This window comes from Bartonella sp. HY761 (assembly GCF_026743145.1).
In the GTDB taxonomy this organism is placed as follows: domain Bacteria; phylum Pseudomonadota; class Alphaproteobacteria; order Rhizobiales; family Rhizobiaceae; genus HY038.
The window spans coordinates 1-57,671 of sequence record NZ_CP104887.1 but is presented as its reverse complement, the minus strand read 5'-3'; the positions used below and the strand labels follow the sequence as shown (position 1 = coordinate 57,671).

At 41.4% G+C, this 57,671-nt stretch carries 41 protein-coding genes and 1 tRNA gene (1 of these 42 running past the window's edge); 18 read left to right on the top strand and 24 right to left on the bottom strand.

Features of this window, described 5'->3' with window-relative positions; all coding sequences use genetic code 11:
- From N6A79_RS00210 to N6A79_RS00180, 7 genes are all read left to right on the top strand, one after another.
- Positions 1 to 2,003: the 3' portion of an error-prone DNA polymerase gene (locus N6A79_RS00210; RefSeq protein WP_268546512.1), read on the top strand. It extends 1,258 nt beyond the left edge of the window; the window shows 2,003 of its 3,261 coding nt (coding positions 1,259–3,261); its start codon lies beyond the left edge, outside the window; the stop codon is at positions 2,001 to 2,003.
- Positions 2,004 to 2,305: 302 nt separating this feature from the next.
- Positions 2,306 to 3,697 carry a histidine-type phosphatase gene (locus N6A79_RS00205; protein ID WP_268546511.1) on the top strand — a complete coding sequence of 464 codons (1,392 nt, stop codon included), beginning with the start codon at positions 2,306 to 2,308 and terminating at the stop codon, positions 3,695 to 3,697.
- A 397-nt stretch (positions 3,698 to 4,094) separates the two neighbouring features.
- A complete protein-coding gene (locus N6A79_RS00200; protein WP_268546510.1) occupies positions 4,095 to 5,330 on the top strand; it encodes a porin in 1,236 nt (411 codons plus the stop codon).
- Positions 5,331 to 5,535: 205 nt separating this feature from the next.
- A complete protein-coding gene (locus N6A79_RS00195; protein ID WP_268547603.1) occupies positions 5,536 to 7,371 on the top strand; it encodes an ABC transporter permease in 1,836 nt (611 codons plus the stop codon).
- On the top strand, positions 7,371 to 8,477 hold the full coding sequence (locus N6A79_RS00190) for an ABC transporter ATP-binding protein (RefSeq protein ID WP_268546509.1): 1,107 nt from the start codon (positions 7,371 to 7,373) through the stop codon (positions 8,475 to 8,477). The genes N6A79_RS00195 and N6A79_RS00190 overlap by 1 nt, the downstream gene beginning before the upstream one ends.
- A gap of 81 nt (positions 8,478 to 8,558) precedes the next feature.
- Positions 8,559 to 9,725: an ABC transporter substrate-binding protein gene (locus tag N6A79_RS00185; protein WP_442784288.1), complete on the top strand. Its 1,167-nt coding sequence runs from the start codon at positions 8,559 to 8,561 to the stop codon at positions 9,723 to 9,725.
- A 225-nt stretch (positions 9,726 to 9,950) separates the two neighbouring features.
- A complete protein-coding gene (locus tag N6A79_RS00180; RefSeq protein ID WP_268546507.1) occupies positions 9,951 to 10,589 on the top strand; it encodes a dual specificity protein phosphatase family protein in 639 nt (212 codons plus the stop codon).
- A 90-nt stretch (positions 10,590 to 10,679) separates the two neighbouring features.
- Here the strand turns inward: N6A79_RS00180 and N6A79_RS00175 are convergent, their stop codons facing one another.
- The 4 genes from N6A79_RS00175 to N6A79_RS00160 all read right to left on the bottom strand — a co-directional run bounded on the left by N6A79_RS00175 (position 10,680) and on the right by N6A79_RS00160 (position 14,268).
- Positions 10,680 to 11,096, bottom strand: coding sequence for a hypothetical protein (locus N6A79_RS00175; protein WP_268546506.1), 417 nt, complete (start codon positions 11,094 to 11,096; stop codon positions 10,680 to 10,682).
- A 48-nt stretch (positions 11,097 to 11,144) separates the two neighbouring features.
- The gene (locus tag N6A79_RS00170) at positions 11,145 to 12,161 is read right to left on the bottom strand and encodes a zinc-binding alcohol dehydrogenase family protein (RefSeq protein WP_262079330.1); all 1,017 of its coding nucleotides are present in this window, start codon (positions 12,159 to 12,161) and stop codon (positions 11,145 to 11,147) included.
- A 316-nt stretch (positions 12,162 to 12,477) separates the two neighbouring features.
- Positions 12,478 to 12,554 (bottom strand) — tRNA-Arg (locus N6A79_RS00165).
- Between the two features lie 163 nt (positions 12,555 to 12,717).
- Positions 12,718 to 14,268, bottom strand: coding sequence for a sensor histidine kinase (locus N6A79_RS00160; protein WP_268546505.1), 1,551 nt, complete (start codon positions 14,266 to 14,268; stop codon positions 12,718 to 12,720).
- An 832-nt stretch (positions 14,269 to 15,100) separates the two neighbouring features.
- Here N6A79_RS00160 and N6A79_RS00155 point away from each other — a divergent pair.
- The gene (locus N6A79_RS00155; RefSeq protein ID WP_268546504.1) at positions 15,101 to 16,270 is read left to right on the top strand and encodes an efflux RND transporter periplasmic adaptor subunit; all 1,170 of its coding nucleotides are present in this window, start codon (positions 15,101 to 15,103) and stop codon (positions 16,268 to 16,270) included.
- A complete protein-coding gene (locus N6A79_RS00150; RefSeq protein WP_268546503.1) occupies positions 16,260 to 19,430 on the top strand; it encodes an efflux RND transporter permease subunit in 3,171 nt (1,056 codons plus the stop codon). The genes N6A79_RS00155 and N6A79_RS00150 overlap by 11 nt, the downstream gene beginning before the upstream one ends.
- Positions 19,431 to 19,598: 168 nt before the next feature.
- On the opposite strand, the gene N6A79_RS00145 is transcribed toward N6A79_RS00150, so the two are convergent.
- Positions 19,599 to 20,648 (bottom strand): histone deacetylase family protein, encoded by a 1,050-nt coding sequence (locus N6A79_RS00145; RefSeq protein ID WP_268546502.1) that lies wholly within the window; start codon positions 20,646 to 20,648, stop codon positions 19,599 to 19,601.
- A 272-nt stretch (positions 20,649 to 20,920) separates the two neighbouring features.
- On the opposite strand from N6A79_RS00145, the gene N6A79_RS00140 reads away from it, so the two are divergent.
- From N6A79_RS00140 to N6A79_RS00120, 5 genes are all read left to right on the top strand, one after another.
- Complete coding sequence (locus N6A79_RS00140) at positions 20,921 to 21,961, top strand: class 1 fructose-bisphosphatase (RefSeq protein ID WP_326848742.1); 1,041 nt, start codon at positions 20,921 to 20,923, stop codon at positions 21,959 to 21,961.
- Positions 21,962 to 21,973: 12 nt separating this feature from the next.
- Positions 21,974 to 23,038 (top strand): class II fructose-bisphosphate aldolase, encoded by a 1,065-nt coding sequence (gene fba / locus N6A79_RS00135; protein WP_182418342.1) that lies wholly within the window; start codon positions 21,974 to 21,976, stop codon positions 23,036 to 23,038.
- A 324-nt stretch (positions 23,039 to 23,362) separates the two neighbouring features.
- Positions 23,363 to 25,114 carry a thiamine pyrophosphate-binding protein gene (locus N6A79_RS00130; RefSeq protein ID WP_268546501.1) on the top strand — a complete coding sequence of 584 codons (1,752 nt, stop codon included), beginning with the start codon at positions 23,363 to 23,365 and terminating at the stop codon, positions 25,112 to 25,114.
- Positions 25,115 to 25,200: 86 nt separating this feature from the next.
- Entirely contained in the window at positions 25,201 to 26,493 is a 1,293-nt protein-coding gene (locus N6A79_RS00125; protein ID WP_246708095.1) for an MFS family transporter, read from the top strand.
- Between the two features lie 105 nt (positions 26,494 to 26,598).
- On the top strand, positions 26,599 to 27,378 hold the full coding sequence (locus N6A79_RS00120; protein WP_262079318.1) for an IclR family transcriptional regulator: 780 nt from the start codon (positions 26,599 to 26,601) through the stop codon (positions 27,376 to 27,378).
- A 74-nt stretch (positions 27,379 to 27,452) separates the two neighbouring features.
- Here N6A79_RS00120 and N6A79_RS00115 read toward each other — a convergent pair whose 3' ends face one another.
- From N6A79_RS00115 to N6A79_RS00065, 11 genes are all read right to left on the bottom strand, one after another.
- Positions 27,453 to 28,217 (bottom strand): ABC transporter ATP-binding protein, encoded by a 765-nt coding sequence (locus tag N6A79_RS00115; RefSeq protein WP_262079317.1) that lies wholly within the window; start codon positions 28,215 to 28,217, stop codon positions 27,453 to 27,455.
- Between the two features lie 54 nt (positions 28,218 to 28,271).
- Positions 28,272 to 29,009: an ABC transporter permease gene (locus N6A79_RS00110; RefSeq protein WP_246708094.1), complete on the bottom strand. Its 738-nt coding sequence runs from the start codon at positions 29,007 to 29,009 to the stop codon at positions 28,272 to 28,274.
- Position 29,010: 1 nt separating this feature from the next.
- Positions 29,011 to 29,724, bottom strand: a complete 714-nt coding sequence (locus N6A79_RS00105) for an ABC transporter permease (protein ID WP_246708093.1) — start codon at positions 29,722 to 29,724, stop codon at positions 29,011 to 29,013.
- A 164-nt stretch (positions 29,725 to 29,888) separates the two neighbouring features.
- On the bottom strand, positions 29,889 to 30,686 hold the full coding sequence (locus N6A79_RS00100) for a substrate-binding periplasmic protein (RefSeq protein ID WP_268546500.1): 798 nt from the start codon (positions 30,684 to 30,686) through the stop codon (positions 29,889 to 29,891).
- A gap of 197 nt (positions 30,687 to 30,883) precedes the next feature.
- A complete protein-coding gene (locus tag N6A79_RS00095) occupies positions 30,884 to 31,681 on the bottom strand; it encodes a dimethylarginine dimethylaminohydrolase family protein (protein WP_182418336.1) in 798 nt (265 codons plus the stop codon).
- A 545-nt stretch (positions 31,682 to 32,226) separates the two neighbouring features.
- Complete coding sequence (locus tag N6A79_RS00090) at positions 32,227 to 32,688, bottom strand: Lrp/AsnC family transcriptional regulator (RefSeq protein ID WP_182418335.1); 462 nt, start codon at positions 32,686 to 32,688, stop codon at positions 32,227 to 32,229.
- Between the two features lie 256 nt (positions 32,689 to 32,944).
- Complete coding sequence (locus N6A79_RS00085) at positions 32,945 to 33,658, bottom strand: GntR family transcriptional regulator (protein ID WP_262079313.1); 714 nt, start codon at positions 33,656 to 33,658, stop codon at positions 32,945 to 32,947.
- Positions 33,659 to 33,819: 161 nt separating this feature from the next.
- The gene (locus N6A79_RS00080; RefSeq protein ID WP_268546499.1) at positions 33,820 to 34,503 is read right to left on the bottom strand and encodes a type 1 glutamine amidotransferase; all 684 of its coding nucleotides are present in this window, start codon (positions 34,501 to 34,503) and stop codon (positions 33,820 to 33,822) included.
- A gap of 88 nt (positions 34,504 to 34,591) precedes the next feature.
- Positions 34,592 to 35,902, bottom strand: a complete 1,311-nt coding sequence (locus N6A79_RS00075; protein WP_268546498.1) for an NAD(P)/FAD-dependent oxidoreductase — start codon at positions 35,900 to 35,902, stop codon at positions 34,592 to 34,594.
- Position 35,903: 1 nt separating this feature from the next.
- Positions 35,904 to 37,262: a glutamine synthetase family protein gene (locus tag N6A79_RS00070; protein WP_262079310.1), complete on the bottom strand. Its 1,359-nt coding sequence runs from the start codon at positions 37,260 to 37,262 to the stop codon at positions 35,904 to 35,906.
- A gap of 860 nt (positions 37,263 to 38,122) precedes the next feature.
- Positions 38,123 to 38,575: a tetratricopeptide repeat protein gene (locus tag N6A79_RS00065; protein WP_182418330.1), complete on the bottom strand. Its 453-nt coding sequence runs from the start codon at positions 38,573 to 38,575 to the stop codon at positions 38,123 to 38,125.
- A gap of 459 nt (positions 38,576 to 39,034) precedes the next feature.
- Between N6A79_RS00065 and N6A79_RS00060 the strand changes: the two genes are divergently transcribed.
- Positions 39,035 to 41,389, top strand: coding sequence for a membrane-bound PQQ-dependent dehydrogenase, glucose/quinate/shikimate family (locus N6A79_RS00060; RefSeq protein WP_262079308.1), 2,355 nt, complete (start codon positions 39,035 to 39,037; stop codon positions 41,387 to 41,389).
- Positions 41,390 to 41,479: 90 nt separating this feature from the next.
- On the opposite strand, the gene N6A79_RS00055 is transcribed toward N6A79_RS00060, so the two are convergent.
- The 5 genes from N6A79_RS00055 to N6A79_RS00035 all read right to left on the bottom strand — a co-directional run bounded on the left by N6A79_RS00055 (position 41,480) and on the right by N6A79_RS00035 (position 49,015).
- Entirely contained in the window at positions 41,480 to 42,097 is a 618-nt protein-coding gene (locus N6A79_RS00055) for a carboxymuconolactone decarboxylase family protein (protein ID WP_268546497.1), read from the bottom strand.
- A gap of 244 nt (positions 42,098 to 42,341) precedes the next feature.
- Positions 42,342 to 45,590 carry a bpX6 domain-containing protein gene (locus N6A79_RS00050; protein WP_268546496.1) on the bottom strand — a complete coding sequence of 1,083 codons (3,249 nt, stop codon included), beginning with the start codon at positions 45,588 to 45,590 and terminating at the stop codon, positions 42,342 to 42,344.
- Positions 45,591 to 45,592: 2 nt separating this feature from the next.
- Positions 45,593 to 47,467, bottom strand: a complete 1,875-nt coding sequence (locus tag N6A79_RS00045; RefSeq protein ID WP_268546495.1) for a hypothetical protein — start codon at positions 47,465 to 47,467, stop codon at positions 45,593 to 45,595.
- Positions 47,464 to 47,898: a bpX5 domain-containing protein gene (locus N6A79_RS00040; RefSeq protein WP_268546494.1), complete on the bottom strand. Its 435-nt coding sequence runs from the start codon at positions 47,896 to 47,898 to the stop codon at positions 47,464 to 47,466. Before N6A79_RS00040 ends, N6A79_RS00045 begins: the two co-directional genes overlap by 4 nt.
- A complete protein-coding gene (locus N6A79_RS00035; RefSeq protein ID WP_268546493.1) occupies positions 47,885 to 49,015 on the bottom strand; it encodes an AAA family ATPase in 1,131 nt (376 codons plus the stop codon). Before N6A79_RS00035 ends, N6A79_RS00040 begins: the two co-directional genes overlap by 14 nt.
- A gap of 306 nt (positions 49,016 to 49,321) precedes the next feature.
- On the opposite strand from N6A79_RS00035, the gene N6A79_RS00030 reads away from it, so the two are divergent.
- Positions 49,322 to 50,914, top strand: coding sequence for an ATP-binding cassette domain-containing protein (locus N6A79_RS00030; protein WP_268546492.1), 1,593 nt, complete (start codon positions 49,322 to 49,324; stop codon positions 50,912 to 50,914).
- A 58-nt stretch (positions 50,915 to 50,972) separates the two neighbouring features.
- On the opposite strand, the gene N6A79_RS00025 is transcribed toward N6A79_RS00030, so the two are convergent.
- Together N6A79_RS00025 and N6A79_RS00020 are read right to left on the bottom strand one after the other, a co-directional pair.
- Complete coding sequence (locus N6A79_RS00025) at positions 50,973 to 52,544, bottom strand: multicopper oxidase family protein (RefSeq protein ID WP_268546491.1); 1,572 nt, start codon at positions 52,542 to 52,544, stop codon at positions 50,973 to 50,975.
- 82 nt (positions 52,545 to 52,626) lie between these two features.
- Complete coding sequence (locus N6A79_RS00020; RefSeq protein WP_268546490.1) at positions 52,627 to 52,914, bottom strand: hypothetical protein; 288 nt, start codon at positions 52,912 to 52,914, stop codon at positions 52,627 to 52,629.
- 535 nt (positions 52,915 to 53,449) lie between these two features.
- On the opposite strand from N6A79_RS00020, the gene prfA reads away from it, so the two are divergent.
- Both prfA and prmC read left to right on the top strand, forming a co-directional pair.
- Positions 53,450 to 54,526, top strand: a complete 1,077-nt coding sequence (prfA, locus tag N6A79_RS00015; RefSeq protein WP_182418322.1) for a peptide chain release factor 1 — start codon at positions 53,450 to 53,452, stop codon at positions 54,524 to 54,526.
- Positions 54,523 to 55,395, top strand: coding sequence for a peptide chain release factor N(5)-glutamine methyltransferase (gene prmC, locus N6A79_RS00010; protein WP_268546489.1), 873 nt, complete (start codon positions 54,523 to 54,525; stop codon positions 55,393 to 55,395). The genes prfA and prmC overlap by 4 nt, the downstream gene beginning before the upstream one ends.
- A 135-nt stretch (positions 55,396 to 55,530) precedes the next feature.
- Here prmC and dnaA read toward each other — a convergent pair whose 3' ends face one another.
- Positions 55,531 to 56,994, bottom strand: a complete 1,464-nt coding sequence (gene dnaA, locus N6A79_RS00005; RefSeq protein WP_268546488.1) for a chromosomal replication initiator protein DnaA — start codon at positions 56,992 to 56,994, stop codon at positions 55,531 to 55,533.
- Positions 56,995 to 57,671 lie beyond the last annotated feature (677 nt).

The following is a 57,671-nucleotide window of genomic DNA, read 5'->3' as shown; positions in this document are numbered from 1 at the left end:
GCTATCGCGCACGAAGTGCAATTCGAGACGTGTGTAAAGTTTTAAGCCTTGGCGAAGATATATCCAATGCTATTGCCGGTACGATATGGGGATCTCACGGCGGAGAGGCCAAAGGCGAGCATATACAAAAAGCTGGTCTTGATCCTGATAATCCGCGTATTTACCTTGCCTTGCAACTTGTTGGTGAGTTGATTGGATTTCCGCGCCATTTATCGCAGCATGTTGGTGGCTTTGTTTTATCTCGTGAGCGCCTTGATGAAATTGTACCCATTGGCCCTGCCGCTATGGAAAATCGCACTTTTATTGAATGGGATAAGGATGATATTGACGAAATCAAGCTGATGAAAGTAGATGTTTTGTCGCTTGGTATGCTAACTATGATCCGTAAGGCTTTTTTATCGTTAAAGCAATTTTATCACATCAATCATGGTCTTTACACTTTACCAGCAAATGATGAACAAACATATGCCATGCTCCAAAAAGGCGACTCTATCGGCGTCTTTCAGGTAGAAAGCCGCGCGCAAATAAATATGCTGCCGCGTCTTAGACCACAAAATTTTTATGATTTGGTTATTCAAGTAGCCATTGTCCGCCCCGGCCCCATTCAGGGTGACATGGTGCATCCTTATTTACGCCGCCGCAATGGGCAAGAGCAAGTTTCCTTCCCCTCCCCCGATCCAGCTTTTGGCCCAAAGGACGAGCTGAAACAAGTATTAAATAAAACTCTTGGGGTTCCGCTTTTTCAAGAGCAGGCGATGCGTATTGCTATTGATGCGGCAGGATTTTCCCCTGATGAAGCCAATGATTTACGCCGCGCCATGGCAACCTTTCGCCGCACGGGTAAATTAAGCAGTCTTGGCGGCAAGATGATTGGCGGCATGGTAAAGCGTGGCTATGATATTGGTTTTGCACAAAACTGCTTTAAACAAATTGAAGGCTTTGGCGAATATGGCTTTCCCGAAAGTCATGCAGCAAGCTTTGCCCATCTTGTTTACGTTTCGGCATTTTTAAAATGCCATTATCCTGATGTCTTTGCCTGCGCTTTATTAAATTCGCAGCCGATGGGATTTTATGCACCAGCGCAAATTATCCGCGATGCAAGAGAGCATGGTGTGATGATTAAGCCGATTGATATCAATCTTTCCTTTTGGGATAATCATTTGGAAAAAAAGGACATAAAACAATCCCAGCAATGTTTTTTTCCCGTGCGTTTAGGCTTTCGGCAAATTAACGGATTTTCACGACAATGGGCAGAGATCATTGCAAAAAACCGGCAAGAAAACGGTGACTTTCATTCCATTGAAGAAATACATCACCGTCTTGCTCTGCCACGGCGCGCCTATAATCTTTTAGCCGATGCCGATTGTTTCCGCTCGCTCAATCTTGATCGGCGTGAAAGCCTATGGGCAACGCGGCGCTTACCCGATGATGAAACCTTGCCGCTGTTTAAACAAGTAAATGCTCAAGATATTGGCATGGAAGAAAAAACAATATTGCCAGTGATGGAACTAAGTGAACAAGTGATTGCGGATTATGAAACCACACGCCTATCGCTAAAAGCCCATCCGGTTAGTTTTTTGCGAGCCAATTTGGCAAAAAGGCAAGTTATTGATTGTGTAAGCGCTACACAAAATTGCAACCATGGTACAAGAGTTAAAATTTGCGGCATTGTAACCGTGCGGCAAAGACCTGGCAGCGCAAAAGGCGTGGTATTTTTAACCATTGAGGACGAAAGCGGCATTGCCAATATCGTGGTGTGGACAAAAGTTTTGGCGCAATTTCGCCGTGAGGTGATGAGTGCAAAATTAATCGAGGTGCATGGTCATGTTGAGCGTGATGCGTCATCAGGCGTGGTGCATGTGGTGGCGAAGAAAATTATTGACCAAACAAGCGAGCTGTTAAATCTTGCCCAAATGCCCGAGCGCTTCACTGATAATGATAATAATAGCGCACGCCATCCACGACAGGTGCGCATTTTACCGAAATCTCGTGATTTTCATTAAAAAATGAAGCGAATTATACCATTAAACTTAAGACAATTATCAATTGAACTTAGTTCAATTAAATTTTGGGAAAGAAAAATAATACTGTCACTTAACTGTAATCTTGATAGATTATTCAACACGCTGAGCTTTTATTGAAAATAGTTATTTTTAAAAAATAATGCCAATAGCAGCGTATAGTTTGAATGATGCACCTAAATTTTTTCATAAGTAAAAGCAAAGAGTATAAGCAGATCTAAAATATTATTTCTTTCATAACCATTTTAAATTCGCCACTAACTTAAAATTCCTTTGGGGGCATCATGTCATCTGATATTTCAAAACCTGTTATTGAGATAAAATCATCCTTTGGTTTATCTAAGCTGATGGTAAAAACACTAGCAAGCGCAGCTATTATTGGTAGTGTCCTTGTATTATCAGCAGTCAGCAACCAAGCTCATGCGCAATATTTTGGTGATGATATGCGCACTAAACTTGCGCACAATTTTAAATTAGATAAGGTGGTGGTTTTAATGCGCCATGGCGTTAGGCCGCAAACCAACACCAAAAAGCTTGAAGAAAATACTGGCCGCCAATGGCCAAAATGGATTGTACCCGATGGCTTTTTAACTGGCCATGGCTATGCTGGCATTGTTCAGCAATCACATTATATGCTTGATACATGGCGAGCTGAAGGCTTGCCTATTGCCAATACTTGCCCAACTTCTAAAGACTATTTTTTATGGGCAAGCCCAGTGCAAAGAACCGTTGCCACAGCGCAAGCGGTTGGGGATGGCATGTTTCCAGGTTGTGGTATTGCCCCGCAACATTTAGAGCTTGAAACAGATGATCCGCTATTCCAAGCTGTTGATTTAGAGCTTGCCCAGCCTGATCCTAAAATCGTTGAACAACAAGTCCTTGCGGCGATGGGTGGCTCACCAGAAGCGGCAGAAAAGAAATATGCTGATGATGTTGCCCGTTTAAGAGCTGCGGTATGCGGCAATAAAAGCGATGATTGTAAATTTCTTGATGAAAAATGGGGCTTTAAAAGTGAAAAGCCGGGCAAGTATAAATTAACTGGCCCGGTATCAGCCGGGAGCACTATTGCCGAGACGATCCGCCTACAATATAGCGAAGGCTTACCCTTGGAAAATGTTGCCTTTGGCAATGTTAAAAATTCTGACGATGTTGCCAAATTAATGGTTTTGCATGCCGCAAAATATGATCTTGTTAGCAATACAAAAGAAATTGCAACCCATGGTGGCCATGTTTTGATGGGGCAAATCTTAAATGCATTAGCAGCAGGGACTGCGGATCAAAAGGCAAACACCTATGATCGCCTTAATGCACCTTTGGTGGTCTTTGTAGGCCATGATACCAATATATCACAAATCCAAACGATTGTGGATGCCAATTGGCATCTTGGTAATTATCCAGCCAACGACATTCCACCCGGCGGCATGCTTATTTTTAAGCGCTATTATGATGACGTCAATAAGGTCTATGCCATCAATGTTTCCTTCACCGCACGCTCGCTTGATCAATGGCGCAACTTGACTGAGCTTAATGGCAATAATGCTCCATTATCACAAGATTTTGGTGATGCAGATTGTCTTAAAGTTAAAGAACAACAACTTTGCCGTCTTGATCAATTTATTGAGCGTAACAATGCCCAAATCCAACAATTTGAACATAAAATTGATCTTTATAAGTAATAGTTAAATTTCAGCGAACCATAATCATAAAAATAAATTCGGATATTTTAAAGTATTTTCAAAATGTCCGAACAGCCCAAAAATATTTAATATTTATAATATTAAAAAACCTATTTTTATTCATAACTGTAAAAAAAATGTAATAATTTTGATCTATAGAGCAACTATGAGTATTTTTACCAATTAAAATAAACTTTTTAATTATTACTAAAGATTTAATATAATTTCAAAAAATACATACCGTAGAAAATATTACAACTTAATCATTATAAAATTTGCTAAAACAAAATCGGCAATGTTGTTATCCTCTAGCAAGGTTAACAAAGGATATTTATTGCTTATTTACAAATTGCAATTTTGTGATGCACCATGAACGCTGTTTGTCAGGACTCAAAAAATGAAGCCCTTAAAGGCAATTTTGCCAGCCACTTTATTATCAATAGCTTTGCTCCACAATGCAGAAGCTCAAGATGCCCCAACGGCTGAGCCGATTGATTATGTTCGTGTTTGCGATGCTTATGGAAAAGGCTATTATTATATTCCTGGCACTGAAACCTGTATGAAAATTTCTGGCTATGTCCGCCATGAAATTGCAGTTGGTGACGATGTTGGTGGCGAAACGGTCAGCAAAGCTTTTGGTGACCAGAATGACACATATCGCTCAAAAACCCGTGCTGAATTAAAATTAGAAACAAAATCCGATACCGAACTTGGTATTATGACCACCTTAATCAGCCTGCGCTCGGAATGGAAAGATGGTAAGGATGGTTCTGCTGGCCAATTACGGCGCGGTTATATTGATCTTGCGGGCGTGCGCATTGGCCTTACTGAAACCGCTTTTTATGAATGGACCGACGGTTATGGCGATGTTTTGACAGACGATGTCATCGGGCCTGCAAGCCATCGCACCAATGCGATTAGCTATACCTATGAGAATAAAAACGGCATTTCTGCGATTATTGCGCTTGAACAAGGCTATGGTAGTGAAAGCACTGGCTATCAATACAGTATGGATAATACTGGCAAACCATTTGTAAGCCATGCCTATGCGTTACGCCAACAAATTGACGACTATACCCCCCATATTGTGACGGGTTTAAAATATAGCCAAAAATGGGGTTCTATCGCTGGTGTTGCCGCCTATGATTCCTATTATCAAGAATGGGCAATGCGCGTGCGACTAAATCTACAACTCACAGATAAAGCTTTTTTCTGGGCAATGGCGGCCTATAAAACTGCTGATGACTATTACAATGTTGATAAATCATTTGGTAGCAATGGCATAAAAACCTTTGCTGATGGTAGCCGTCGATTAGGCGTTTATCGCCAGATTAATAGCGCCTATGGCGATTGGGGCGGCGATTGGGCTGCTTGGATTGGCGGCACTTATGATATTTCCAAAAAGCTGTCATTTAATTATCAAGCAGCTTACGAAGATGCTGGTACCTTTGTCACATCTGCCAATGTTAAAATTAAAATTACGTCTGGCCTCGTATTAACACCTGAAATTGCCTATGCAAATTTCAATGATGATTATGGTTATAAAACCAATGATGGTCTTTATCGCGTCCAACAATCGCAAAAAGGACGCCATGCTGTTGCGGGTATCATCCGTCTCCAGCGCTCATTTTAATTCTTAAAATATAGGTTGTGAAAATCCTGCACAATGGCGCAATCCTCATTGCAATTTTTTCACGGCCTATGCCGATTCATTCAATAACTTCGCAGCAATTGTACAAAATCAACTCGTAAAATTTGTGTCTCATTTGTGTTTTAGAGCAACCATTACTGGATAGGTTATGACAATCAAGCCCTTGGCATCCCCCATTGATAAGGATATGACAGGTTCCATAACGCCATCCCCTTCACCTTGCTCATCTACACATTTTTGGCAACGCTTACGCTATCGCATCAAAATTGCTTTTCATGAACCAACAACGATCATCGGTATAATCTTAGCAATTATTTTTACCTATCTTATTGTATTGCCGATTATTTCTATTTTAATCGATGCAGTCACGGTTCAATTTGGTCATGAACGCCGCCTTGGCCAAGATGCTGGCACACTTACCGATTATTATATATTGCGGGTGCTTTTTTCACCAATATCAATTGATCTTTTCTGGCGGCCATTACTCAATACTTTAATGATTGCGGCTGTTGTTATTTTTTGGAGTGGACTTTTAGGTGGTATTTTGGGTTGGCTCGTCAGCCGCACCGATATGTTTGGCCGTAAATGGTTTGCAACCGCGCTTATTGTCCCCTATATGCTGCCCGAATGGACATTTGCATTGGCATGGACAACAGTGTTTAAAAACCGCACGGTTGGAGGCCAACCCGGCTGGCTTGAAACCATTGGTCTTAGCCCACCCGATTGGATTGCCTATGGTTTTGTACCGATTACCATCATCATGGTTTTGCATTATGTGCCATTTGTCATCCTGCTTTTTGGCTCCGCCTTGCAACGCTTTGACTCGCAATTGGAAGATTCTGCCCGCATTTTAGGGGCAAATCGTTTGCAAATAAGCTGGAAAATTATCATTCCATTAATGCGTCCAGCTTTACTCTCCTCCCTTGTTTTAATCTTTGCCAAATGCCTTGGCGAATTTGGTGTACCTTATGTTTTAGGCCTACCAGTTAATTACCAAGTCCTATCCACCTCGCTGTTTCGCTCACTGGAATCTCGACAAACTGGCGTTGCCGGTGTTTTAGCTGCAGCCATTATGATACTTGGCATCATAACCTTGCTCATTGATGCGCGTTTGGTGCGTGAAGCCCGCCGCTTTGTGACAATTGGCAGCAAGGGTTCAATGAATAGGCCCAATCATCTTGGCCGTTGGCGTATGACTGCGACGCTTTTTGCTAGCTTCATTTTTGCCATTAGCGTTGCCTTGCCATTACTCGCGCTGATCCTGTCAACGGTGATGAAAATTCCGGGTAAATTTACTCTTGATAATTTCACGCTTGATTTTTGGATTGGCCAAAATCTTGGTACGGTTGCCATGCAATCAGGTATTTTGTTAACTCATGAATTATGGGCAGCTTTTTATAATACCTTAAAAATTGTTGGCATCGCTTCAATTGTTTCAGGTCTATTAGGTTTAATTGTTGGCTATGTGGTTATTCGCACACCGTTACGAAGTTTGAGCTTTTATTTGCGGCAAGTTACCTTTCTACCCTATCTTGTACCCGGCGTTGCTTTTGCTGCGGCTTATCTTTCTCTCTTTGCCATTGCACGCGGTCCCATTCCTGCGCTTTACGGAACGCTTACCATTTTGCTTTTGGCACTCATTGCCGATCAAATGCCCTATGCATCACGGGCTGGAATTGCTGCGATGAGCCAACTTGGCAAAGACCCCGAGGAAGCTGCCCAAATATCAGGCGCGGGTTGGTTGCGCCGTATGATAACAGTGATTATCCCCATACAAAAAAGCTCGCTTGTCACTGGTATCCTCTTGCCATTTATTTCTGGCATTAAAAGCCTTAGCCTTTTTGTCATTTTGGCTGTGCCAAGTACCGATGTGCTAACCACGTTTTCACTGCGCCTTGTTGATTATAATTATACACAAGCCGCCAATGCCGTAGTGCTTATCATTGCTGCCATTGCCTATTTTTCAACCCTTGCCGCCCAAAAACTTACCAAAACCAATCTTGCAGAAGGATTAGGAAGCTAATGCCAACAATTAAACTTCAAAATGCGCAAAAATCCTATGCGAAAAATGGGCAAAAAGCCGTTTCAAATCTTGATCTTGAAATTGCCAATGGTGATTTCATGTGTCTGCTTGGGCCATCAGGTTGCGGTAAAACCACAACGCTACGCATGATTGCTGGCCTTGAAAATCTATCTGATGGTGAATTACTGATTGATGACCGTGTCGTGGACAGCGTTCAAAAAGGTATTTTTATACCGCCGGAAAAGCGTGAAATGGGTTTGGTTTTTCAAAGCTATGCGCTTTGGCCGCATCTTACCATTGAACGCAACACCGATTTTGGTTTACGCTTACGCAAGGTGCCAAAGCTTGAACGCGAAGCGCAAGTTGAGCGTGTCATGAAAGCCTTGGATATTGAACAATATCGTGACCGTTATCCATCTCAATTATCTGGCGGCCAACAACAGCGTGTTGCCCTTGCCCGCATGTTGGCGATAAATCCAGGCATATTGCTGCTTGATGAGCCACTTTCCAATCTTGATGCGCGTTTGCGTCTTGAAATGCGTGCAGAACTAAAACGCATTCATAATGCATTTAAAACAACAATTGTTTTTGTAACCCACGATCAATGGGAGGCAATGACTTTGGCAACCACCATTGCGGTTATGGATAAGGGAACATTGCAACAAATTGGCACGCCCGATGATATTTATAACCGTCCCGCCAACCGCTTTGTTGCGGAATTTGTTGGCAACCCACCAATTAATATTATTAATTTAAGTGACGCCAATGATAAGCCTATCGCCCAAGATATTGGTCGCTATTTAGCGCAATATAGCCAAAACTCAAATAATATCGCAGCGCTTGGCTTTAGGCCGGAAGCAATAGAAATAGCCCAAAAGGACATAACGCATAACGAAAATGTTTTTAAGGCTGATATGATGGTAACCGGCATTTTGCCAACCGGCGGCAATTGGATTATTGAGTTAAACAAGGATGGTCACACGGTTTTTGCCTCCACCCATCAGCCACCCAATTATGAAACAGGCAGCAAGGTTGCCATTGCTATTCAAGCCAAAAACCAGCATGGCTTTGATCAAACTGGCTCAAGAGTCGCGCAATTGCAATAGTTGGATGATATAAATTCAATTAAATCTTAAAAATCAACGCTTGCTCAATAAGGTGAGATGACCGTGGTAAACAAACAAACTATGTTAAAAATTTCGGGCACTAAAATATCAACCAAACGCCAATCACCTTTAAAGATTTTGGCTGTTGGTTTTTTGAGCCTTATTGCGACCTCGGCTCTTGCGCAAAGCAACGGTAATCTTGCACAAAGCAATGACACACTTCTATCGTTGCAAGAAGCTGCCAAGAGTGAAGCGCCAATTGTCATTTATGACAGTACCGGCAAAATCATTGAAATGGCAAAAGGCTTTAGTCAAAAATACGGACTTAAAGCGGAAGGTCGCAAAGTCAAAGCCACCGCACAGCTTGAAATGCTCATCCGCGAAGCGCGCGCCAATAATATTCAAGGTGATGTGTCAATCATTAGTGATGCTCCTGCTGCCATGGCGCAGCTTATCCCACAAAAATTTGCAATGAGCTGGTTTCCGCAAGATCTTGCCAATGATGTGCCAGAAAAATATCGCGATCCACTCACCATTGTAAATAGCCCCAATGTTTGGGTTTATAATACCGCCCTTTATGATAAATGCCCGATTGATAATGTCTGGCAGCTGACTGAAAGTGAGTGGCGCGGCCGTGTTGCCATGCAAGATCCTTTGGGTAAAAGCGCTTATGTTGATTGGTTTAACCAATTAGAGAGCCATGGCGATGAAGCGATGCGTAAAGCCTATGAAGCACAATTTGGCAAGAAAATTCAAACCGATGAAAAAAGTGCAACAGCTGCATGGATCAAAGCTTTAGCACAAAATGGCCCTTTGCTCACAGATTCAGACTCTGCGGCGGCCGATGCGGTTGCAGCTTCAGGCCAAAAAGAGCCTTTTTTAGCACTGGTCAGTACCGCTAAATTTCGCGACAATAAAGAAAAAGGCATGACCCTTGGTCTTTGCACTGGCCTTAAGCCGCATATGGGTTGGCTTTACCCAAGCATTGGTCTTATAGCCACCGGCACAAAAAGCCCCAATAGTGCAAAACTCTTCCTTCATTACGCGCTAACAGCTGAGGGCATTGAGCCACAGGCTGTTGATGGAAAAATTTCCACCAATCAATCAGTTGCTTTACCAAAAAATGAACCATCGGGCATTGGTGCCTATCGCAACCAGCTTTTTGATTATGATATGGCAACCAGTCTTGATGATTGGGATAAACGAGAGGATTGGCAAGATTTTTGGCGAATGAATTATAAACGCTAATTTTTTACTATTATTAAACTCTAATATAAATTTATACAGCTTAACATTTGAAAAAAATTATAATTGATCAAATAAAAAAAGGAAGTGTAAAGTATTATACTTCCTTAATCCCCAAGCAAATGACGCTAATTAAAAAATTAATTTGGATTTTTACCAGTTTTTTATTAAAGAGACACTATTGAAATATTATTGGCTTTTAAAAAGCCAAGCTGGATTTGGAATATTATGATAAAAGCGCATCAGGTTGAAAAGGGAGATTTGGACTTACCTTATCTCAGCCTTATTTATCAAAACCTTGCTCCTTATGGCAAAGATCTTTATCTTTCTGGCAAAGAGGGGGCCGCCGATATCCATCTTCTAAAAAGCTTGGATATTACCACGGTTATTAATTGCGCGGTTAATCTTGATTTTAATTTTGTTACCGATAGTCAAGCCGACCGCACCACCCACCAGCGCGATTTTGGCCCAGCAGAAATACGCTATTATAAAATTGGCCTAATTGATGGCGCAGGAAATCCCTCCACGCAACTTATTGCCGGTTATTTTACAATTGAAGCTGCTTTTCAGCAAATTTTGCCACAAAAAATTACTTATCCATGCCGCAAGCGTGGCAATGTGCTGATTAATTGCCGTGGTGGACGTTCACGCTCGGTTATTATGATGGCATTGTTTTTGCATATTAATGCTGAAAGTGAATTTCCAGATATTGATGATGCAATTGCTTTTGTTCGCGAAAAACGCGAGATTTCGCCTGATGAATGGTTTAAAGCACCAAAGCCGATTTTAGTTGAATCCGCCCGCTGGGCAGCACAATGGATTAAACAAATAAAGTCGCAGCCTATTCCAGAAATGGCAATAAAATAGTTTTGTTCAACGCTAAAAAAGCGGTGCATTTTAATAAATGGTAAAATGCACCGTTAAGCTAAATATTCAACCTATAAAATACTAATTTATTTAGCTGATAAATCCGTTACAACGCTTACCCGTCCAAGGATTTGTGGGCTGCTTAGGGCTTTCAGCCCATGATCCCCATGCACCAGTAAATGTTGAAAAATCACTACTAAATTCCAAAAATGCATAGCCGGTGCCATATTTATCGGCCCATTTTAAAGTTTCACGCTGTCCCGCTGGCGGCGATATTTGCGTTAATTTGCCTTCCGTTACCACTTCACCATCGCGATAGCGCATAGAGCCTGTTAAACTACCCGTTGGAGATATTTCAAGCGTCATTTCAACATTGACCATATAGCCATTGTGATAAACCTTACCGCAATAGCGCCCTTGCGGCCGCATATCTTGCGCATAAGCCAGTAAAGAGCTAATAAGCAAAGACAGCAACACAATGACAGAAAACAAGCTTTTACGGATCATATAACTTTATCATTCATTAGAGTTAAACCATTAGCGATAATGCAATCATTAAGAAAAATCGCTTAAAGTCAATTTACCAATATGTTGGCCAGATTCCATCAACCGATGGGCTTTCCTTAAATTTTCAGCATTAATTGGTGATAAACTATCAGTCGCGGTTGGTGTTAGCAACTTATCATCAATCATCTCTGCCACTTGCTTTAGAATATCACCTTGGCGACCAATATCACTTGTTTCAAACATTGATCGCGTAAACATCGATTCCCAATGCAATGAAACAGATTTGCCTTTAAATGGCACAATATCAAAGGTCTTAGGCCCATCAATCAAGCCAATGCGCCCCTGCGGCCCGATGATTTGGGCATATTGCGGTTGATAGCCTTCAGAATTAGCGGTTGAAAAAATAAAATCAACATGGTTAAGCCCTAGCTTTTGCAACTGCTCAATAAAAGGCTTGGTATAATCAATCACTTGATCGGCGCCCATTTTAAGCGCCCAGTCGTGAGATTGTTGACGTGAGGCGGTGGCTATCACCAAGGCATCAGTTTTAAGCCGCGCTAATTGCAAAGCCATAGAGCCAACGCCGCCAGCCGCACCCACCATTAAAAAGGTATTTTTACCCTTATGCACCCCTTGATCGATCCGTAACCGGTCAAATAGCATTTCAAAGGCCGTTAAGGCGGTTAGCGGAATTGCCGCCGCCGCTGCAAAATCCAAAGTCTTTGGCTTTAAGGCAACAAGGCGATGATCTATCGCTTGATATTGGGCGTTAGAACCCTGGCGGTTTATTGCACCAGCATAATAAACAGCATCACCTAGTTTAAAGCCTCTCACCTCACTGCCAAGTTCGGTCACAATACCAGCTGCATCAAAACCTAAAATACGCGGTTGATCATCAAAGGGGCCTGAAGCAAGGCGCGTTTTATAATCAATAGGATTAACCGAAATTGCCTTGATTTCAACCAAAAGATCTTGCGCGCCAATTTTTGGCATAGCAACATCGACATCGATCAAAGATTGGGAATCGTCAATTGGTAGTGATTTATAATAACCGACAGCCTTCATTCTTTCCTCCAATAATACCCTATAGTTCTATTAAGACTATAACCTAATATATAGCAGCAAAGGAATGGCAAATTTATGTGAAAAAAAATTTAATGCATGAGACTTCGTTATGGGAAATTTTAGACAATTTATTGTTTTACCATAAAGGAAAAAATTTCCATTGCTTATATAGCTGCAATTATCTTGGTGTCAGAGCAATCTATGCACAAAATCACTCAAAGTAAAAATACAAAGCCACATATTATGCAATCATAAAATGTTACGCACAATATATCATTATTAAGTTTTTAAAAATTTGGAAATTTTAAGAGAAAAGTGGCGCACCCGAAGAGATTCGAACTCCTGACCCCCAGATTCGTAGTCTGGTGCTCTATCCAGCTGAGCTACGGGTGCATGCCCTGGCAACGTCACTGCGTTGCGCTTGCCGGTGTCTAAAGGGTTCGTTGGATAATTGCAAGACCAAATTTCAAAAAAAATCAAATTTTTAAAAAAAAAAAATTAAAACATTGATTTATAACAAATAAATTTTATAAAAAAATATCCACACACCAAAGGATTAGGCGCTCTTTTTAGTGCCATACCATTTTGCCACATTATTTACAGCCATTGGTATGCGAATCCTGAAATGCGTTCCTACCTTACAATCATCAATAAGCTCGATTGTACCGCCGTGAGCGCGCACCAATTCAAGACAGATTGCTAAACCAAGACCTGTGCCACCATGTCCGGTACTACCATCAAAGGGCGTAAAAAGATGTTCTTTGGCTTTTGCCGGCAATCCTGGTCCATTATCAACAATATCAAGAATCGCCGATTTACCTTCATAATGGGCGGTTACAGTAATATCGCGGGACTTATCCTTTTCCATTTCTGCCGGCGAGGTCATGGCTTGCACAGCATTTCGAAACAGATTGGTAAGAACACGGTTGAGCTGTTCACTATCGACCAACATTTCGAAATCTTCTGCAACCTTATTGTGGATATTCACGAGCTCGCGTCCTGATACAGCAAGACTATCCCTTATATCATCAATAAGGGCATGCAAAGAAACTAATTGCAAATTGGGTCTTTGCTCCTGCATTCGACCATAAGCCATAATACTTTGCGTATAGTTGATTGCCCGATCGATGGTGTGGATTAATTTAGGGGTTAGCCGTTTGCTTAGCGGATCATTCACCTCGGCCAAATGGTCTGAAATCAATTGCGCCGAAGCTAGGATATTACGCATATCATGATTAATTTTCGATACTGCAAGCCCAAGATTAGCAAGGTGTTTTTGCCGCACGTAATTTTGTTGCAATTCAACTTCAATTGCCGCAATACGCCGTTGCGCTGCCCCCATCTCATCACGGCGATTTTCTGGCACAATGATGCGGTTAGGATTATCAGGCTCGGCGACAAAATCGAGCATATGAAAATAGATAGCACGCAAAGGGCGCACCAATAACTCATAAACAATAAGGTAAATAATCGTGGTGGCAACAATGGCAATGGTGAGTGAAATTATCGCAAATTGCCATGTAAAACGCAGCATTTCTTCACGCAACTCGCTATTGGTGAAGGTCATCGAAAATACCTGATTGCTATCATTTGTGCGCGCAAAAAGACGAATAATTTTAGGCGTACTAGAAAAAAGTGTTGTCACACCGCTAATGACTGACTGAGTTTCACTATAATTATTCAAATCAATATTCTTGTCGACGGAATATTCCTGCCCATTAAGCCTTATAGCTACAATCGAACCATCATCACGGGTTACAGTCAAAGCAAGGGCTTTCGTTGCCGAAAGAACCCTATGTTGCACCTCCTGATCAAGCACAATTCTGTCTTCATTAAGTAAAACATAAGATAGCGCCATAGCCGATTTGGTCTGATTTTCAAGCCAACGGCTTTGCATATTGGCAATGGAGGGAATAAAGGCCAAAATTTCAGTAATGAGAACTGAAAGCACCATCAAAAGCAACAAGCGTGTGCGAATACGCGAGAAAAACGGAATTTTATTTTCATGAGAGGCGTTAATATTTAACGATGGAACCAGACCTGCCAAGTCATCTTGGCTTGACATATCCATGCCATCAGTCGCGGTTTCATTAGTATTTAATGTCATGAAAAATAATCCAAATAAATGATAGCTTTGCTTATAATCAATTTTATCAGGCGACGAAACATAAAGAGCACCAAGAAAAGATGGTTTTCCGCTATTCTGGTTTCATTACCAAAATTTAACTGGCGCTTGTGTTGATTATGACACATTAAAGTGATCAGAACAAATTGCAATGCCCGTTTTTTGTTTGGCAATAGTTTTGGCTTTATGCAATATTTTTGCCCCTTGAATTTCCTCTCGGGTGGAGTACATCAAGAGAAAAAAGTCAAACCAATGAATTTATTGATAAATTTTATAAATGTCATTTTTCGCTAATCTATACGGCGCTGCTATTATGCTTTTAAGCAAAGTATTGGAACGGTTAAATTATCTCACTGGCTTTATCAAATATTGGCTTTATCAAAAGGGCATTTTTAAAACAGGAGAGAAATAATTATGATTCTTTTAAAGGCAATAATATCGAGGTGATCTAAACTAGCTCATATAGTCGTGTATTTTGTAAGCATTAAAATTATTTAACTTGATGATTAAAGGTATCTTTACCAAAAATATGTCAAAGCATATTGAAATATGATCAGAAAGACGACTTTAACTTTTAGAATTTATATAAATAAAACAATGGGCTGAATCCCGTTACACTTTATAAATAGCGATTAATGACCTTAAATAGAAACCGACTAGAAAAGCTAAAATCTAATTGACTAGCTTATTGTCATATAGCCGCATTAAACTTGCATAATATTAATACTTATTCGAGCGTTGTGGCATACATCATAAAAATTTCAATGCTGCATGAATGCAATATTTGAACACATAAAATCAAAGGGCTGAATGGATGAAAATTGGCAAAACCATATTAACGGTTGCCGCTTTAGGTACAGTTAGTGCCTTAGCATCATTAATGGCGATGCCGCTTTTTACCGCGCCAGCTATGGCGCAAAACCCTAACCAAAAATCAGGCGGTGGCAATGCCTCTGCGCTTGTGGTGGTTGAGCCCGTCAAAAAAGAAATCATAAATGATCATTTAACCGCTATTGGAACAAGCCGCGCTGATCAAACAGTTGCAGTTACGCCATGGTCGGCAGGAACGCTTGAAAAATTTTTTGTCAAAGCGGGGCAAAATGTCAAGATCAATGATCCAATTGCCAAACTTGACTCGGATAATGAAGAAATTGCCCTTGAGCAAGCCAAGGTGCAGCTAGAAGATGCAAAGCAGGCTTATGAGCGCATTATCCGCTTGCGCGAAACGCAAACCGTATCGCAAGTACAAGAAATTAGCGGCAAACTTGCACTTGCCAAGGCTGAGCTTTCAGTCAAAGATGCACAATTAACTCTGGAAAGGCGTACTATTCGCGCACCGATTAATGGCATGGTTGGTATTTTACCGATTGATGCGGGTAATTATGTCACCACAGCAACAACAATCGCCAATATTGATAACCGTAGTAAGATATTGGTCGATATTTGGGTGCCAGAACGCTATGCGCCATCAATTGAAATTGGTCAATCGATCAGTGCAAAATCTATCGCACGCCCGGGTGACAAGCCCTTTATTGGCACCGTTAGCGCTATTGACAGCAAAATTGATGAAGCAAGTCGCACCTTGCGGGTGCGCTCAGAAATTTTAAACAAGAATGATGTCTTGCGCGGCGGCATGTCCTTTGAGGTAAGCCTCACCTTTCCAGGTGATCCCTATGCCAGTGTTAATCCCCTAGCCATTCAATGGAGCGGCTCTGGTGCTTATGTTTGGCGGATTAAAGATAATAAAGCCTATAAAACTCCAGTATCCATCATTCAGCGCAATTCTAATAATGTATTGGTCAATGGCGAAATTGAAGCGGGGGATAATATTGTTATCCAAGGCGTGCAGTCATTGCGCGAGGGAATAGAAGTACGCTTTGAAAATCCGCAAGCACGTGTTGGCACACAGGCTGATAATAATAGACAAGAGCCAACCACTAAGGGCGATGAAGAAGCCAAAGCGGATCATGCCAATGCAAAATAACAATTCCTTTGATAAAGATGGTGTGAGCGAAACAAAAAAGCCAAAGACAACCAATAAGGGTGGCTTTGTTAATCTATTTATTCGCCGGCCAGTTTTCGCCTTTGTGGTTAATGCCTTGATTGTTGTTGCAGGTCTTGCAGCCCTTTCTGGTGTGGATATTCGCGAATTGCCCGATGTTGACCGCCCTGCGGTTACAGTTGCAACAGATTTTACTGGTGCATCCGCCGAAACTATTGACCGTGAAATTACCCAAGTTTTAGAAGATGCTGTAGCGCGCGTCACCGGGGTTAAAACCATTTCATCGCGTTCATCCTTTGCCCGCAGCCGCGTGACAGTAGAATTTAATGATGGTGTTGATCTTAATGTTGCAGCGGCGGATATTCGTGATGCCATTTCGCGCGTCACCAATGATCTGCCGCAGGCCGCGGACGCATCACGTATCATCAAGGCGGATTCTAATGCCGATGCGGTAATGCGCCTTGCGGTGATGTCCGATAGAATGAGCGTTGATGATCTAACTGTTCTTGCCGATGATCAGATTGCTGATACGCTGTCTGCCGTTGCCGGCGTTGCCGATGTGCAAATGTTTGGTGATCGTGATAAGATTTTCCGCATTGATATTGATCAGGCACGCCTTGCAAGTTACGGTTTGACGGTTGGCAATATCACCACCACCCTATCAGATATGGCGCTTGACGCACCAGCTGGATCATTACGCAGTTCTGACCAATCCTTGGTGGTGCGTGCAACAGCAAATCTTTCAACCCCGCAAGCTTTTGAAAATGTTTATATTACCCCAAAAATCCGCATTGGTGATATTGCCAATGTTACCTTAGGGCCTGATGTTGAAACATCAATCGTGAATGCCAATGGTCGCTCCGCCGTTGGACTTGGTATTATCCGGCAAGCGCAATCCAATACTTTGGATATTTCTAAAGGCATTACGCAGGCGGTTGCAGAGCTCAACAAAACCTTGCCAGATGGGGTTGAAGTACGCATCACCAGTGATGATGCCAATTTCATCAAGGGCGCAATTCATGAGGTTGAAATTGCCTTGATCGTTGCCATTCTTGTCGTCATCGTGGTTATTTTCCTATTTCTTTGGGATGTTCGAGCAACACTTATTCCAGCCTTATCGATTCCCGTTGCTCTCATCGGTACAATTGCTGCTATTTATTTAGTCGGTTTTTCCATCAATATTTTAACCTTGCTAGCACTGGTGCTTGCAACGGGGCTTGTAGTTGATGATGCAATTGTGGTGTTAGAAAATATTGTTCGCCGCCGCAATATGGGCATTGGTCCACGTGCAGCTTCAGTTTTGGGCACTAATGAAGTATTTTTTGCCGTTGTCGCAACCACTCTTACCCTTGCTGCGGTGTTTATTCCAATTTCGTTTTTGCCAGGGCAAGCTGGTGGTCTATTTAAAGAGTTTGGCTTTGTGCTAGCGATTGCAATTTTACTATCGGCAATCGTATCGCTCACCCTTTGCCCAATGCTTGCATCACGTTTTTTAAAAGAGCATAAGTCCAATGAAAGCGATCATCATGAGCCATTATTTTTTCAAAAATTAGGTGGTTTTATTGGCGGTTTTTATCGCAAAACCCTGCATTTTTGTTTAAATCAACCCTTAATGGTGATTGTTGCTTCAATCGTTTTTGCTGGACTTTCATGGGCCGGATTTAATACATTGCAGCAAGAGCTTACGCCATCGGAAGATCGCTCATCTATCTTCCTATCGATTGAAGGACCACAGGGTATTTCGGTTGATTATCTTAATGATCAATTCAAGCAAATTGAAGCTATTCTTTCGCCCTTGCGAGAAAATGGTGAAATTGTTAGCACCTATTCCGTTGCAGGCACCGGCGGCTCGACCAATCGCGGTGTTATTATTTTAACTCTTGCACCATGGAATGATCGCTCGCGCAGTCAACAGGAAATTATTGGCGACATTAATACCGCCATGCGCAAGTTCCCATCAGTGCGCGTTCTCACCCGTGAAGGCAACAGCCTTGGCATTCGTGGTGCGGGCAATGGTTTGCAATTTGCAATTTTAGGGCAGGATTACGCAACCCTGCAACCTGCGGCAGAGGCAATTATTGCCAAAATGCAGCAAAACCCCAAATTCTTGCAACCTCGCCTAGCGGTTGATGCAACACAGCCACAATTATTTATTGATATAGACCGCGCCCGCGCCTCCGATCTTGGCATTGATATTTCTGGTATGGCACAAACCGTGCAATCTATGCTCGATGGGCGTAAAATTGGCTCGGTCTATGTGGGTGATCGTAGTTATGATGTAAAAATCGTATCCTCTACCCATCCAGTTAATGACCCAAGCGATCTTGAAAACATCTATATGAAAACTAGCGATAGCCGCTTTGTGCCAGTCTCTGCCATTGCTAGTGTTGATGAGCGACCCGTACCACCAGAATTGCAACGTGAATCACGTATGCGGGCGGTAACCTTGACCACCAATCTTGCATCAGATTATGCCCTTGGAACTGCTTATCAAGATGTCTTAGCTATTGCAAAAAATGAGTTACCATCAGGCAGCTATATTTTGCCTCTTGCTGAAGCGGCAACCCTTGGGGAAACATCGGCCGGTCTTATTTTGATTTTTGGCTTTGCGATTGTGATTATTTTGTTGGTTTTAGCAGCACAATTTGAAAGCTTTATTTCTGGTATTATTGTTATGGCAACCGTTCCGCTTGGACTTGGCTGTGCAGTTATCGCAATGATGATTTCTGGGGTTAGTCTTAATGTTTATAGTCAGATTGGTTTGGTCTTGCTTGTTGGCATCATGGCCAAAAACGGTATTTTGATTGTTGAATTTGCTGACCAATTGCGTGATCGCGGTATGAATGTACGCCAAGCAATTGAGGAAGCTGCCAATATTCGCTTACGCCCCGTGTCGATGACTATGATTTGCGCTATTCTTGGCGGTGTACCGCTAGTTTTGGCATCAGGAGCTGGTGCTGAGGCGCGTATTGCGCTTGGTTGGGTTATTGTTGGTGGACTTGGGCTTGCTACGATTGCGACGCTTTATGTAACCCCCGTTGCTTATTTGCTGCTTGGCCGCTTTATTCGCCCCAAAGCCGAAGAAGAAGCACGCCTTGACCAAGAATTGCATCACGCCAACAACAACCAAAACACGCACTAACATCTTAGCCGCATAAAACATGCGTTTATTGTCTATTGCCTGTGAAAACAAAACGGTTTTCGCAGGCAATATTTTTAAACATGTTCATTTTCAATAAGACACAAATAAGACTTACACCGAAAGCAAAATTTTCATTTTTAAAATTTTAACATGCCACCGTTTAAAATCTTATATTTTGGCTAAAATGCCGGTTAAAAACGCTTTGAGGCAATCGCCAATAACACTCACCTGATAACCACCTTCTTGGATAATCACCACAGGAATACCCAAACGTGCAACAAGGATGGCGGCCTTATGAAAGGCATCGGTCGTCACTTTAACAATGCTTAAAGGATCATCCTTATGAGTATCATAACCAAGGGCAAGAACTACAACTTCAGCGCCATAATTCTTAACATAATCAACGCCTAAACCCACGCCGGTTAAAAAACTTTCATCATCGCTATTGGCGGCAATCGGAATATTAATATTATAGCCCAAACCTTCACCATAGCCTTTTTCATGAGGATAGCCGGTATAAAACGGATAATAAACTGATGTATCAACATGGACAGAAACCGTCAAAATATCGCTGCGGCGATAAAATATTTCTTGTGTGCCGTCCCCATGATGGGCGTCAATATCAAAAACAGCGATTTTTTTAAATTTTTGCCGTAAATGCTCTGCAGCAATGGCAGCATTATTCATATAGCAAAAGCCCGAAGCACGATCGGAACGGCAGTGATGCCCAGAAGGGCGACAAAGGGCGTAAGCAATTTTTTCACCTTCAAGAATAGCCTCAGCGGCAGCCGTTGCACTATGGGTTGACCGTAAAACCGATAGGTAAGTAAACTTGCTAATTGGCACAGCAAGATCACCAAGATAATAACCGCTTTGGGCAATAAGATGATTGCTTGGACAAGGAGGCCGCCTATCCTTAGCAGGATCACCATTCCAATAAGGGAAGCTATTGGGTAAAACCTCTACCCCATGCATGGGTAATTCCAACCAACGACTATAAGCCGTTTCAAGATAATCAAGATAATAGTTGGGATGAACTTTTAATGCAGTAAGGCGGCCATAATCTTGCGGTGTTTGAACGCTTACGCCCAAATTTTCAAGGGCGATCAAAAGCTTTTGTGTTCGCAATGGACTATCGGTGGGCTTTGCTATTTCGCCATAACGCATAAATTGTTTTGGCTCATGCAAAGCCTGATCATGATGATAAAAACCGCGCATTCTTCCTCCCCTTAGTAACACCACCTCCAATAAAAATATTCTTTAAAAAGCTAAAAAGTGTTACAACTTACAAACTATGCCACTGTTAAATAGGCAATTCAATAGAGTTCTTATCAGCGCATTTGAGACAACTTTACGCAATGAAACTTTTTATTATTATTTTAATAACAGTTTAGCCTATTGCTTTTATTGCCAAGGTGCTATTGAATTACAGTAATGCTGCTAAATATTGTTTCAATGAACTGAGGCAAGAAATCTGTGAGACTGTTTAAATGAAAAACCATCATGATGCTGAAAGGCTAAAGCTAATCGGCGATGACGAAACCATAGATTTTATGCCCCTTGAAACTTATTTAACCAAGTGGATGCATGGTGACGGTACAAAAATAGCAATTGTAAAACTGATTGAGGCGATTTGTCTTGGTGCCTTTAAGCTTTCTAAGCGTGTAGCTGGCGGCCATCTTTATGGCGACCCGGGTCGCCTCGTTGGTTCCAATAGCGATGGCGATCTACAAAAAAGCATTGATGTTGGCTCGCATTATTTGTTTTCTGAACTATTACTGGAAGCAGGAGCTGGCAAGCTTTTATCGGAAGAATCTGAAGATGTTATAAGCAATCCCGATGGCGGTGATTTTGCTGTTGCATTTGATCCGCTTGATGGCTCAGGCAATGTCGGCATTGGCGCACCAATTGGCACATTTTTTTCGATTTTTCCAAATTCCTATAGTCATGACCCATTTTTAGTAAAGGGTAGCGAACAAGTGGCTGCTGGCTATATTTCTTATGGTCATAGTATTGATTTTGCTCTATCGGTCGGCGATGGACTTATTTTGGGTGCGATGGAGCCACAAAGCGGCATTTTTTATATTTTACAAGAAAATGTTACTCTTGCCCCTGAAACATCCGACCTTGCTTATAATGCTTCGGTTTATCGCCATCTTTTTCCGCCAATGCGTCAATATGTTGATGATGTTCAACAAGGTAAGGTTGGGCCGCGCGGCAAAGATTTCAACATGCGTTGGCTTGGCGCTGCAGTTGGCGAGCTCCATCGTATTTTTCAGCGTGGCGGCCTGTTCTTTTATGTCAATGACCAGCGTAAAGGCTATGAAAATGGTCGCCTAAGACTAATTTACGAAGCATTTCCCATTGCATTTCTCTGTGACGCTGCAAAAGGCAAAGCCACTGATGGTATGCAAGATATTCTTGATATTGTACCAGCTAGTCATCATGCTCGCACACCACTGATTTTTGGTGCAGCCAATGAAGTCGATACAATCAAGACCTATCATACTTTAACCCAAAATCCCGAATGAGGAGAGTTTTTCATGGCCCGTATTACCCTTCGCCAATTGCTTGATCATGCAGCAGAACATGATTATGGCGTTCCAGCGTTTAATATTAATAATATGGAACAGGCACTTGCCGTTATGGAAGCTGCCCACGCGACTAATTCACCGGTTATCATTCAAGCATCGCGCGGCGCGCGCGCTTATGCCCATGACATCATGCTGCGTCATATGATGGATGCAGTGGTTGAAATTTTCCCTCATATTCCTGTGTGCGTGCATCTTGACCATGGTAATGGCCCAGCAACCTGCATGACCGCACTACAAAACGGTTTTACATCGGTAATGATGGATGGTTCGCTTAAAGAAGATGGTAAAACACCTGCTGATTGGGATTATAATGTGGGTGTCACCAAACAGGTTTCAACCATGGCTCATTATGGCGGCGCTTCAGTTGAAGGTGAACTTGGTGTGCTTGGCTCACTTGAAACAGGTCAAGGTGAAGCTGAAGATGGCCACGGCGCAGAAGGCGTTCTAAGCCATGACCAATTATTGACTAATCCTGATGAAGCGGTCAAATTTGTGCTTGAAACCAAGGTAGATGCTTTGGCTGTTGCTATGGGTACCAGCCATGGTGCTTATAAATTTACCCGTAAGCCTGATGGCAATGTTTTGGCGATGAGCGTTATTGAAGAAATCCATCGCAAATTACCAAATACCCATTTGGTGATGCATGGTTCTTCATCAGTTCCGCAAGAGCTACAAGATATCATCAACCAATATGGTGGCGATATTAAGCCAACTTGGGGCGTGCCAGTAGAAGAAATCCAACGCGGCATCCGCCATGGTGTGCGCAAAATCAACATTGACACCGATTGTCGCATGGCAATTACGGGTCAGATCCGCCGCGTTTTTGCTGAAAATCCATCAGAGTTTGATCCACGTAAATATTTGGCACCAGCGCGTGAAGCGGTTACCAAGCTTTGCAAACAACGCTTTGAAGAATTTGGCACGGCAGGCCACGCCAGTGCGATTAAGCCATTGCCACTTGCTGACATGGCAAAGCTTTATGCTGAAGGCAAACTTGATCCTATTGCTTCTTAAAAACTAAGGCATTTGAATATATTAAAGCCGCGTGCCATTTAAAAAATGGCACGCGGCTTTTTATTTGATCAGCATAACATATTTGCCGTGTACTAGCGTCAGCAATAAAAATACAACCTAATTTAATCAAACATCATATTCGCTTTCGCACCTAAAATTTTAACAAATAAGCTCAAGCCACCCTATTTTCACCAGACAAAATCCGCTCAGTTGAATTAAAAATTCTGCTGAATAAAACCTGTTGACTTTTTTAAAAAAATAAATAATCCCACTCAATAGAAAAAATAATTCTATTCAACGGAATTTATTGGGGAGGATAAATTGATGACAAATAATAATAGCAGCGATTTAAACGGCATTGAAATGCAAGGTGGGGAAGCTGTTGCGCGCATCCTAAAAGCTTTTAACTGTGGTCCGATGCTTGGCATGGGGGGATTTCAACTACTACCTATGTATGAAGTTGCTGATAAGCTTGGTTTAGATCATTATTTAATCAATGATGAACGAGCCGCCGCCTTTGCAGCTGATGCCTATGCCAAAGTAACTGGTCGCGTTGGTCTTGCAGATGCGTCTTTAGGACCGGGAGCCACTAATCTTGTCACTGGACTTGGTGAAGCACTCAATGCTGGTACCCCCATGGTATGCGTCATCGGGGATACCCATCGTGATCACTCATGGAAGAATATGACACAAGAAGTGCGTCAGATGGACGTATTACGTCCGGTTTGTAAAGAACTTATCCGCATTGAAACAATACAACGAATCCCTGAATTAATGAAGCGCGCTTTTGCTGTTGCGACTTCTGGCCGCCCTGGACCAGTTGTGGTGGATATTCCAGAAGATATCATGCATGCAGTCCATACTTTCTTTGCTGATGATTTTGAGGTTGGCCCTGCTAATGAAAGTGTACCAGCTCTGCGTTGCCGGCCTGATAAGGCTAACCTAGAAAAAGCAGCTGCTGCCTTAGCCAAGGCAAAGCGCCCGTTAATTCTTGCTGGCGGAGGCGTGCATATTTCAGGCGCAAATCATGCATTGGAACAATTTGCGCAAGCAACCAATATACCCGTTGCCCATACTTTAACCGGCAAAGGAGCAATTGCTTGCACAAGCCCACTCAATGCAGGGCTCTTTGGTCGCTATGATCGAATTGCCAATAAGCTGATTGAAGAAGCCGATATATTATTTGTCGTTGGCTGCAAATTAGGCGAAATTGCCACCAAGCGTTATACATTACCACCAAAAGGCAAAACAATCATTCACCTTGATTCATTGCCTGAAGAATTTGGCCGCACAACCAGAGCAGACATTATTTTATGGGGTGATGCACGCTGTGGGCTTGAAGATATGCTTGATGCGTTAAGCGACAAGACATCACAATTATATGCAAACCACCAAGCTTATATTGATGATGTCGGTAACCGCATGGATACATGGCGTAAGGATGTTGCAGAACGCCTATATTCAAATGAAAAGCCAATTAATATGGCACGACTAATGACCGAATTGAACACAGCATTGCCTAATGATGCAATCTTGGTTGCCGATGGTGGATTTGCAGCTCATTGGAGCGGTCTATTATACGTTACCAAACAAGCAGGACGTGGCTTTTTGCCTGATCGCGGTTTCGCGTCAATTGGATATGGATTACCAGGTGCCATCGGTGCAGCGCTTGCCGCGCCTAAGCGTACAGTTATGGCACTTACTGGCGATAGCGGCTTTTGCATGGTTTTAGGAGACTTGGAAACCGCAAAGCGGCTTAACCTTAATATTACAATTATAGTCGTCAATAATGCGGCTTCTGGCTATGTTAAAGCCTTGCAACACTTAGTTTATGGCACAGGGCATTATCATTCATCCGACCTAAATGAAGTAGATTTTGCAAAAGTAGCAAATTCGTTTGGTTGCACAGGTATTCGCGTTGAAGATCCAGACCAAATTGGCGCCGCCCTGCAACAAGCTATGACAATCAAAGGGCCTGTTGTGTTAGATGTCATTGTAACCCGTGATCCTGCTAAAATGCTGCCTGGTGTAGATAATCGCGCCGCTATTATCAAAAAGGGTGATCGCATAGCCTAATTTCAATCGCATTTGATTTGGTCTAACCACATTTACTCCCGATAAGGAGACGGGTTTGAATGTCTGGGGAACATCGGGAGGATTATATGACCAAAAAACCTAGTGAAACACGTAAGCGCATTATAGCTATATTTTCCAGTGCTTCGGGCAATTTGGTTGAATGGTATGATTTTTATATTTATTCTTTTACTGCCCTATATTTTGCATCATCATTTTTTCCACAAGGTGATAGAACAACGCAATTATTAAATGCCGCAGCAGTATTTGCTGCCGGCTTTTTAATGCGCCCCATCGGTGGTTTGCTATTTGGAAGAATAGCAGACCGCATTGGCCGAAAAAAATCCATGCTGATTTCAGTTTTAATGATGTGCTCTGGCTCATTTATCATCGCTATATTGCCAACCTATGAAACTATCGGTGTATTGGCACCCATTCTTTTACTTTTAACCCGCTTAATGCAAGGCCTATCTGTCGGCGGCGAATATGGTACAACCGCTACCTATATGAGCGAAGTTGCAATTTCAGGTAAACGAGGATTTTTTAGCTCATTTTTGCATGTAACATTGATTGGTGGTCAGCTTACTGCCGTTCTCACATTAGTCATATTGCAGTCGCTGTTAAACGATCAGCAATTGCATGATTGGGGTTGGCGTATCCCATTCTTCATCGGTGGTATTCTTGCAATTGTTGCACTGATTTTGCGTCGTAATCTTCATGAAACTTCAACACCAGAAACGCGCGCCAAGACAAAAGAAGGCAGCCTTATCGGGCTTTGGAAACAGCATAGACGCGCCATATTATGCGTCATGGGCTTTTCTGCTGGGGGATCTTTATTCTTCTATTCCTTTACAACCTATATGCAAAAATATCTTGTCAATACAGCAGGATTTTCCAAATCTGATGCCTCGTCAACCATGACATGGGCTTTACTTGGCTGCATGATTTTACAACCCATATTTGGTTATTTTTCCGATATTATCGGCAGGCGTAACTCATTACTTATCTGGAGCTTTCTCTCTATTTTTATTACAGTACCATTATTAACATTAATCGGTCAGGCGCAAACCTTAATGATCGCATTTGTGTTTATTATGGTGGGGCTTGCAACAGTGAGTATGTATAGTTCAATCAGTGGGTTGATTAAAGCTGAAATGTTTCCACCACAAGTGCGGGCGCTTGGTGTAGGTTTCCCTTATGCCGTTGCTAATGCACTTTTTGGCGGCACCGCCGAATATATTGCCCTTTGGTTTAAATCCATTGGCATGGAAAGTGGCTTCTTTTGGTATGTCACCTTTATGATGGTCATCACCTTTATATCGGTTTTAGCCATGCCAGATCCTCGCCAAAAAGGATATCTACAAGGAGAAGGTATTCATTAGACATTGCTATAAACTTGGTCATTTAATGTAATCAAGTAAACATTGCCCGATAATGTGGGATAGTATAGAGATAGCATAAATACCACTTGCTATTTTGGGAAGAAAATGACTGTTTCACCAAACCAAAATCAGGGAATTGAACGAACTGTTGCCCTGTTAAAAACGATTACGGATCATTGTGACCATGGTGTAAAATTAGCCGATGTAGCAGAGCTCACGCAATTATCGCGTTCAACTGTCCATCGGCTTTTATCTGGCCTTATCCAAGTTGGATTGGTTGAACAAAATTCTGAAACCCTACGCTATTTTCCAGCCTTTTTATTATATAGGCTTGGCAATAAAACTGCCAAACGATTTGGTCTTTTAAACAGTGCGCAAGGTAGTATCGCTCGCCTTGCTAAAGAAACTGAAGACACCGTTTATCTTCAAATTCGTTCGGGTGATGAAGCATTATGCATTGCGCGGGAAGAAGGTAATTACCCAATAAAAACCTTAACCCTAGCCGTTGGCGATCGGCGTCCTCTTGGCATTGGTGCGGGAAGCTTAGCCATACTTTCATCTTTACCTGATTTGGAAATAGAAAGGGTTTTAAAGCGTAATATAAACCAAATTTCGTCATATGGTGAAAAAACCATACTACATATAGAACAAGATGCAAAAATTGCCAAAAAACAAGGATATACCTTCAATCCCGGCCACTATATTAAAGGCATGGGTGCAGTTGGACTGCCAATCATCGATCAAAAAAATAATCTAATTGGCTCACTAAGCATTGCCGCTATAGAAACCAGGATGAGAGATGATCGTCGCCCTTGGCTCTTTGAGTTGATGAAGCGCGAAGCCGCAACTATAATTGATATTATGGCCGAAAGTGAACAAAATTAACCTTTAAAAATATTGTTCACTAAATTAAACTATCCCGCACCCTATGTTGCTTTAGGAGCTATTTTTTATCGCCATCAAAGCATATTTAAAAACTGTTTAAAGCGTTCTGATTTGGGCTTAGCCATTATTTCACTTGGATGTCCCTGCTCTTCGATTAAACCCTTATATAAATAAATCACTTGTGTTGATATTTCACGCGCCAAAGCCATTTCATGGGTTACCATCACCATGGTACATCCATCATTTGCCAATTGTTTAATAACTTGAATAACTTCGCCAACCAATTCTGGATCAAGAGCCGATGTCGGCTCATCCATTAAAATTACCTCAGGCTTCATCGCAAGTGCCCGTGCGATAGCGGCGCGTTGTTGTTGACCACCCGATAATTGTAATGGATATTGATCTGCTTTTGCTGAAATGCCAACCTTTTCCATAAGCACCTTGGCATTTTCAATCGCTTCATCTTTTGAAATACCAAGCACTTTGGTCGGTCCTTCAATAATGTTTTGTAAAATTGTTTTATGAGACCACAGATTGAAACTTTGAAAAACCATGCCTAGACGGGTGCGAATATGCTGCAATTGCTTTTTATTGGCTGCATATTGTTTACCGTTTTTTGCCAATTTTGTTTCAATAATTTCACCTGCAACACTGATCTCGCCAGAGTCGGGTGTTTCAAGATAATTTATACAGCGCAATAATGTTGTTTTGCCTGAGCCACTACTGCCAATCAAGGAAATAACATCACCCTTTTTTGCCTCGAAAGAAACGCCTTTTAGTACTTCAATATCGGCAAAGCTTTTATGAATATTTGTTACAGTTAATGCTTTGGCGGTCATTTTATGCTCCCAACTTCTTTATAGGAATGCTTTTAATTTTAAAATGTATTAGGCTTAATTGGATCTATAGCGTGTGAAATGTCTTTCAAAATGCGAGATCGATTTGGTCATTATCAAAACAACAACAAAATAAATGATACCTGCAGCCACCAATGGCTCTAAAGACAAGTTAAGGCTGCGCTGTAATTCGCGCGCTGTGCCCATTATTTCCATAACGGTAATTGTTGATGCAAGCGCCGTTGATTTAAGCAAAATAATCAAATCATTGGTTAAAATTGGTAAGCACTGACGAAAGGCGAGCGGCAAAGTAATGCGCATTAATATTTGGTTGGAACTCATGCCGATTGCTTGTGCTGCCTCTAATTGACCACGTCCAACCGACTTTATAGCACCGCGAATAACCTCGGCAGTATATGCGCCTTGATTAAGACTAAGCGCAACCAGTGCATACCAAAGTCCTTCGCGCAAATACGGCCACAAAAACGTATCATGGACTGGCAAATTAGGTAAAAGCTGTCCTACACCTTGATAGATGAGATATAATTGAACAAGCAAGGGTGTGCCGCGAAACAAAAATGTGTAAAGGGCGGTTGGTTTTGATAGTAACCAATTGCGCGAATTTAAATTGATACCACCAATAGTTCCAATTAAAAGCCCAAATAAGCCAGCAACGAAAGTTAAAAATAAGGTAAGTGGTAGCGCGTGCAAAAGAATGGGAATAAATTCGATGACCCGTCCAAAGAAAACGCCCATACCACCCAAGAATGACATATCAAATGATTGCTGATCCATATCAATACCCACGATTCAAGTGTTTTTCTAAACGCATGATAACGACAATAGAAACAAGCGTGATGACTAAAAAGAGAAACGCGGTAAAACCATAAAAGAAAACATATTCTCGTGTTGTCGAGGCGGCACGATAGCCAGTATAAAGCAATTCTTGGAACGAGCCTAAAACAGAAATAATCGCGCTTTCTTTAATAATTGATAACCATAAATTACTCATACCTGGTACGGCGTGACGCATCATTTGCGGAAATATAATGCGTGTAAATATTTGCCATCTGCTCATACCAATCGATAAAGCTGCTTCAATTTGGCCATTTGGAATGGCCTGCAAAGATGAACGCAAAACCTCGGTCATGAAAGCGCCATTGACGAAGGCAAGGGCAATAATCGCGGCCCAAAATGGGCTGAGTTGAAATTCGTCACCCACTAAGTTGCTTTGTTTGAGCAAATTTTCAAGGCCAGTTGCAACCGCAAAATAGAGCAATAAAACCACCAGCAATTCTGGTAGGGATCTAACAATGGTTAGATAAATATTAGCTAAAACACGTAAAACTTTGTTTGAAGAAAGCTTAGCGCTGGCGGTAATCAACCCAAACAAAAAAGAAATGAAATATGCGACGAATGATAATTCCAACGTTAGCATAAAGCCCCAGAAAAACTGTTCGCCCCAGCCATCGTTACCCCATGATAATAAATGCAGATATTTTTCCATCATGCACCATTTACGAACATTAAATAACAGATCGTCATTCCATATCCCCTTTTTATAGTGATAAAGCTCAGCACAGAGACATAATATTTTATTTTTTTGCTTTGAATTATGCTTTTAGCGGCTAAGATTTTTTGTTTCTTAATTTATAAAAATGCACAAGATATCGCCTACTCTACAGTGGCACTATCAACCCATTTATCTTGAATTTTTTTAAGCGTGCCATCATCAGCAAGCTCTTGTAATGCCTTATTGACAATATCTAGGGTCTTTTGGTCACCCTTTTTAATTGCATAGGCAACACCTTGGCCCAACATAACATTATCAGGAATAATGAGTTTAATTTCGTAATTTTGAGCAAACGGTGTTTTTAGAAAATCTTCCGAAAAAGGCAATGGTGCGAGCATATAATCGGTACGCCCTGCAACAAGGTCGGCGGCGTTGTTATCAGCCGTATCATAACTCTTTAAATGTATATTGGGTAAATATTTTTTCATATATTTTGATTGTACACTAGCAACCTGCACACCAATAATTTTACCTTGCAAACTATTCTGGTCTAAAATATCGCCTTTTCCATCTTCAGCTTTTATCGTTGCAATTACGGTTTGGTCTTTTTTGGCACCAACAACGGCTGTACCTTCAACAAAATAAGGCGTACTAAAGTCGATCGTTTGGGCACGTTCTTCAGTTACTGAAAACGCACCAATCGCAAAATCAATCTTTTTTTCATTTAAGGAAGGAAGCAAACCATCCCAAGCCATGGATTTAAATTGGCATTTTACTTCAATGCGCTCACATAATGCGCGCGACAAATCAGCCTCTAAACCAATCCATTCGCCATTAGAGCGCACTGCCGTAAAAGGCAAATAAGGTTCAGGCGTCATGCCAAGCCGCAAAGGATTATCTGCATAAGCATAATTAGAAAAAAGAAAAAATATAATGAGGCTTAAAAACTTAATTTTCATTGTTTGACCTCCCAATCGATTAAAATACTTCATGTTTTATTGAGTATTTCGATAAAAATACTTAATATATTAACATGTAAAATATCCAAATAATAATATTTGCTGACTTATTATTCTTTTTTGCAAATATTACTGTATCGTGATTTTTAAAAACCACGATACATTTTTGATTAAACAAATTTATTATAAAAGATATTTTAATTTTTAAACCAACGCAGCGACATGCAAGATAAGCCAGCATCAATTTTGCCGATTTCGGTGGTTTTAAGCGGCACAACATTATAGCCATGGCCGGTTAGCAAATCGATTGTTTTTGGGAAATCCGATCCAACAAATACGGTATCATTAACCCGTAATGCGTTTGCTGCAGCTTCTTCACCCTCTGGAACAATAATTTGACGGAAACGCGAAAACACACCAGAAGCTGCTAAGCGTGCAGTGGAGAAAATAGTTTCATCATCGAGCAAAGAACAATCAGTTTTAAAGTGTAATACACCTTTAGGTGTTTGAACAACTTCACCCTTTTTGCCCAATTTTGCAAGTGCTTCGATAAGATCTTCAGCGCCTTTTGCATCAGTTCGTGCAGATAGGCCAATCATAACGGCGTGAGGCGCGTTGAGAACATCGCCGCCATCTGCATAACCATTTTGTGGCAAGCGCAAAACCGTATCAAACATTTTTTCAATTGTTGGTGCAATTTCTTGCACTTCATTGATGCGCGTTTCGGCGCCCGGACGAAGCAAAATTGCGCCTTCACTGAAAACGAGCGCTGGATCTTCAACAAAGATTGCATCTGGAAAAGCTTCAAGTGCAGGCAATACGGTAACATTTACTCCAGCAGTTTTTAGTGCTGCAATATAAGCATCATGTTCAGCCTTAACACCTTCATAGGTAGGATTACCACGATCATCAGCACGCAAACCATTAACGACCGAGCGTGAAGGCTCGCGGACAATCACTGAGTTAAAGTTATATACACTTCTTGTTGTAGTCATTTTGAACCCTTTTCCTTACAAAGTTATCGAAAAATTGAGTGCAACCAATTTTTGAAAACCTAATTTTTGATGGGACTAACTGCCATGATTACTTTACTTAAATAAAATTTTTAATTGGATACTAATAATATGAATAGTTATAATGAAGTATATTTAAAACACTTCATTTTAAACTATGAGATATCAATACAAACATCCAAAATCAAATAAAGCCATATCTATGATCAATAACTCCCAATCCTCCTCGATTTTTCGTAATATTAAAGTTACAGTTATAATTTTTTATTTAAAACTGTAAAAATATACAAATTTTCGCTAAAATTTATAAAATTCGTCAATGCTAATTATACAAATTTCATAAAACTTGCAATATTCGCAGCTAAAAACAATTGTTATTTTAGGAAATTTTGCCCAATAATTACACTAAAAAGAAAAATATATTTTATAACTGTTCTTAAAGTGAAGAAATTTTGCAGTTATAATTCTATCTTCGTAAGTTAAGTCGGCTCAATATTTCAAAATCAACGGATAAAATTGCATGTATCTTAGCTAACACTACTCAGCAGTAAACTGGTCTCGCTATTTAAAACACCATCAATCGCGCGGATTTCCCCTAAAACACGGTCAAACTCTGCAAGATTATCTGTGGTTATATTAGCAACCAAATCCCAATTACCGTTAGTAGTATGCAATGTTTGAATAGCGGCAATCCCACGCAAGTGACGTATAACCTGTGTGGTGGATTTACCCACAACTTCAATGAGCATGATTGAATGAACTGCATTTGCGTCATAATCATCGCGAACACGAACCGTAAAATTACTGATTGTGCCATTATTGACCATACGATCGAGGCGATTTTGTACTGTACCGCGAGATACTTTTAAAATATCAGCAAGTTTAGCAAGCGGCGCTCTACCATCTTGCCTTAATAAGCCAATAAGGCGCCGATCGAGTTCATCAGGGATATATTTTGAATATAATGAATTTGAACTATTTTTATGCATTTTTATAACCCTGATAGTAAAATTTACAATTTAATGCTGATATTTTACAAGGGTCTATTAAAATTTACAACGTTTTCATTTTAGCAAGGCTAAAAATTTAAGCCTAATGAGTTTGTCCATCAAAAGGCTTAAATTTTTGTGCCAAATTGCCATAGTTAAATTTATTAATAAACGTAGTAGGTTTTATCCACCATTTTGGTTGCTAGGGAAGCGCCGTTCAAGTAAACAACTATATAACGGTAGGACTATTTGCTTGTTAAGACTTAACCGATCTTTTTACTTCTTCAGCTTCGATAAAACGTTTGCGGCCAAGATAGCCGGCACCGTCATCAATATCAGCAATGATTGCGGCTTTTAAAGCTGCGCTATCCTTTTTCTCAAGAGCTGCCAAGGCTTCCTGATGATGATCGACAGTATAGCTTTCCGACAAATTTTCGGTGGCTTCACGCATAAATGGCCCAAGGCGCAGCCAAACAGATTCAATTAATGGCAATAAAACTGCGGCTGAGCGCTTTTGATATAAATAGCGATGAAAGGCAAAATTCTTTTCAATGCCAAGCTGAATATTACCGGTTTCATAGGCGTGATTGATTTCCTGATCAATACTGCGAAGGCGAGCAAGATCCATAAAGTCAACAAATGGCAAAGCGCGTTCTGCCGCCAATGTCTCAAGAGCAATACGGGCGGCAATGATCTCGTCAAATTTATTAGGATCAATATCAGGAATACGCACACGGCGATTATCAAGGTTTTCCAAGGCACCTTCTGCAACCAAACGATGCAATGCTTCACGAATTGGCGTTGCACTCACATCCAGCAAATCGGATATTGCCTTGACCGTCACTGGTTGAGCTGGCGGAAAATGCCCTGTCATAATTGATAGGCGCAGCGAGCGATAAACCCATTGCTTAATGGTTTCATCACTATGCTTTTCGTCTTGCAAAAGGTTTAACCCTGGCTTTTTTTTCATTGCTTTTCCTTGCCCAATTTTAAAATTGAGCCTTTTTAATTATGCCAGATATGAAAATATAAAATATCTTAACCAAACACCAGCAAGTTATTTTATTGCCCGTAAATATAGTGACCTTGAAGCCATTTTATTAAAAAAACGGCTTCAAAAGAATAATTGCGTTAGGATAGTATATTTTGCTGAAAAAAATCTATAATTTCATCGGCAACCGCATCTCTAGCAAGATTTTTTTCGCTTGGCTCAATGGCAGTGTCACGCACATTTTGCGGCAAAACATCTTCGCGTGCTTCATATAAAGCATCATAGAAGCTAGCACTAAATTCGGGATGGGGCTGAAAACTTAAAGCCTTATTGCCATATTGTAGCATAGCAAATTGACAAGCATTGGCTGAGCCAATCACTTTCGCATCCTTTGGCAATTCGACAACTTGATCTTGATGCCAAGCAACAAGATTTTGCGTTTTGCCATTATCGCGCTTATATTCGATTTGCCCTACCGACCAACCGCCTTGAAATTTTTCAACCTTGCCGCCAAGGGCTTGCGCAATAGCTTGATGGCCAAAACAAACACCAACTAAAGGCCTACCGCTTGCATAAATTTCGCGGATAAGATCAAAAAGCGGCGGCAACCAAGCATGATCTTCATAAACGCCAAATTTAGAACCGGTAATCAGCCAACCATCAGCCTCGCCAATTGAAGCGGGAAAAATACCATCAACAACTGGATATTCAATAAAATCAATATCCTTGCTTTGTAATAGCTTGACAAACAAGTCATTATAATCGCCATGATGGGGAATAATGGCGTCAGGTGCATGTCCTGTTTGTAAAATTCCAATTTTCATTGACCACTCCTGATCATGATGCGAGCTTTTAGACATTTACATAAACCCAAAAGCTCAAATTAATAGCTTAACAAAAACTAAGACTTCTCTATACACCTAATTTGTCGCGTATGCCATACCACCATGCACCAAGAGCTGTAAGCGGCACACGCAATAATTTCCCTCCCGGGAAAGGCAAATTTGGCAGGGACGCCCAAACATCAAAGCGCTCACTGTGACCGCGCACTGCTTCACCCAAAATTTTGCCCAAAAGATGCGTGGTAGTTACACCATGACCACTATCACCATGAGAAAAATAAACCGTATCGGATAATTTACCGATATGAGGAATACGGGTTAAGGTCAATGCAAAATTACCGCTCCATGCAAATTCAATTTTTGCATTTTCAAGCTGGGGAAAGGTTTTAAGCATATTGGGGCGAATAACTGCTGTAAGATTACTTGGGTTTTGTCCACCATAACCAATACCACCTCCATAAAGCAGGCGATTATCAGCAGTGCGGCGATAATAATCCAAAACATAATTGGCATCTTCAACGCAGTAATTAGCTGGCAATAGACTATCGATCAAATCCTTATCCAAAACCTCTGTCGTCATTACCTGACTGGATACTGGCATCATACGGCCACCAATTTCAGGCAAAAGACTTCCAATATAGGCATTAGCGCAAACAAGTACATATTTTGCCTTAACCACGCCTTTACTGGTGTGCACAATTGGATTTGCTCCAGTATCAACACTGGTAACGCGTGAGTTTTCAAAAATCTTGCCGCCTTGCGCGCTTACTGCTGCTGCCTGACCAAGCACCAAGTTAAGTGGGTGGATATGGCCACCGCGAAGATCAATCATACCACCAACATATCGATCACTGTTGACATATTTGCCAACATCGCTCTTGGAAACCATTTCAAGACCATCATTGCCATATTGTTTCCAATTGGCGCGGTTTTCTGCCATGCCTTTCACCTGCTTATCGGTAAAAGCTGCAAAAAAACCACCATTGACGAGATTGCAATCAATATTATATTTTGCCACCCGCTCGCGGATAATGTCGCCGCCCTCAAGGGACATAGCACCAAGTGCATTGGCCTTTTCTTGTCCATAACGCTTGGCGATTACCATCAAATCACGACTATAACCATTAACAATTTGGCCACCATTACGCCCTGACGCGCCATAGCCAATACGATCACCCTCAAGCAAAACAACGGAAAACCCATTTTCAACCAATTCAAGCGCAGCTGAAACACCGGTAAAACCTGCACCGATCACACAAACATCGGTCGTGATTTCACCTTCCAATTCAGGATGGACGGTCTTGTCATTAGCGGTTGCGGCATAATAGGTTGCGGCATGACCTGGATTAGAAGTGGTATTGGAATTAGAGTTTGTTGTCATATCATACTGTCCTTATATAGGCATCATATTCAACATCGGTTACACGCAAGGCAAATTCTGCCATTTCTTGCCTTTTACAACCAGTAAACAAATCACGATATTTGGGGCCAAGGGTTGCATAAGCAAAGCTTGATTTTGCAAAAAGCTGCAAGGCATAATCCCAATTGGTTGGTAGTGGTTCATGGGCGATATCATGATCATCACCATGGATTGGACCACCTGGATCACGGCGGGTTGTCATGCCTTCAAGCGCTGCTGACAAAATCATCGCAAGTACAAGATAGGGATTGGTATCAGCGCCAGCAACGCGGTGCTCAATACGGGTAGCCGCTTTACTTGCAGTAATAACTCGTACCGCAGCTGTGCGGTTATCATAGCCCCATGAAGCATAGGTTGGCGCGTGCTCACTTGGGGTTAGACGGCGGAATGAATTGGCGTGCGGCGCAAAAATTGCAATACTATCCGCCATATTTGCCAAAAGACCACCAACAGCATGCAACAGCACTTCCGATGGGCCTGTATCGCCAGCAAAAACATTTTTGCCATTTTCATCAAGTAATGAAAAATGCACATGCATACCATTGCCAGCCTGCGTACCATATGGTTTTGCCATAAAGGTTGCATCAAGATCATGCTTGCGCGCAACACCCTTAACAATACGTTTTAGCAGCACGGCAAAATCGGCAGCCTTTAACGCATCAGGCACGTGATTAAGGTTGATTTCATATTGGCCAGGGCCATTTTCACGCAAAGTCGTATCAGCAAGCACTTTTTGTGCGCGGCACGCTTCTGAAATATCATCAAAAACATGCTCATATTCTTGTAATTCAGCAATAGAAAGCACTTGTGTTTGCCCCGTATGCCAACGGCCATCACGGGTATTTGGTGGACGCACTGGATCCAATGCCGAGCGAATAGGATCGATAAGATAAAATTCAAGCTCGGTTGCAACCACAGGAGTTAGTTTCAATTTCTTGAAACGCTCCAAGACATTGATCAAAACCTGACGAGGATCGGCATAAAAGCCAGTACCATCACGGTTTTGCATGCCCAAAATTACCTGTGCGGTTGGGCGCTCCAACCATGTGACGCGCGACAAAGAATCGGGTGAGGGAAAGCACATTCCATCAGGGTCACCAGTACCTGTTGCAAGACCTGCATCATTAACGTCACGTCCCCAAACATCAAGCGCATAAACCGAACGCGGCATAGCCATGCCATTTACCAAAACATCCAATGCACGTTCACGCGGAATCCACTTGCCGCGCGGTACGCCATTAACGTCAATAACGAAGGCCTCCAATACGCGCAAATCAGGATTTTCTTCTATAAATTTCTTTGCTTGAGCTTCATCAATCATAATACACCAGAACTAAAGAGATAATTTTAAAAGGAAAACGATTCTACAATGCCTAAGCTGCGCTAATCCTCACCAGCGCGACATTTGGTCAAAGGAATCAATATGGTTGAGTTTATTGGAGAAAGGACTAAAATCTTTTGCAATTTTAGCTGCCCCAAAAACCGCTTGTGCAAATTTGTAGTAGTACTGAAAATCATCTTACACATTTTTTGGAAACTATTAATCAAAGCAAAAAAAGAATGTGTTCTTTTCAAACGAAAATCGAACTTGTTACCCTTGAAATTTTGGGCAGCCAAAAAAAATTCATTATTGTCCATTGCTATACCTCCCATGACATGATCCAATAGCTGCGATATTATTAATCGTCTTTTCTATCGGTCATATTTATATATTTGATCAATTATGCTATTAATTTGATCAAATGTAAAGAGCAACAGCACATAGTTTTATAATTGCCCATAAAATGTGGGAAACTATCATCAAACTTTCACAGATTAATTCGCGGCAAAATACCAAATTATGGCGTTTTTGAAAATCTAACCGCGCATAGCCGCTTTTGAAAATTGGATATTACACGCTGTAGATTGAAAGGCTCAAAAGGTGAGTGCGGACAACTTGGCAAAGGCATTAGGCGCTTACACACACCTATTAGGAGTACCTATTTGATCAATATTATGATTCGCAAGCAAGTTATAATATGGAAAATCTGTTACTGCCTTTTTAAAGGCTTTGCGGCAGTAATAATTTAACGACAAGATGACAACCTTACCAATATTCAAAGGCAAATTCGTCTCAAACACCCATATCCTGATTTCCCACATAACGGCAAAAAAATCAGGACATGGTTAAGCTAAATTAGTTTATTCAGCGTCGTCAAGTAGGCCTTTTTCGTCAAGAAAGGTTAGATAAACTTCGCCTTCTTCTTCAAAAATTTCATCGCCTTCCATTTCATAGGCCTTTAACAATGGCACAACCGCTTCATCCTTACGATCAAGATCGTAAAGAGTTGCACCAATTGAGTAAAGCACATAGGGATTGGTTGACCCGTCTACGCTTTCATAAGCTGCATTAAACGCCACCAATGCCTTGTCAAAATCTCCAACATTGCGATAACCATCGCCAAGAGCTGTATAAAGCCACAAAGCGGCGTCCCATTTGCCTTTAGGTTCTGGAAGCAAAGCTAAAGCGTCAGTCCATTTTGCAATGGCTTCTTCAAAATCACCATTTTCAAAAAGATCTTCACCATCTTCCGACAAGTCAGCTATTTGATCAAAGATTTCATCAGGCAATTCGTCTTGTTCATCAATTGTCATATCTTTTAATCCTTTTTGGCAAAGTCATTATGGCAGGTGTAAATCATATTACTTCATTTTCGTTGCCGATGAAATATCAATTTATACAATTTTGCCAGAATTCTGATTTACGACTTTCTACACAACAAATAAATTTCCCTAAAAAATGTTTGCATTAAAATTTGCGTTCCCAACGAACTTGCTATTGATGTATTGATATTCAATCAAATATTTTAACAATAAATATAATCATAGAATGCACATTCTTTATATTAACTGAGAAAAACCAAACCTATCACAAAAATATTATCACTATTGATTTATAGTATTTTTTAGCGAAAACGCCGATAATTAGCCTATATTTAAATTACAATAATTTTAAAAGACAGCATAAAAATATGTTAATTTTCAAGTTCTTATTGACATAAGGCATCACTTCCATATCTATTTTTACCTAAACTTCAGTTTTGGGAGAATAGCGTGCTACTTATTATCATTAGTTTTGTGATCCTGCTATTTGGTTTGGCTGTCGCCGCTTTAGGCGTTCAGCTAGCTCTGGTTGGTGGTTCACCTTTTTATATCATTATGGGGCTTGGCCTTCTTATGAGCGGCTTCTTGCTTTTGCGCAAAAAAGCAAGCGGTCTTTGGATCTATACATTTACTCTCATTTTAACTTTTATCTGGACGCTTTATGAGGTTGGTTTTGATAAATGGCAATGGATCCCGCGTGGCGTTATTCTTGTGCTGTTTGGACTTTTATTATGTCTGCCTTTAGTATCACGGCCAATAAGAAACAATCACCAAAATACTAAACCCGCATCAAGGCTTTTGGGTGGTTCGCTTTTGGTGATTATTCTATTGGCTGTTGTGTCTTGGTTTATTGACCCTGCCACTTTTGACGGCGAATTGCCACAAAATGAAAAAATTGCCAGCACTATTGATCCAAGCCGCATGGCTGGAGATGATTGGGTAGCCTATGGTGGTAGCAATCTTGGCCAACGCTATTCAACCTTAAAAGACATTAATACCAGCAATGTTGGTAAGTTAAAATTGGCTTGGGAACACCACACCGGCGATTTTCAAGGCAAGGATGATTCTAGCGAATATACGTTTGAGGTTAATCCCTTAAAGGTCAATAATACGATTTATAGCTGCACACCGCATAATATTGTTGAAGCCCTTGATCCAGTAACTGGTAAACTTAAGTGGCGTTATGATCCACGGGTTAAAGGTAGTGTCATTTATGAACACCAGACCTGCCGTGGCGTTTCTTATCATGAAGATAAGCAATTGGTTGAAGGCAATCATTGTCCACGCCGGATTATTGCCACCACGGGTGATGCCCGTATGTTTGCAGTTAATGCCGATAATGGCGAAATCTGTAGCGATTTTGGCGATCAAGGCTTTGTTAATTTGATGGAACATCAACCTAATCAAAATCCCGACACTTTTATGATGACGTCCCCTGCGGTTATCTCGCATGATTTAGCAATCATTGGCGGTGCAATTGCCGATAATTATTATATTGATAATCCATCTGGTGTCATCCGCGCTTATGATGTGCATAATGGCCAATTGGTTTGGAAATGGGATGCGCAAAAACCCAATGAAACCAAGCCGCTTGAAGGCGATGCCACTTATGAACCCGGCTCTCCTAATGCTTGGACCGTTATGGCGGCCGATGATGAATTAGGCTTGGTTTATGTGCCACTTGGCAATAAGTCACCAGACCAGTTTGGTGCAAAACGCTCAGCTGAAGTTGAAAAATTTACTGCAGCCCTTGTTGCGCTTGATGTTAAAACCGGTGAGTTACGCTGGAGCTTCAAAAGCATCAATCATGACCTATGGGATAGAGACTTGCCCTCACAGCCCGTGCTGCTTGATTTAGATTATCAGGGCAAAAATGCACCGGCTATTATCGTGCCAACCAAGGGTGGTAATCTTTGGGTACTTGATCGCCGTGATGGTACGCCAATTTACCCTGTCCATGAGGAAAAGGTTTCCGATAAATCTGATATTAAGCAAGAAACTCCAGCTGGAACGCAGCCAATATCCGCACTCAATTTTATTCCGCCTGTTCTTGAAGAAAAGGACATGTGGGGTATCACGCCTATTGACCAAATGCTTTGTCGGATGACCTATCGTAAAAGCCGTTATGACCGCAATCCATTTACACCGCCAAGCCTTGAAGGATCTATAGTCTATCCTGGCAATACTGGCATTTTCAACTGGGGTAGTGTTGCCGTTGATCCGGAAAACCAATATCTTTTCGGTACGCCGGTCAATATGGCATTCCGCTTTAGCGTCTATCCACGTCCAGACTTCCCACAAAATGCCGATGAGCGAATGGTATCAACCGGTCCTAAGCCATCGGGCGAAAATCTTGGTGGACCTTTTGCAGTAAAACTCAGTGCATTTTTATCCCCACTTGGTATTCCATGCCAATCACCACCTTGGGGATTGCGTGTTGGTGTTGATCTTGCAAGCGGTAAAACAGCATGGCAGCAAAGAAATGGCAGCGTAGAGGGGCAAGAATTTGCTGGCCAGCGCTTCCCAATTCCACTTGAAATGGGCACAATCAGCCTTGGCGGCCCATTAATTACTGCTGGTGGCATTGTCTTTATGGCAGGTACTGCTGATAGTGGCTTTAGAGCCTATGAATTAAAAACCGGCAAATTACTATGGGAAACACGTCTGCCCGCCGGTGGTCAATCAACACCAATGAGCTATCGCGGCGCTGATGGTAAGCAATATATTTTGGTAGCTGCTGGTGGTCATGGTTCAATGGGTAGCCCGATGGGTGATTCCATTCTTGCCTATACAATCGAACCGTAATATTCATTCTAAAAATCTTATAAAAAACCCTGCATAGTTTTCTATGCAGGGCTTTTTATTGGCAAAATCATTAAAAATGACCGCTCACTTTTATATTATTTGGTCAAGCACTGTTTGGGCGCGTTTACCAACATCACTGCCAAGATTTGCATTTAGGATATTTACAATTTGTTGCAATTGCTCTTTGCTTAATCCCGTATTCATGCCAATATTGTAATGGACTTGCAATTGCGCTTCAAGCCCAGGGATAGTTGCCAAAATTGCAATGGTTGCAACTTCACGGGTTGGATAATCCAAAATATCACGGGCAAAAATATCACCAAATAGATGGCTTTTCAAAAATTGATCAATGGCAGGGGCAAAATCATAAACCCCGCCCCTAACCGGCTGACCAACCACCTTAGTTTGGATTTTTGTACCAATTTCAAGCATGGATTGATTGGTAGCAATGGGGGAAATATCGCGGCCAAGCTCATCATTTTTGCCCGCAGTTTTGCGACTGTCTAAAACATCTTGCAATGCGTTTAAACCATTTAAACTACGCGGAAAACCAGCATATGCATAGGTTTGAATGATAACTTCCTTTGCTTCATTAATGGTAACCCCTTCATCTAATGCTTTATCTAGAGCGCTCTTTAATGCCGCAATATCACCCTTAGCTGTAAAAGCTGCAATAGGAACAATCATTTGTTGTAATTGACTAAGCATAAAATGTCCTTTTTGTTCCAGTTGTTTGAATGAAACTTTGATAAAATTTGGCTTTTCAGCAGTCTTGTTCGTTATTGGTTTTGATTAAACCAGCTAAAGCCTATGAAAGGAATAGGCTAAATTCATCATACTGTTATGAATGAAATTCATGAATATTAAACCGTTTATAATTTTACGCACTAATCCAATGTCCAATTTGGTTTATCCAAATCGATTTTAAAATTGTATTTATGCTAAGATAAATTTACTGAACGCTTATTGCTTTGCCGGTATGGTTTACCATGTCAAAATGAAAAATGCGGCCGCGATCATCATAAACAATTAAATGGTTTTGCTGCTCAGCCAAACGATAGCGACTATTACCCCATGCAAGGGAGGCAATGACATCATTATCATGCGAAATTGCATATATAGATTCATTATAGTTGACAATAAACGCGTTATTAAAGCCAAACATAGCAACAGAACTATTTTCTCCTACATAACGGTCATTAATTGAAACAAATTGCGTTTTATCAGCGCACTCAAAAACATCACAATAATAAAGCTCAGTATTGCCTTCATCATCTTGCTGAATACCATAGCGATAGGCCATATAATCTTCGGGCAAGAACATACGAGTTACCCCACCCTCCTCGTCTGGAATAAAATCACGCGAGCGTAAAGTTCTACTTGGTAGCGAATAATACCAATTTTCAAGTGAGAATGACTTTTTCTGTGAGTTTCCATAACCAATAAGCCATTGCTCGCCTTTTGCAGTTGTTGGCACACCTTCAGCAAAGCGATGGCGATAACGGATCTTAAATACTGTCCCCGATAATTCTCCGCTTTTCCAAAGCGATTTTAAGCCTCGGGCTGTATCAAGCACATGAATAAAACCATCCGTTAGCGCAACTGACCACGAAACACCGTCAAAATCGCGCGTCATTGCTTGCAAAGCCAAATTTTTGAGCGGCGTTAAACTATTATCAGTTAGATTAAGCCGTGTGATACGATATAAATTATCGCGCTGCATTAATAAAAGCACAATATTACCAGAAGCCGACACCACCAGTTGCGAAGCAGGCACATCATAAAAAGCCAATTGATGGCCTAAATCATCAAGAAGCACCACGCCGCCATCACCAAGGGCGGCAATAAATCGTCCTTCACTGACATAGACTATATCATGAATATCAAGCGGTCTGCCATTGGTTGGTGCTTGAAAATCACAAATATTACTGGCGCTAAATGCATCCAAATCATCTTGCCCCCAACCGTTTTTTGGCAAATCAGCGTCAAAAGCAGATTGTTGGCTGGCATGTAAAAGCCGCAAAAACTTTTGTTTATTAAGATAAAATGCGTTTTGATGATGCCATGATAAGGCTGGCCTTGTAATGAAGCGGGTTAAAAAAATAAGTCCTTCACTACTGTCACCATTTAAAAATGCCTTATCAATTTCGCTAATGAGTGCCTCAAAAATTTTGGGATTTTTATTTTCAATAATTTGGGTTATTTTAGTGCGATAATCCTCAACCGTGTCTGATAGTAAAATTGCCCGTTTAACAAGCGCGGCAGCACCAAGTTCACCATCTGATTTTTCAGCTAGTAAAAGCCATTGCAATGCAAGATCACGCTGGTTTTTAAGCGGCCAGATAATTTGTATGGCACTCATCAAATTGCCATTTTCAGCTTCAAACAATGCCCATTCTTCGCGCAATCGAAAGCTCGCTGCAGATTCCTCCTTTTCAAGGCGCAAAACCGCCGCAGCAAAAGCATGGTCGCGGCGCGCAACAGCAATAGCCCAATCCCATTTTCCGGAAAGGCAATATAGTCGCACAATAATGTCACTCGACATGTCCCAAGCAAGCGCGAGTTCGGCGGCTTTATCACTGCGGCCATTTTTTTCAAGGTAATCCAACGCTTCCACGCGCTCATCCAAGAGTTCAGCTAAAACAAAAGCGGCTTCTTCAATGCGGCCCTGCTGATCAAGGGTTGTAAAAGCGCGCCGATAATAGCCAGCAAGCATTTTTCTTGCGTCTTCGTCAATATTGAGTGAGCTACCACCAACGTGCTTTGCGCCTAATTGCAAATTATCTCGCGGTCGTGGCACGCCAAACATTGGGCCACCATCACTTTGGTCCGATGAAAATGGTATAGCATGGCGCAAAGCATTTTCTATATCGCCTTGTTCAAACATGCGCAGCATAGAATTTAAATATCGTGCCTGCCGCATAGCAAACAAGTGGTTTAACTTGCTAACAATTGCTAACCGCGCCACCAATAAACGCCATAAGGGTGGGCGCATAATCTCATCTTCATCACGCTGTTTAAGCCCATTTTCATTATTTTTTGAGCGATTTTTATTCTTATTGCCTTCGGTTGTTGGCGTGGAACTGTTTTGAGTTTGTGGCTCATTCGGCGCTATTTCTTGGTTTAGGTTTTCGACAACTGCACTTTCTGCACTTTGCGCTCTTATTGCATCATTAACGCCTTCTTGCTCAACGTCTTGATGAGTTGATTGCACGCTAGGACCTTGCGCCCGCGTAGTTTGGCGGTAACTGTGCCGCGTTGCTAAGCTGTCTTGATATTTTGTATATTGCTCAACACTTGTAGCCGTTATCTTATTAAAAATATTAGATATTAAAAATTTGCGTAATAAAAATATAAAAAGTGCCATCAACCCAAAAACAACCAACCAATAAAAAATTGAAGGGCTGCTACTATACTCGATAATTGGTTGAGCGACTGGATTATTTTGCGGCGTTGATTTTAATGGAATTGAACGGCTTGCATAGATCCAAAAAAGTGCTTGAGCAATGAAACCGAACAATGCTAGGCGAAAAACCCATTTAACGGTGTTATTAGAGCTTTTAGTTTGGCTTTTTTCTCTTCGACTGCCATAAACGGAGCCGCCACTATCATTACTCTTTGCTGCTGACTTTTTCTTTAAGTCTTGTAATATTCTTTTTTGGCTTTCACTTGGCTGCGGAATATTATCACCCAATATTGCACGAGTATCACCGCTAGGCTTGGGAGCAATTTCCTCAATCTCTATCACTGGCGGCGTGAGATCAAAACTTTCATGCCACGTATAGTTAGCAATATTTGCCCAATTGGACGGGTCAATATATGCGCCTTGACTGAATTTTAAAGCCTTGGTCTCATTGCCAGCAATGATCCAACAATCACAGACGGGCAATGTTTTTTGCTCGTTTTTATCAAGATCAGCAGTGGCAAGCATTGCACCATAAGCAATCAAGGGTAGCCCCGGTAAATCACTACAAAGCATTGAGCGTACAACAGGAAATCGCAATAAATCACCATTTGCATTGAAATAGGATTCGCTACTACTTGAAAAGCGCAAAATTTGCGCGCCTTTTTGCCAGTAATGCCAGATAATCCGTTGGCGCTCATTTTCGCTATACCATTCATGGGGCAACCACAAACCAGCTACATCGCGTCTTCCTTGCGCTAAAGGTTGGCGCACCGGTGAAAAAATCGCTTTATCCATTTTTATCCCCGTTTGCCTGCCCCGTTTGCTTGCCCCGTATGCGCCATAATTTGTCGACTGTTGACATCAAAAAAGATGATGTCATAATCGACATTATGCATCACAATAGTACCCGAATAGATACACATTTCAGCGTTAGCTAGCTTTACCGCATCGCTATACCAGTTTTCAAAACGATCACCACGCCATGCACCAATGGTTTTCTTATGGTCCCAGATAACTGGTACCAAAACATTTAAAGCGTCATCAAACCATGTGCCAATGACCTTACAGCCCTCGGCCAAGGTGAATAGAGTTTCAACAAGCTGCTCACCACCAATTTTAGTCCGGCTTAACCAGTTTAAGCGGCTTTCATCAGAATTTTGGGCAAGTAAACCAGATACAAATTTTTGCGATCCCTTATAAGCTGGATTGTCAATATAGCCTATTTTTATAAATGTCTTGGAAGTTTGAAATGATGGCCCAAGATCAAAAAATTGTTTAACTTCGTTATCTTTGACATTGATCATATCTAAGCGAAAATTTTCCTTTATATTTTTTAAAACTAAAAAATGCTTATAGGAATAATATTGCACAGCATAAATGTCGCGAAACGCAAAATTTTCTTTCAAAGGCTTGATTGTCGCATCGGTTATATAAAGGTTTTGTGTCAAACCGCCTGACAACCGCGCAATCCAGCCAGAGTCATATTTATCAGTCATGACAATGAGCGGTTCAATTTTTTGTGTTGTTCTTGCAGGTGAATCGGAAATATTGGTTTGAATATTTCCCCTTAAAAGCTTATGGCCTTTTGCCCATAATTGATAATCTTGATCAACTTTTAATAGCAAGTTGATATGACCATTTATCATATAACCAGCTGCTACAATATAGGCGCTTTGTGGTAAAGACCACTTACGTATTTTAGGCTGAATTCGACTTATATCAACTTCAATAAACTGGTCATCATTGTCGCCGCGCATGCGCAGCATGACTTTTTTACCATTAGGTGAAATGATTAGGGACGACAAAAGCGAAGCTTTAGCAAGCAAGCTGTTAGTTTGCTTCTTTGCTTGCGTTTCTTTTTTGACAAATTTAGCCGATAATAAGCGCTTACATTGCTTTTCATCGGGTAAAGGTAGCGCAATTTCAATTGCTGAGCGGCCATTTTGGTGCAAAATAACCTCAAGCGATGTACCTTTAAACGTTTCGTCAATGCTTAATCTGTGGCTTGCAAAAAGGCTTTTACCTTGATCATGAAATTTTTGGCTACTGATAAACCAGCACTCATCGCCTTTGTCGCCTTGCCCAATAAAATCACGCCATTTATCAAGTTTTTCAGCTGTTATTAAAGCAATGTGTCGGTCATCGAGCATCTGCCGTAAATGGTTAACATTGGAAAATTCATGCCATTGCGGTTCATTTTGCACGATGCCCCAATAAAATTCGCCTTTTAGCAATTGCGCACGGCGCGATAAAAGCATTAACAAGGCAATATGGGCGACACGCGGCAAGCCAAGCTGCATAATGCCGACATCAAAAAGGGCAAGCACTCTTTTACCGCCATCGTCTTCAAGTGGCGGCGGCGCAAAAAACAAATGTTCATGCTGAGCAGCACGGCGCAAAAATTCATCGGGAAAACTATCCGCAAGCATCCATTCAGATAATAGCAAATTGGCATAATTTCCGCGTCGCAATACGGTTTCAAGACCCGGCGCGGTTAATAACCCACCATCATCACTTGGGCGCGGCGCGGTTAATAAGGGATGCAAATGATGCAACATTTGCCCGATATCGCCCTGCAAATCGGATAAAAACCACTTAAGCCAGTGCTGCCACTCAGCCAATAAGCTATTTAATGTATTTGGGTTAGATGCTTGCTGTTGCGCCATTGTCATTTTGCGTTTTCCTCTAACTCTTGGCGCAATAATGTCAGCACTGAAGATTGAATAGGAAATTGCCGATGCAAATCAATGATTTGACGTGGTTCTGGCCATAACAAAAACGGCGCTGGAAAACGCTTTTTAAAGGCTGCAAGCAAAAGGTCTAGTGGTGCATTAGGCATGCTATGCAAAGGTAACCATAATTCTGGCGCTTCAAGATCATGGCCAATATAATGGCCATTTTCACACCATGGTAAATATTGCAATGACCCTAAAACCACAATGCCATAGCGAAAACCGACAATTTGCAAGGCCGCTTGCCGCGCACTGTCATCAATGGCTTCCAAACGGTCAAGCAAATCAAAACTTGCTGGGCCAAAAACAACCATGCCTTTAGCAGTAAGCCCATTTGGCCGCGCTTGCCATTGCCAATCAAACTTCGCCATGGCGTTTTTCCTGCAAACGCTCTAGCAAGCGGGCACGCAAGCCAAGCAATTCTTGCGGCACAGCATCACTTGCAAAATTGACATCAATTTCACGCAAGATATTTTCAATTGCGCTAAGATCACTCTCTTCCGCCTTAAGGCATAGATCCGCCATTTCAGCGAGACGCGCAACGCGGCTTGCCGGTTGCTCTGCCACTGCTTCGACTGCGCCATGCAATGAAAAATTAGCCGCATCGCCTAAAATAGGGCGTAAAATATCTTGGGCAAATTTTTGCTCGGCCTCAGTTGGTACCACATAAAGCAAAGGCCATAAATCTTCTTTGCTGGCCTCAAATCGACCATTTAATAAAGCTGCTGCGGCAATTAAATTTTGGCAACGCACAATACGCCGATCTGATAGATTTATTCCACCGTGACGCAGTTTACGTATTGCATCAGCCAAAATTGGCCGCATATTTGCCATATCAACATTTGGCAACTGTGCGTTTAATGTTGCAATGAGGTCACCAGCCCTTTCAAAAGCTGCATTTTGGCTTTGTGCCTGCCAACCACCTTTTAACATAACTTCCAATTGATGATCGGCAATACGGTCAACAAAAAGATGCATTAAAAAGCGATCAGCAAAGGCGGCAAGGGCAGGATCGTCTGGCAAGGAATTGGACGCACCAACACATATTTTTAAAGGGCAGATAAGTTCGGTATGGCCGCGGCGAAAACGCCGTTCATTTAAAATACCAAGCAAAGTATTTAAAATTGCGGTAGAGCCAAGAAAAACCTCGTCAAGAAAGGCAATATCAGCTTCAGGCAACATGCCAGAAATATCAGTTTCAACCTTGCCTTCTTTTAGTTTTCGCAGGTCAACCGGCCCAAATAATTCCGATGGTTCAGTAAAACGGCCAAGCAAATATTCAAAATAACGTCCGCCAAAGCAATTAGCCACTCGGCGCACCACAGCACTTTTGCCGGTGCCGGGCGGACCAATCACCAATAAATGTTCGCCGGCAATCGCGCCTAAAATCATTAATTCGGCCAATTGCTCGCGACCAATCATGCCTTCTGTCGCCAACTTTATGCGTTGCCGAATTAATAAAGTTGTTTGTTTAAGATCAACCATCATTGCCCCGTATGCTTATAATTCCTGCGTTTATATTCAAATGCCAAAAAGATTTAAATAATAAAAGCGCAATTGCCATGCAAATTGCCTTGCTTCTTTAAAAGATGCAATGAAATAAATATGACATTAATGGTAATTTTATTGAAAAATAGCGCTATTTTAAATATAGTTATGCCAAATCTATGGTAAGCCTAGGATTTTCATGTTAAAATTTTGGTGCAAAATAGTCCTATTGCAATAAAGGAATAAGTGTCGTGCGCAATCCACTCATAAAATTATTTGTTTTATTTTATGAAAAGGTGGTTTTCCATGGCTTATTCTCCGATACTCGACTTAACATCACTTAGCTATCAATTACCTGATGGTGATTGGCTGTTTTCCAATGTCAATGCGGCATTGCCTGTTGGTTTACATGGCTTGATTGGAAAAAACGGGGCTGGTAAATCCAGCCTTCTTGACATAATTGCTGGCAAAAAACAGCCAACAAGTGGTGCGCTTCAAACACCAAAGCCAATTGGTTATCTTAACCAAAACATTAAAGATAGCACCAATACTACTCTTGCAGATCTATTTGGTCTTGGTGACGATTTGCGTATGCTTGAAAAAATTGAAAAAGGCGAGCTTTTATCTTTTGATAGCGATAAGATTAACTGGACTGCATTGGAAGATTTTCACAATCTTTTGCAACAAAGCACGATTAATAACCATAATTTTGATACATTGGTTAGTAATTTAAGTGGCGGTGAGATCATACGCGCTAGCCTTATTGGACTTTTTTGTGCCGCCTATCCGCTTATTTTGCTAGATGAACCAAGTAATAATCTTGATAGTGAAGCGCGAGATTTCTTAATTCAACAATTAACCCAAAATCCTTTGATTGTACAAAAAAGCATTATTGTCATTGCCAGTCATGATCGGCAATTGCTCGAACACATGGACACAATCAATGAATTATCATTAACGGGTCTTTATCAAGTGAGCGGTAATTATAGTGTTTATTATCAAGATAGAGTGCAAAGGCTAGCCAAAATTGAAACCGATGTTCATCAGGCAGAGGTTGATTTAAAAAATGTTAAAAATAAAGGCATAAAGCTTATTGAGCGGCAAAATAAGCGCGACCAAAACGGAAAACGCAAGAACAAAACTGCTAATATTCCGAAAATGTCATTGGATAAGGCAAAGAATAATGCTGAAAAATCCCGCAGCAAAACTATTCAACAGAACCAAGCCTTATTGAGTAAAGCGCAAGATCTAATGACGGTTGCAAAATCTGCGTTGATCAAAAAATTGCCGATTGCTTTTAAGCTATTACCGACCAAGCTAGCGCCACAAAAGCTGGTTTTATCGGCAAATGAATTAACAGGTGGCTATAATGATATTATTCAAAATTTCAATCTCGAGCTTTACGGACCAAAACGCCTTGCGCTTCATGGTAAAAATGGTAGCGGTAAAACGACTTTATTAAAATTATTGAGTGGTACCTTGCCGATAAAAAGCGGCAATGCAAGTATTTTTGTCCGCTTTACCATGCTTGACCAATTTGTATCTTTGTTGGATGGCAATTCTACCTTGCTTGATAATTTTGCACGGCTTAACCCCATGGCCAATGATCGCCAATGTTTTGAGGCTTTGGCGCGGGTTGGTTTTCGCAACACTATGGCAAAAAGAATAATTGGTGATTTAAGTGGCGGTGAAAAATTGCGGGCTGGTCTTTGCTGTACCATTGGTAGCGATACGCCGCCTCAATTGCTATTACTTGATGAGCCAACCAATCATTTGGACATTGAAACCATCGAAGCCTTAGAAAACGGACTAAACACCTATGACGGCGCATTAATTATTGTTAGCCATGACCGAGACTTTTTACATAATATACATATCAATGAAGAAATATGGCTGTAAGCTAAACTCTGTCCTGCTGTGAAAACAGGACAGAGTTCAATATGGGTTAAATATTGGTTTAAATAACGTTTAAATTGGCCATCATACCAAGGGTTTCATGTTCTAAAATATGACAATGGAACATGCGGATGCCTTTTTCTGTTTGCTTAACCTTTATGGTTACTTTTTCATAAGGGCGCAAATTAAAACTATCCTTAAAGGCTTTAAACGGCTCATCGGTTACTTTGCCATCAAGTTCACGCTTAATAATTAAAAATTGCGTGCCATGAAGATGAAAAGGATGATCCATATGAGAATTGTTGAAAATTTGCCATTCTTCAACCGCATTTTGCTTACTGGTTAAATCTATCCGATCCATATCATAGGTTTTGCCATTGACCTTGAACATATTTTGCAACATGGCCATTTGTTTGGCTTTATCATTGCCCATATCCATATGGGCGTGATCCATTTCCGCTTCCGAAAACTCAACGCTTTTTGTTGCAGTAACCGCACCAAAATCGTCAATTTTTCGCAAGAAATCTGGTAATTTAACTGGGCTTGCATCAATCGAAATATCTGCCAACAGGACATCATCATGCGGCTCAGTTACCATCATTTTTTGGCGGTCATAATAATGGCTTACCAATTGTGACGATTGGTCTTTATCTGTTTGTAAAATCACCTCGACTCGCTCGGCAGGGCTAAGCATTAATTCATTGACGCCAGGACGTGGCTTTTCCAAAAGGCCGCCATCACTACCAACCACAATCCATTGACAATTAGGTATGGCAAGGCGCAAATAGCGGGCTGAACAAGCATTCCAGATGCGAATACGCTCGCCAGATTTGACGTTAATGCGTGGCTGTAATTGACCATTAATCAACACAAACTGCCCTTCGCGACCATTCATCCAATCCATCATGGTATTTTCAGGAATATTACCGTTTTTATCAAGGCGTAAGTCTGAAATAAGCCAATGCTGCTCGGATAAATCATTTAAAGGATCATTTTTGGCTTTTACAATAAAGCTACCAGCAAGGCCTTTTGCCACTTGCTCCGAAACATCGCCATGGGGGTGAGGATGATACCAATAGGTGCCGGCGCAATTTTGCGGCAAAGTAAAACGATAGATACGACTTTCGCCTGGTTTTACCGCATCATGGGGATTGCCATCTTCTTGCGGCGGTACTGGTAAACCATGCCAATGTACTGTAGTTGATTGTGATAGTGAATTTTTAAAATGGATTTCAACCGTATCGCCCTCATAGACTACAATTTGCGGCCCAGGCAATTGGCCATTATAGACCCAAACTTCAGTTTCCTTGTCGTCAGCCAAGTTAACTTTGATTGGCTTTGCTTCCAAATTCGCTATAAATACGCCTTGCTTATTAGCGATATTTTTTAAAAGCTTTAAGGGCTGCAAAGGCTGCTTGCTTGGCATTTTATCAAGCGGCATTAAATCTGCTAAATCATGCGACATGGCGGGCATGGAACCATGGCTATTATGATCCATCTTATTGTGATCCATTGCACCATGACCCGAATGGTCGCCATGCCCTTGATGTCCACTTTGTGCCAAAGCCTTATGGGCAACAGTTACCATGAGGGCGCCAGAGCCCAGCAATTGCAGAATTTTTCTACGATTCATAATTTACACCTAATGTAAGAAAGTTAATTTTTAAAAAGCCTTAAAGCCATTTTTGCCAAGGCTTAAACTTCAAAAAATACAATCAAGACACTTTAGGTGGGGGTAATGGCGGCAGATAATTGCTTTGCACCATAAAAACATCGTGGCTTAAAACCATAGTAATTTTGGTTGGCGTTATGCTGTAGGAATAAAATTGGTCGATAGGGGGAAAGCAAAAGGCGCAGCCGGCCATTAAGCGACAACAATCTTGTAAGTGATGCGGTAGTTGTGAGGACTGGTTAGCTACGTCCCTTGTGTCATGGCAATCAACATCAATAAGCGCTATTCCAGCACTATCGCTACTTATATCATTGGTTATCTCATTGCTCATTTTATACTGCATGAATGGCGGCGCCATTATATTAAGCGAAAAAACAAGCGCAAACATCACAGCCAAAACCATTAGTCTTGGATATTGATGCGGTCTTTTTTTAAAACTGCTTAAAATTTGCGTCACGATAGAGCAACTTAACATAGATTAAATTGAAAACTGCCAAAAGTGTCATCAGCCCAATATTTAGTCAACCGGCAGTTGGTGAAAAGCCATGCAATAATTTTTAACTTCCATTGATCTTAGCCTTAATCAATTAAAAAGCCAATAAAGGATCGTTCACTTTATTCTGTTTTGCTATTTTTATGCTGCGAAACCATATGGAAAAACATTAAAATAATACCAAGCCATTGATAAATTGGTTGTAAAGCGCATAAATGCGCGTATATAGCTTAAAACAAGATTGCAACCATAATCGCTTTAATAAAATCTGCAAGATTGGATAAAAGTGATCAAATAGTTCAAATATATAGCTATGCTAAGGCTGCATAAGCTATTTATTTTATAAAATTTATTCAAGGTCAGGTAATAAGCAATGGTATCACTGCCACTGGATCGCATGCATCAATTGGAAAAACGCTTTGAAATGATTGAAGCGCAGATGTCACAAAATCCCGATTCTGAAACCTATGTGCGCCTTGCTTCTGAATATTCGGATTTGCAGCCGATAGTCACTCAGATTCGTGGTTTAAATAGCGCCCTTAGCGAATTGCAAGATTTGCAAGCCATGCTTGATGACCGCGATACAGACGCAGAAATGCGTGATCTTGCTGAGGCGGAGTTACCCGAACTTAGAGAAAAAATTGAAAATTTGGAAAAATCCGTCCAAATTTTACTTTTGCCAAAAGATGCAGCCGATGAGCGCAGCGCTATTTTGGAAATTCGTGCGGGTACTGGTGGCTTAGAAGCTGCCCTCTTTGCCGGTGATCTTTTCCGCATGTATGAGCGCTATGCTAGCGAACATAATTGGAAAGTCGAATTGGTTTCAACCAGTGAAGGCGATGCCGGTGGGTTTAAGGAAATTATCGCGACTATTACCGGTAAGGGTGTGTTTTCCAAGTTGAAATTTGAATCAGGCGTCCACCGCGTGCAGCGTGTACCTGAAACAGAAGCCGGTGGCCGTATCCATACTTCGGCAGCAACCGTTGCGGTTTTGCCGGAAGCTGAAGATATTGATATTGAAATTCGCAATGAAGATATTCGTATTGACACCATGCGTGCATCAGGCGCCGGCGGTCAGCACGTCAACACTACCGACTCTGCTGTGCGCATCACCCATCTTCCAACCGGTATTATGGTGGTGCAAGCGGAAAAATCCCAACATCAAAACCGCGCCCGCGCCATGCAAATCTTGCGCGCCCGTCTTTATGATATGGAACGGCAAAAGGCCGATAGCGAGCGTTCAGCATCGCGTAAAAGCCAAGTTGGTTCGGGCGATCGCTCTGAGCGTATCCGCACCTATAATTATCCGCAAGGCCGCGTGACGGATCACCGGATTAATCTCACGCTTTATAAGCTTGACCGCATTATAGTTGGCGATCTTGATGAAATTATTGATGCGCTTATTTCTGATCATCAAAGTGCATTATTGGCAGAGATGAGTGACGCGTGACCAGTAAGACCCTGCAAGAATGTTATTTGAGTGCAAAACAAGCCTTCAAAGACGCCGATATTGCCACTGCTGAACTTGATGCAGATTTGCTTGTAAGTTGGCTTACTGCGACGAGCCGTTTGGACCGCGTTAGCAATCCTGAATTGGTGATTACCCATCAATTAGTGATGGAATTGGACAGCATTATCAAACGCCGAACAAAGGGCGAACCTGTGCATCGCATCATGGGAAAGCGCAATTTTTATGGCCGTGATTTTTGGCTGAATAGCGACACATTAGAGCCGCGCCCTGATACCGAAACTTTAATTGATGTGCTTTTGCCCTATGTGCGTTCACTTGCACAACAAAAGGACAAAGTCACAATTATTGATATGGGCACCGGTAGCGGTGCTATTGCTGTTACCCTTGCTTGTGAAGAGCCAAAAGTTGACGCTATTGGCGTTGATATTTCACAAAATGCTCTTGATATGGCAAAAAGCAATGCTGCTCGGCATGGGGTCGAGCCGCGCTTTACACCGCTTTATAGCAATTGGTTTGAAAATATTGTTGGAAAATTTGATATTATTGCATCAAATCCCCCTTATATTCCCCATAAGGAAATAGAAGAGCTTGATATTGGTGTACGTCAATTTGATCCAATGCGCGCCCTTGATGGCGGCGATGATGGTCTTGATTTTTATCGCCAACTTGCTGAACAAAGCCGCAATCATTTAAATGGTGATGGCTATATTGCTCTTGAAATTGGTATGGGCCAAGAAAAAGATGTAAATGATCTTTTTGACAAGAATGGTTTTATCCTTGTTGAAGCAATTGCCGATTTGTCCGCCATTATCCGTGTGCTAATTTTTAAAAATAAAATCGATAATTGATTTATTGCTTATAAGCAAAATAAAGCCCAATTTGACGATATCAAATTGGGCTTTTTTTATGAGATATTATTTGGCTCAAATAAAAAGCGTTCAAGTTTTAAGCTTAAACGCTTTTTAAAAATCAATCCAATAGGCTTAGCTTGCCTGATCATTGATAAGGCGTTTTAACAATTCCAATTCCTGCGCTAGCTTTTGATCGCCGCCAACCAAATCCTCGATCTTGCGCACGGCATGAAGAACGGTGGTATGATCACGACCACCAAAACGACGGCCAATTTCTGGTAATGAGCGCGGTGTCATCATCTTGGCAAGATACATTGCAACTTGGCGCGGCTTGACGATAGTTCTGGTGCGGCGATTGGATAATAGATCCTGCTTGGATACATTATAATGGCGGGCAACTACACGTTGAATTTCTTCAATGCGAATGCGCTTTGGTTCACCGCTACGGGTCAAATGGCCTAATAATTCATCAATACGATTGATGGATAGTTCTGGCTCAAAAGATTGGCGGAATAAAAGCTGGTTAAAGGCACCTTCAAGGTCACGGCCAGAGCCTGAAACGCTTTGGGCAATATAAGATAAAATATCTTCACCAATTTGAATGCTTGGTTCTTCTTGGCGAGCGATGCGTAAACGGCGACGCAACATTTCAAGGCGCATATCATAATCTGGCGAGCCAATTTCAAGCGATACGCCACCTTGCAAGCGTGAACGTACACGCACATCAAGCGATTCCAACTCGGCTGGTGCACGGTCAGCTGCAACCACTACTTGTTTGGCGCTGTCAAGCAAAGTATTTAACAAATGGCAGAATTCGTGCTGTATAGATTTACCTTGCAAGAATTGCATATCATCAATGATAAGAAGATCAATATCACGTAGCTGTTCTTTAAAGGATAAGGCATCATTATCGCGAATGGCGGTTGCAAAACGCCACATGAAATATTCAGCGGTTAAATAAACAACCCGTTGCGGTGTTGGGTGTTTCAAGGCAGCAGTTGCAATTGCCTGCAAGAGATGGGTTTTGCCTTGACCAACGCCAGCATGAATGAAAAGTGGATTAAAACGCAATGCGCCTTGGCTCCCCTCAGCTATAGAGCGGGCAGCGGCAAGAGCCACGCGATTGGCTGCACCTTCAACAAAATTTTCAAAGGAATAACGAGGATCAAGCGGAGAGCCAAAAATACTGGCATTGGAATAGCTAGAGCTTGTCTTTTCAGTTCGGGTTGGACTGGCAACCGGTGTTGCTTGCTCACTTAGTTGAGGCTCGCTTGCAATATTTGCACTTACTGTTGGTTTTGGTGCGCGATTCATGCCGCGTACAATGACTTCAACGCGCATAATAGCAGAGTTTTCTTCGCGCCATAATTCTGTAAGGATAACAGCATAATGGTTGTTAATCCATGAGCGTAAAAAGGCAGTTGGCACAGAAAGGCGAACCTGATTGCGCATATATTCGGCTAATTTTAAACGGCCAAACCAGCTAGAATAGGCTTCAGCACCAACTCGTGCCTTTAATTTTGCCGCAACACGTTCAAAGGCTTTTGCACCATCTTCATCAGAAATTATCATATTATTGGTCATTCCCTCAGCCATGCTATTCTCCAATGATGGGTCTATAGAAGAATTCCCAAAATTTTCTTCCATATTGTTCAAGTCAACATTTACCATCATCTTTAGCCTTTTACTCTTAACACATTAACCAATAGATTTTAAACTGAAATCGCAAAATTTCATATTTTCTATGCGGAATTGCCGCAAATTCATTTTTCCACCAACTGCAATATTTCTATGCAGTTATGCCAATCATTCCAAAGCCTAATAAAACCATCTAAATAAAATAGAGCAGTAACTCACTTTTCAAGTGGTTTATATAAGCACAAAAATCCTCATCAAGCCCAAACACAAATAGAGTTGGACTATGCCTTTTTGGATCAAATTTTAGATATCACTGTGATAAGCGCCTTATTCATAATTATTAACGCAGCTCTTATCTTGCCGGTGTGTAGACCACATTACAAAAATCGCTGGGAGCATTGCAAGTGCTGAATCCGATTCTTTTATGTCCAATGTTTTTTTCAATTTTGCAGCAATTAGATTAGATTTTTTACCATCAACTTTGATTCAACACAGCTTTTTCAATTGAGATTGAAGTGAGCGTGCAAAACTACAACTTTAAAAAAAAATTATAATATGGTCTTGACTCTAAATAGTGTTATATACACCTATCCACATCCTGTGGATAAGCACAATAACTAATTGATTTTATTTGA

What these genes read in the sequence shown, in the direction of transcription:
- N6A79_RS00205 (WP_268546511.1), top strand. Translation starts at nt 2,306, where the DNA reads ATGTCATCTGATATTTCAAAACCTGTTATTGAGATAAAATCATCCTTT.
- N6A79_RS00200 (WP_268546510.1), top strand. Translation starts at nt 4,095, where the DNA reads ATGAAGCCCTTAAAGGCAATTTTGCCAGCCACTTTATTATCAATAGCT.
- N6A79_RS00195 (WP_268547603.1), top strand. Translation starts at nt 5,536, where the DNA reads ATGACAGGTTCCATAACGCCATCCCCTTCACCTTGCTCATCTACACAT.
- N6A79_RS00190 (WP_268546509.1), top strand. Translation starts at nt 7,371, where the DNA reads ATGCCAACAATTAAACTTCAAAATGCGCAAAAATCCTATGCGAAAAAT.
- N6A79_RS00185 (WP_442784288.1), top strand. Translation starts at nt 8,559, where the DNA reads ATGTTAAAAATTTCGGGCACTAAAATATCAACCAAACGCCAATCACCT.
- N6A79_RS00180 (WP_268546507.1), top strand. Translation starts at nt 9,951, where the DNA reads ATGATAAAAGCGCATCAGGTTGAAAAGGGAGATTTGGACTTACCTTAT.
- N6A79_RS00175 (WP_268546506.1), bottom strand. Translation starts at nt 11,096, where the DNA reads ATGATCCGTAAAAGCTTGTTTTCTGTCATTGTGTTGCTGTCTTTGCTT.
- N6A79_RS00170 (WP_262079330.1), bottom strand. Translation starts at nt 12,161, where the DNA reads ATGAAGGCTGTCGGTTATTATAAATCACTACCAATTGACGATTCCCAA.
- N6A79_RS00160 (WP_268546505.1), bottom strand. Translation starts at nt 14,268, where the DNA reads ATGACATTAAATACTAATGAAACCGCGACTGATGGCATGGATATGTCA.
- N6A79_RS00155 (WP_268546504.1), top strand. Translation starts at nt 15,101, where the DNA reads ATGAAAATTGGCAAAACCATATTAACGGTTGCCGCTTTAGGTACAGTT.
- N6A79_RS00150 (WP_268546503.1), top strand. Translation starts at nt 16,260, where the DNA reads ATGCAAAATAACAATTCCTTTGATAAAGATGGTGTGAGCGAAACAAAA.
- N6A79_RS00145 (WP_268546502.1), bottom strand. Translation starts at nt 20,648, where the DNA reads ATGCGCGGTTTTTATCATCATGATCAGGCTTTGCATGAGCCAAAACAA.
- N6A79_RS00140 (WP_326848742.1), top strand. Translation starts at nt 20,921, where the DNA reads ATGAAAAACCATCATGATGCTGAAAGGCTAAAGCTAATCGGCGATGAC.
- fba (WP_182418342.1), top strand. Translation starts at nt 21,974, where the DNA reads ATGGCCCGTATTACCCTTCGCCAATTGCTTGATCATGCAGCAGAACAT.
- N6A79_RS00130 (WP_268546501.1), top strand. Translation starts at nt 23,363, where the DNA reads ATGACAAATAATAATAGCAGCGATTTAAACGGCATTGAAATGCAAGGT.
- N6A79_RS00125 (WP_246708095.1), top strand. Translation starts at nt 25,201, where the DNA reads ATGACCAAAAAACCTAGTGAAACACGTAAGCGCATTATAGCTATATTT.
- N6A79_RS00120 (WP_262079318.1), top strand. Translation starts at nt 26,599, where the DNA reads ATGACTGTTTCACCAAACCAAAATCAGGGAATTGAACGAACTGTTGCC.
- N6A79_RS00115 (WP_262079317.1), bottom strand. Translation starts at nt 28,217, where the DNA reads ATGACCGCCAAAGCATTAACTGTAACAAATATTCATAAAAGCTTTGCC.
- N6A79_RS00110 (WP_246708094.1), bottom strand. Translation starts at nt 29,009, where the DNA reads ATGGATCAGCAATCATTTGATATGTCATTCTTGGGTGGTATGGGCGTT.
- N6A79_RS00105 (WP_246708093.1), bottom strand. Translation starts at nt 29,724, where the DNA reads ATGATGGAAAAATATCTGCATTTATTATCATGGGGTAACGATGGCTGG.
- N6A79_RS00100 (WP_268546500.1), bottom strand. Translation starts at nt 30,686, where the DNA reads ATGAAAATTAAGTTTTTAAGCCTCATTATATTTTTTCTTTTTTCTAAT.
- N6A79_RS00095 (WP_182418336.1), bottom strand. Translation starts at nt 31,681, where the DNA reads ATGACTACAACAAGAAGTGTATATAACTTTAACTCAGTGATTGTCCGC.
- N6A79_RS00090 (WP_182418335.1), bottom strand. Translation starts at nt 32,688, where the DNA reads ATGCATAAAAATAGTTCAAATTCATTATATTCAAAATATATCCCTGAT.
- N6A79_RS00085 (WP_262079313.1), bottom strand. Translation starts at nt 33,658, where the DNA reads ATGAAAAAAAAGCCAGGGTTAAACCTTTTGCAAGACGAAAAGCATAGT.
- N6A79_RS00080 (WP_268546499.1), bottom strand. Translation starts at nt 34,503, where the DNA reads ATGAAAATTGGAATTTTACAAACAGGACATGCACCTGACGCCATTATT.
- N6A79_RS00075 (WP_268546498.1), bottom strand. Translation starts at nt 35,902, where the DNA reads ATGACAACAAACTCTAATTCCAATACCACTTCTAATCCAGGTCATGCC.
- N6A79_RS00070 (WP_262079310.1), bottom strand. Translation starts at nt 37,262, where the DNA reads ATGATTGATGAAGCTCAAGCAAAGAAATTTATAGAAGAAAATCCTGAT.
- N6A79_RS00065 (WP_182418330.1), bottom strand. Translation starts at nt 38,575, where the DNA reads ATGACAATTGATGAACAAGACGAATTGCCTGATGAAATCTTTGATCAA.
- N6A79_RS00055 (WP_268546497.1), bottom strand. Translation starts at nt 42,097, where the DNA reads ATGCTTAGTCAATTACAACAAATGATTGTTCCTATTGCAGCTTTTACA.
- N6A79_RS00050 (WP_268546496.1), bottom strand. Translation starts at nt 45,590, where the DNA reads ATGGATAAAGCGATTTTTTCACCGGTGCGCCAACCTTTAGCGCAAGGA.
- N6A79_RS00045 (WP_268546495.1), bottom strand. Translation starts at nt 47,467, where the DNA reads ATGACAATGGCGCAACAGCAAGCATCTAACCCAAATACATTAAATAGC.
- N6A79_RS00040 (WP_268546494.1), bottom strand. Translation starts at nt 47,898, where the DNA reads ATGGCGAAGTTTGATTGGCAATGGCAAGCGCGGCCAAATGGGCTTACT.
- N6A79_RS00035 (WP_268546493.1), bottom strand. Translation starts at nt 49,015, where the DNA reads ATGATGGTTGATCTTAAACAAACAACTTTATTAATTCGGCAACGCATA.
- N6A79_RS00030 (WP_268546492.1), top strand. Translation starts at nt 49,322, where the DNA reads ATGGCTTATTCTCCGATACTCGACTTAACATCACTTAGCTATCAATTA.
- N6A79_RS00025 (WP_268546491.1), bottom strand. Translation starts at nt 52,544, where the DNA reads ATGAATCGTAGAAAAATTCTGCAATTGCTGGGCTCTGGCGCCCTCATG.
- N6A79_RS00020 (WP_268546490.1), bottom strand. Translation starts at nt 52,914, where the DNA reads ATGAGCAATGAGATAACCAATGATATAAGTAGCGATAGTGCTGGAATA.
- prfA (WP_182418322.1), top strand. Translation starts at nt 53,450, where the DNA reads ATGGTATCACTGCCACTGGATCGCATGCATCAATTGGAAAAACGCTTT.
- dnaA (WP_268546488.1), bottom strand. Translation starts at nt 56,994, where the DNA reads ATGGCTGAGGGAATGACCAATAATATGATAATTTCTGATGAAGATGGT.